Origin of the sequence: Leptothermofonsia sp. ETS-13 (assembly GCF_049200465.1) — a bacterium.
Lineage (GTDB): Bacteria > Cyanobacteriota > Cyanobacteriia > Leptolyngbyales > Leptolyngbyaceae > Leptothermofonsia.
This window is the reverse complement of sequence record NZ_CP120836.1, coordinates 4,031,539-4,089,209: the sequence shown is the minus strand read 5'-3', so window position 1 is coordinate 4,089,209 and position 57,671 is coordinate 4,031,539. Positions and strand designations below refer to the sequence as shown.

Below are 57,671 nucleotides of genomic sequence, written 5' to 3'. Positions count from 1 at the left end.
GTACGCAGTTCATTGCGGCTACTTATAGCAATAGCCACCAGGCTTAGGACGGGGTGCAGGGTTGGAACCCCTGGCTGGGGGCGAAGCCCCCACACCCCCTTAGAGTCAATGTCCTAAGCAACCTGTCGACAGCTATAGAATTCAGGAGCCACACAAAATCCGTCTATACAAGTAATGACCTGCAAGGGCGAACGGCTGTTCACCCTTGGGTGGAAGCTCTGAAATAGTGACAGTCCTTGCCTCACTCGATTCAGACTTTAGAGGTCGTCATCCTCCTCGTCATCCTCCCCATCGTCATCGCCCATGTCGTCGCTGATCAGGTCATCGTCATCCAGGATAGGCGAGAAAGAGGGGCTGTCTGGTGTCATGCCAAAGTTATCAAAGCTGAAGCTGGGGCGATCGTCAAGGCTTTCCAGACCATAAACGCGGGCGGTGCGATCGTCCAGGACCACATCCTTCAGATCTGTATCATCATCAAACATGCTGATGCCATCATAGGTCAGGTCAACATCTGGACTACCCACCTCTTCGTAAGCATTGAAGCCTGTTCCCGCGGGAATCAAACGTCCAATAATAACGTTCTCCTTCAAACCACGCAGCCAGTCTGACTTTCCTTCGATCGCCGCCTCTGTTAAAACTCGAGTAGTTTCCTGGAAACTAGCCGCCGAGATAAAGCTGTCTGTATTCAGTGAAGCTTTCGTAATCCCCAGTAAGACCGGAGTGTACTCGGCTGGAGCCCCACCTGTAATCGACATCGCTTCGTTCACCTGCTCTACCTGATAAAGCTCAACCAGCTCACCCGGCAACATCGTCGTGTCACCTCCATCATCAATACGAGCCTTAGATGTCATTTGACGCACAACCACTTCGATGTGTTTGTCTGAGATGTCAATGCCCTGAGATTGGTATACCGACTGTACCTCGTTCACTAGAAACATTTGCACCTCACGCAAACTGTGAAGTGCTGCGTCATGCACACCTGCCGTTTCTCGATTCGCCTTAAACAGAATCTCCAGGAGCTCATGGGGGTTTGCTGGACCATCGGTCAGTCGCTCCCCTGCACTCACTTCTTGCCCATCCGAAACAATCACATTTTGGCCGGGATTAATATTGTATTCGGTCACAACCCCATCGGTTTCAATCACCTTGACTTCCACCGAATCATCTTCCCCATAGATCACCTGAGCAGTACCGGAACGTTCACATAAAACACAGGCTTCCTTGGGCTTCCGGGCTTCCAGCAATTCCTCAATCCTAGGAAGACCCTGAATAATGTCTCCGGTCTTAGTCCGTTCAAACACCAGCAGCACCAAGTTATCCCCCCGCTGCACCAGGTCGCCATCATCGATATGCAGAACTGCGCCCGGAGATACCCGATAGGGACGGGCTGATCGCAATCGAATGCTGGAATCACCAACCTCAAGCACCTGACCAGATTCCTCCAGAACTACACCAGGAGCAATTTCAGCGCCAGCAACCAGCAAATCACCCGCCTTCACTGTCGGGGTCTTGCCTCCCGTTTCAACAGTCACCTGGTCTGCATCCCGAACCACCAGAATGCGGCGAATGGCTTCTGCCCCCTGGCGAATCCCCCGAACTTCACCGGCTTCCTTACACTGAATCTCCGTGCGGGCAACAACAGCTCCAGGTAAAATCTGGTCGCCATCTTTCACCAGAATGCGGGTGAGTGTGCTGCCCTGGGTGGGGTCAGCAGCAATATCACGGCGAACCACCAGCGATTCAAGAATCACTAACTGCAACCGCAATGTTTCAGGATCATTTTCATCGGCAACCAGTTCAATATCCGCTGCCAGTTGGGGCGCATCCTTATCGATTTCCAGCACTAGCTGAATTTTGATTAGTTCCAATCCTTCTACCGACTTGACCCGTTCTCCATCTTTGTAGGGCATTCGCTGCACTGCCCGCAAGCGAATGGAGCGACCCGACTCTTCGTTGGTTGATTCCTGGCTGGGAACAGAGGGCTCATCAGGCACGGCAAACTCTGTCACTGGACGCAGAAGCAGCGCTGGACCTTCAGGAGTTTCTACATACTCGACGTAGCGCAGTTCATTCGCAACCAGCCCTGGCATGATTTCTTGACCTGGGTTCACTAGAACACTTTCGCGAGTGATGATGTCGTCCAGATTGTCAATCATATGCAGGTCACCGGGTTTGATCACGATTTCCCGCAAAATATCGTTCTTTTGGGTCACTTCCACCACACCACTGCTCTGACAGAAGATGTCCTTGACGACTTCGGTTCCTGCTTCCACGTATTGCCCGTCCTCTACCATCAACAGAGAAATATCTTTGTTGACTTCGTGCGCTTCCTCAGGAATCCACAACAGGGTGCCGCCTTTGACCACTTCATACCCCTGCTTGGCTTTGCCACGTTTAGCCACTTCAACACCAGAGTATTTGATAATTCCACCTGTCTGTGTGCGGTAGTGGTCGTCAATCAGTTCAGCCACGACCTGATTGTTGGTGACTTTGGTACCTGGCGTAGCCTTGAGAGAGAAGACCTGATTGTGGTTAGTTTCAATCAAGTAATGGTCGCGCCCCTGATAGCTCTCAACCCGCACCCGTGCCTGATCCAGCAAGACAGAGGCGGTGATGATTTCAATTTCGCGTCCACCTTTGCCTTCGGTTTCCTGAGGCAAACGGACAGTACCTCCATGCTCGGTTACCAATTTGGTTTCGGCAATCACACTACCCGTTTCGACGCGATCGCCATTGTTCACAATCGGTTCGGCACCCGGAGGCAGGTTGTAGACCTCACCGGAAAGAATCCACAGCAGCCCACCCCGCTGTGCGATGCGGGTTGTGTTTCCCTGCCGGTCTTTCTTCTCTTCGGGAACCAGATCAGCAAACTTGACTTCACCAGCCATGTCAGAAGCCACGTCCTTCGCTGCTTTTTCGGTGGTTTTGCGGGAGCGCCCGGTGAGGGGAACCTCTGCCAGAATCTGCCCTTGCTTCACCTTCTGACCATCCCGCACCAGCAAGGTTGAACCTTGAGCAATAGAGAAGGCATGGTGCTGCCCGTCCTTCCCTTCCAACGTAATCTGGGACTTTGAATCAACCGAATCGACAATGAGAGCATCTTCCCCGTGGCGAGTGCGGTAGGGGCGGGTGCGTAGCTTCTTGGGAAACCGAATCGTCCCTTCAAAGCTGGCCCGTTCCTGACGCGCCATTTCACCTGTGAATACGCCCCCAGTGTGGAAGGTACGCATAGTGAGCTGAGTGCCCGGTTCACCAATGGATTGGGCTGCAATAATACCCACTGCTTCCCCAATGTCTACTGTCTTGGCGTGTGCCAAACTCCAACCGTAGCAGGACTGGCAAACCGAGCGAGTTGCTTCACAGGTGAGGGGCGATCGCACTACCACCTCTTCCACCCCAGATTTTTCAATTCGCTCCGCTAGTTCGTCTGACACATCCTGATTCCGACTGGCAATCACCTCTCCTGTAGTGGGGTGAAGCACATCCTGGGCAATGACACGCCCCAACAGACGGGTTTTGAGGGGAATAAGGGTGCGATCGCCATCTTTCATGCTTCGCAAGGGAATTCCCCGTTGGGTGCCACAGTCTACTTCCCGGATAATGACATCTTGGGAAACGTCTACTAGACGGCGTGTTAAATAACCAGAGTCTGCTGTCCGTAGGGCTGTATCTACCAGCCCCTTACGAGCACCGTAGGAGGAGATGATGTACTCCGTCACCGTCAAGCCTTCCCGGAAGTTCGTTTTAATTGGAAGGTCAATAATTTCTCCTTGCGGATTGGCCATCAACCCCCGCATGCCCACAAGCTGGCGTACCTGGGAAATGTTACCCCGCGCTCCCGAAAACGCCATCATGTAGACGGAGTTGAGTGGATTATTCGTTTTAAAGTTGCGTACCACTTCATTCTTGAGGTCCTCATTCGTCCCGTTCCAGGTATCAATTACCTTCTGGAATCGTTCAACCTCAGTGATTTCTCCACGGGTGTAGCGGTTCTCAGTTTCCCGAATCGTTTCTTCTGCCGCTTCCAGCAGTTGCCGCTTACTAGGAGGAACCTGCAAGTCATCGACGCTGATGGAAACCCCTGCCTTGGTGGCATAGCGGAAGCCCAGATCTTTGAGCTGGTCTGCCATTTGGGCAGTACGGGCGGTGCCGTAATTGGTGAACGCCCAGGAGATCAACCTCGTCAATTGACCTTTGTTGATAATTCGGTTGCGAAAGATTGGTTGATTGTTCTGCTCTACCATCGTATAACCCCGCCTCTACCGTGAATGGATTTTGGATTTTGAACTTCAGATTCTGGAACGACAGAGTCGAATCCAAATCCAACGTTCAAAATCACCAATCGAAAATCGTCCCGCCCTAAATTGCTAGAGCATCCTGAATGGTCTTGTTGTAGATAATCCGTCCCGGAGTGGTGCGGATGTACTGAGAAATGACATTCCCCTCCGAGTCTTCCCGCACCCGGCGGAACTTGTAAATCTTCGTGGTGGTGCCGTCATCAGCACGTATTTCTTGCTGTACTTCGTTGTCTGGCTCGTCTGTTTCAACCACCCCTTCAAACCGAACCCAGACATAAGCATGCAAATCCACTTCTTTCTGCTCGTAGGCAATGATGGCATCATCCAGATTAGCGAAGTAGCGATCGGCTCCCTTCGTTGCATTCGGATTCTCTACCGTTAAGTAATAACAACCCAGTACCATATCCTGGCTGGGAGTTATGATTGGTCGTCCCGTCGCTGGAGACAAAATATTATTCGATGCCAGCATCAGCAACCTGGCTTCCGCCTGAGCTTCCAAGGATAGAGGGACGTGAACGGCCATCTGGTCTCCGTCAAAATCTGCGTTAAACGCCGGACAAACCAGGGGATGGAGTTGAATCGCACGTCCTTCTACTAGAATAGGCTCAAACGCTTGAATCCCTAAACGGTGGAGTGTGGGTGCCCGGTTCAGCAAAACTGGGTGGCCGTCAATTACTTCCTCCAGTACGTCCCATACTGTAGGGTCATTGCGCTGAATTAGCTTCTTCGCAGCTTTGATGTTGTTGACTAATCCCTGGCGGATAAGGCGATGGATTACAAATGGCTGAAAAAGTTCGATCGCCATTTCCCGAGGTAATCCACACTGGTGAATCTTCAGTTTGGGGCCCACTACGATCACAGAACGCCCCGAATAGTCAACCCGCTTACCCAGCAGGTTCTGACGAAAACGTCCCTGCTTCCCTTCAATGATGTCTGACAGAGACTTGAGGGGACGGTTATTCGCGCCCACCACTGTGCGTCCGCGACGTCCATTATCAATCAGCGCATCCACCGCTTCCTGAAGCATTCGCTTTTCATTTCGGACGATAATTTCAGGGGCTAGGATTTCCTGCAATCGAGCCAGGCGATTGTTCCGGTTAATCACCCGACGGTACAGATCATTCAAGTCGGAGGTGGCGAAACGTCCACCATCCAGTTGCACCATCGGTCGCAGGTCGGGAGGAATCACCGGAATCACCGACAACACCATCCAATCAGGTTTAGAACCTGTCGCAATGAAGTTATCGATCACCCGCAGTCGCTTGATCAGCTTTGCCCGCTTTTGCCCCTTGGATGTCGCAATTTCTTCCCGCAGTTGCTCGGCCTCTTTCTCCAGGTCAATATCCTGTAGCAGTTTTTGCAAAGCCTCCGCTCCGATGCCGACCTCAACCCCAGTCAGCTTCGAGTCTTCACTGTAGAGTTCGTCCTCAATTTCGATCCACTGATCTTCAGTCAGCAACTGTTTGTAGGTCAAATTTTCAGCATTACCAGGGTTGAGTACTACATAAGCGTTGAAGTAAACAATTTGCTCAACGTCTCGTAGCGGCATATCCAGCAAAATTGCCATGTAGCTGGGGATACCCTTGAGATACCAAACGTGGGCAACCGGTGCGGCTAACTTGATATAACCCATGCGGTGCCGCCGCACACGAGATTCAGTTACCTCGACGCCACAGCGTTCACACACAATACCCCGGTGCCGTACCCGTTTGTATTTACCGCAGTGGCACTCCCAGTCCTTCGCCGGACCAAAAATCCGTTCACAGAACAAGCCATCCATCTCCGGTTTGAGAGTCCGGTAATTAATGGTTTCCGGTTTTGTTACCTCCCCTACAACCTGCCCATTAGGAAGGGTACGCTCTCCCCACTGGCGAATTCGTTCTGGAGATGCCAGACCAATTTTTACATAGTCGAACCGCTGCTCTAGCTTTGGCATCGCTTCTGTTCCTCTTGTCGGGTGTTCGTTTTTGGCTGTTAGTTTTTGGAAAACCTAAACGTATCGATCTCATGCGTTTTAGTTGCTAGTGATCAGGAAGCCAACCACTAACAACTCGCAACTAACAACGTGGTTATTCGTCACTATCGTCCAGTTCATCTCTGGAAATGGATTCATAGGTAGGTCTTGAAGGCGCACGACGGCTGCTTACATCCGCCATCAAATCCACCTCAGTATCCCGGCTCGTGCCATCATCACGGGTGTCCAGCTTATGAACGGCTACATCCAAACAGAGGGATTGCAACTCCCGCATCAACACTTTGAAGGATTCCGGGGTGCCCGGCCTGGGAATTGCTTTCCCTTTCACGATCGCATTCAATGCTTCGTTACGGCCCTGCATATCATCGGATTTGACCGTCAGTAGTTCCTGTAAGGTGTAAGCGGCACCAAAGGCTTCCAAAGCCCATACTTCCATCTCCCCAAAGCGCTGGCCGCCTTGCTGAGCTTTTCCACCCAGAGGCTGCTGAGTGACTAGAGAGTAGGGACCTGTAGAACGGGCATGAATCTTATCATCAACTAGGTGGACCAGCTTCAGCATGTAGGCTTTACCCACTGTCACCGGGCGATCAAACGGTTCACCCGTGCGTCCGTCGTAAACCTGAATTTTACCCGGATCTTCGGCATTGAATAACCAGTCACCCTTGGCTCCATTGGTGGCTTCCAGAGTTTCTTCGCGAGCCTCCTTAAGCTTACTGTGAACGGTTTCGCGAGACTTCTCCTCACCGTGCATTTCATCAAATGGAATCACCTTGAAACGCACATTCAGATTTTCCGCTGCCCAGGCCAGCAAACATTCATACACCTGCCCAACATTCATCCGGGAAGGCACACCCAATGGATTCAGCACAATATCGACTGGAGTGCCATCGGGCAGGTAAGGCATGTCTTCAATCGGCAGGATGCGGGAAATGATGCCTTTATTACCATGACGACCCGCCATCTTATCCCCAACTTGAATTTTGCGCTTCTGGGCAACATAGACGCGCACCACCATATTAGCCCCCGGCGGCAATTCATCTCCCTGCTCACGGGTAAACACTCGCACATCCACAACCCGCCCCTTCTCTCCATTGGGAACCCGCAGAGAGTTATCACGCACGTCCCTAGCTTTTTCACCGAAGATAGCTCGCAATAACTTTTCTTCTGGTGGCTGATCCGACTCCCCTTTTGGCGTCACCTTACCTACCAAAATGTCACCCGCTTCAACCCAGGCACCAATGCGGATAATGCCAGTTTCATCAAGTTGCCGCAACGCATCCTCACCTACGTTGGGAATTTCACGGGTAATTTCCTCTGGTCCAAGCTTGGTCTGACGAGCTTCAATCTCATATTTCTCAACGTGGATTGAAGTATAAACATCATCATAGACTAGCCGCTCACTAATCAGGATGGCATCTTCGTAGTTATAGCCTTCCCAGGGCATGTAGGCGACCAGAATGTTTTGCCCCAACGCCAGTTCACCCTGTTCGGTGGCGGAACCATCGGCCAGGATCTGTCCAGCAGAAACCTTGTCACCCTGAAATACAATCGGACGTTGATTTAAGCAAGTATCCTGGTTAGAACGCTGGTATTTTTGAAGCTGGTACTCAATTTCCCGCCCATGAGAATCACGGACGCGGATGCGATCGGCTGAAACAAAGGTCACTTCACCATCCGTGCGACTGACGATCACCATCCCAGAATCTCGTGCAGCCTGAGCTTCCAACCCGGTACCTACCAGGGGACGCTCCGGGCGCAGAAGCGGAACCGCCTGCCGCTGCATGTTGGAACCCATGAGGGCACGGTTAGCATCATCATGCTCTAGGAAGGGAATCAAGGATGTCGCCACTGAGATGATTTGCACTGGCGAAACAGCAACGTAATCCACCTCATCAGGGGTCGTGGTGGTAAAATCTTGCCGGTAACGAACGGGGACCTGTTCACCTAGAATATTGCCCTCTTCGTCCATGGGAATATCCCCCGGCGCAACCCGCAGGTCGTCCTCCTCGTCAGCTGTCATGTAGACAGGAGGTAAATCCTTCCGGACACGGCCATTTTCCACTTTGTAGAAAGGTGTTTCAATGAACCCATAGGCGTTGACTCTAGCGTGAGTAGCCAGAGAACCGATCAAACCAGCGTTAGGGCCTTCCGGGGTCTCAATCGGGCAAATACGACCGTAGTGAGAGGGGTGAATATCACGGACCGCGAAACCTGCCCGCTCCCGTGTCAAACCGCCAGGACCGAGGGCACTCAGACGACGCTTGTGGGTCAGTTCTGCTAGCGGGTTCGTCTGGTCCATGAACTGGGATAACTGGGAGGAGCCAAAGAACTCCTTAATGGCAGCGACCAGCGGCTTGGGGTTGACCAGGGATGCAGGGGTGAGGGAATCAGCATCGGAAACGGTCATCCGTTCACGGATGATGCGCTCCAGACGGTTCAGCCCAACTCGCACCTGGTTCTGCAAAAGCTCACCCACAGAGCGCACCCGACGATTACCTAGATGGTCGATGTCATCAATGTTGCCAATGTCAAACTCCAGGTTAATCAGATAGTCAATCGCCGCCAAAATATCCTGCGGAGTCAACACCCGCATCCCTTCGGGTACATTCAGACGCAGCTTCTTATTCAACTTATAGCGCCCCACCTTACCCAGGTCATACCGCTTGGGATCAAAGAAGCGAGAGTCGAGCAACTGCTGACCACCGGATACCGTTGGGGGTTCACCGGGACGTAGCCTCCGGTAAAGTTCCATCAGGGCTTCTTCTTCTCCAAACTGCCCCTCTTTCTCAATGGTTTTCTGAAAGTATTCCGGGTGGCGCAGGGCATCAAAAATCTCCCCATCACTCAAGCCCAAAGCTTTGAGCAATACCTGAGCCGACAACTTCCGGGTCTTGTCGATCCGAACCCAGACCAGATCATTTTTGTCGGTTTCAAATTTAAGCCAGGCGCCCCGGTTAGGGATCAGACTCGCATTATAAGTACGACGCCCGTTTTTGTCCGTTTCGGATTTGTAGTACACACCAGGACTGCGGACAATCTGGTTGACGATGACCCGCTCTGCTCCGTTGATGATGAAGGTGCCCCGATCGGTCATCAGAGGCAGGTCGCCAATGAAGACTTCCTGCTCTTTAATTTCTCCCGTTTCCTTGTTGACCAACCGAGTGGGAACGTACATCTGTACAGCATAGGTACTATCCCGCCGCTTGGCTTCATCTACATCGTACTTCGGTCGCTTCAGCTTGTAATCCTTGCCCAGGAAGTGAAGTTCTAGTTTACCAGTGTAGTCTGTAATAGGTGAGAAGCTATCCAGCTCCTCAATCAGCCCCTCTTCGAGAAACCAGCGGAAACTTGCCCGCTGAATCTCAACCAGGTCTGGTAAAGTGAAGGCGGGTGTGTTGTAAGTTTGCTCAGTCATGCGTCTCCTTCGAAGGTTCACGCCCAGCGCGAATCCCAGATTTTACAGAGTTTATACGGATTAAGTCAATACAAAATTCCTGGATTCCGAACTGGAACCCAAGCAACAATTTATTCAGTTAAGTCATCAGTCGGCGGTTCAGAGGAATCTCCAATCGTTGAAGTAATCGCTAGAGTTTTGACGGTTGAGGAACGGTTAACCTGATTTACGGATCAGCCAGCAGAGATAGACGATATTCAGTCTAAGGTTCAGCCAGACTTACCCGTAAACCAGTAAAGCCCTATTTTCGACGGAAGTATGGACTGGCGTTTCTAGTAGAGAAATGAATGATTTTCGAAATGCTGTTCATCGGCTATAGATACTCCCATTCATTATGACGTAGGAAATCTCGATTTGGTCGCCATCCTTAGCAAAATTCTGTCTGACAGTCAACAGTGTCGTTCAGAACCTTGGGCAGGAGAGTGCGTGATAGCCGGAGGAACCGGTAAGTTAAACAGCCGACAAGCGTTTTGAGTCGTTTGTTCTGCTAGTTCTTCCAGGGAAGCATTGCGCAGATGGGCAACGTGCTGGGCAACATATTGAACGTAAGCAGGCTCGTTTCGTTTCTCACCACGCTTAGGAACTGGAGTCAGAAAGGGACAATCTGTTTCAATCAAAAGGCGATCGCTTGGCACCATCTTCGCAGATGCTTGGACGTGAGTCGCATTTTTGAAGGTCACAATGCCACTAAAACTGATGTAAAAGCCCAGTTCTAGAAACCATTCCGTTTCCTCTGGGGTCCCACTCCAGCAATGCATCACTCCTTGAACAGCTCCCTGCTGTTGCCAGAATTGGCGCAACAGTTCCGCCATGGGAACCGCCGCATCCCGACAGTGAACAATAACGGGCAGGCTTAACTGACGGGCGATCGCCAACTGAGACTCAAAAGCCTCCTTTTGCTGCTCCTGATTGACGGCCTTGTAAAAATCCAGCCCCGTCTCCCCAATTGCGACAACCCGCACATCTGACTTAGCCAGTCGCAAGATTTCTGCAGGGGTCGTCTCTTGCCACCGATCTGCCACATCCAGAGGATGTAACCCAACGGCAAAAAACAATTCAGGGAACCGATCCGCGATCGCCTGAATCCCTGCAAACTCGGCAGGCTCCACACATGAATGAACGAGGCGAACAACACCCGCATCGCGCCAACGAGAAGCGACGTCATCCAGATCAGGCTGAAAGGCGTCAAAGTTGATATGAACGTGGGTGTCAATCAACCGCATGAGAAGCAAAAAGGGAGCTAGGGGTGAGGAGAGGCTAGCCGACTTAGCCGGATACCTGACGCCTGGCACCTAAGAAGCAGCCGACTGAGACTTGTCGTATTTCTTCAAGGCTTTAGCTAAACGAGACTTTTTCCTGGCACCATTGTTTGGGTGAAGGACGCCCCGCTTGACTGCCTTATCAATCTTACTGTAGGCAGATGCCATACTGCTTTGAACTTCCTGCATCAGCTCAGGGCTGGGATTGGCCGCATAGTCCGCGACCGCGGCAAAGTATTTCTTCATCAGCGTTTTAACCGCTGATTTGTAACTCTTGTTGTGTAGACGATTGCGCTCAGCAATCTGAACCCGCTTAATGGCAGACTTGATATTAGCCACAGTAAATCTCGAAGACTCTAATCTATTGAACTCTGGTTGGACAAAAGCACAGGATGCTAGATAAATTACTATAGCATCTCCTTTGGGCGATTCGTGATCCCTTGAAATTACAGGTTAAGCTAGAGTAACGAGTACAGGTGCATCGACACTCAGCTGTCGGGATGGTTAAGATCTGTTCTCGACCGGGTAACTCCTTAAAAGACTGGCATTCCTACTCCATGTTGCGAATCATTACTCAGCGATCTGAGGCGCGAACTGAACTGCGACGGATCTGTGAGCGTACCCATGACGACCAGGTTGTCCACAAAGAAGCAACGGTGCGGGAAGTGCTTCAGACGGTAAAACGCCAGGGAGACAAAGCACTACTGCACTACACTTCAGAATTTGACCGGGTTGATTTGACCCTCGACGAGCTAAGGGTCAGCGGCTCAGAGTTAGACGCGGCCTATCAACAGGTTTCCAAGGATTTGCTGGATGCTATTCAGCTAGCCTGTCGTCAGATTGAAGCCTTCCATCGTCAACGAGTACCCAAAAGCTGGGTGCATTTTGCTGAAGATGAGGTGGTGCTTGGAAAGCGGTATACCCCTGTAGACCGGGCTGGTTTATACGTACCAGGGGGACAGGCATCCTATCCCAGTACGGTACTCATGAATGCGATCCCAGCCAAGGTGGCGGGAGTGCCTCGAATTGTGATGGTAACGCCGCCGGGCAGTGAAGTTAGCATCAACCCTGCCGTGCTGGTGGCGGCGCAAGAGGCAGGGGTGAATGAAATTTACCGGGTGGGTGGAGCACAGGCGATCGCTGCACTGGCCTATGGTACTGAAACCATTCCCAAGGTGGACGTGATTACCGGTCCAGGCAACATTTATGTCACGCTGGCTAAGAAATTGGTCTTTGGCACTGTGGGAATTGATTCCCTGGCTGGCCCTTCGGAAGTACTCATTATTGCCGATAAGACCGCGAATCCTGTTTTCGTTGCAGCGGATATGCTGGCACAGGCGGAGCATGATCAGTTAGCAGCGGCCATTCTGTTGACGGATGATTCAGTGCTGGCACGTAAGGTTGTCGAAGAAGTGGAGCGCCAGTTGGTTGATCACCCCCGCAGGCTGCTGACAGAAAAGGCGATCGCTAATTTTGGCCTGGTAGTGGTGGTGGAATCTTTGGAAGAGGCAGCCGACCTTTCTAACGAATTTGCCCCAGAACATCTGGAACTAGAGATCCAGGATCCCTGGGCACTGCTCAATGAAATCCGTCACGCTGGAGCCATTTTCTTCGGCTATTCAACCCCAGAAGCGGTAGGAGACTACTTGGCAGGGCCCAATCATACTCTGCCTACCTCTGGCTCTGCCCGCTATGCTTCTGCCCTCAGTGTTGAAACCTTTCTGAAGCACTCCAGCCTGGTGCAGTATTCTCCCACCGCGCTGCAGAAAGTTGCAGGAGCAATCAATATTTTGGCAATGGCTGAAGGGTTGCCTTCCCATGCCGATTCTGTCCGTTTGCGCGTCTGGGGTAACCAGGACAGTTAGGGATAACCCGGTTACCCCTCTCCTTTTGTCATCAGAAATTGCTTTAGCTTTAATAGGCTGAAGGTTTGACTTAGATTGAGCGGCAGCAGAGAAACTCCTTCCAACCGCGATTGCACCCAACCATCTCCCCAAACCCATTCATGGTAACCATCGATCCCTTTGCTTAGTAGCAGACGCAAACAGTGTTCATCTACGCGATCAACGTACTGCTGGACAGGAAAAGGCCCGATCCAGCTGGTGTAAGAAAGCCCTGGTTGCAATTGTTCGGGAAGCCCAGAGTCAAGCTGCACGGGAGCCAACCATTGTCGCAGCTTAGCAGGTTGAGTCAAACTCTCCCGCAGAGCCTGTTCAGGCGCAGCAACTTCTACTCGCAAATTACTCTGCTGAAATATTCCGAACATAGAGAGAAGAGATAACTCCCTTAGTATGCAAAGGAAGAATAACAGAGGAAAAAGAAGCCAGATGTGAAGAGGCGATGAGTTGATGGGGTTTCTAAAGTTCTGAATTAATTCCTGGCTCCTGGTTCCTGACTCCTCACCCCTCACCTTTCTAACAATTAACAACCATAACTAAAAACTTACAACTCTTCCACCCCCATCCCCACCCCTTAGAATAGAACATAGACTGTAAAGAAACGTAAGGTTTTTCATGGCTGACCAGCTAATTCGAGCAACTGCGGCCAAGGGTGGAATCCGGGCTGTGGGTGCGATTACGACACAACTAACTCACGAAGCAAAGCAGCGCCACAAGCTTTCTTATGTCGCTACAGCCGCCCTTGGTCGAACAATGACAGCAGGGCTTCTGCTTGCCTCTAGTATGAAACGAAATGGGTCGCGGGTCACAATTCGAATTCAGGGAGATGGTCCGCTTGGTAGAATTGTTGCGGACTCCGGCCTGGATGGTACTGTCCGCGGGTTTGTTGATTATCCTGAAGTGGAGTTACCCCCCACAGATACGGGCAGGTTTAATGTGGGCACAGCAGTTGGGCACCTTGGTTATGTATATGTGCTGCGGGATGAAGGGGTAGAAACTCCTTATACCAGCACTGTGGAATTGGTGTCAGGGGAAATTGGAGAAGATATTGCCCATTACCTGGCCTACTCGGAACAAACCCCCTCCGCCTTAGTACTGGGTGAAGCATTTGATATAGATGGGGTCAAAGCATCTGGAGGACTTTTGATCCAGATTCTGCCAAAAGCGGCGACTGATGAAGCGTTGGTCGCGGAACTGGAGTCTAGAGTCACAGCTTTGTCTAGCTTTCCGTCGTTGCTTCAGCAAGGGAAAACGCTTCCAGAGATTTTTGAGCAACTTTTGGGGGGAATGGATTTACAAATCTTCCCAGAAATTCAACCACTACGATTCCACTGCAACTGCACTTACGATCGCGCCCTCAGAGCTCTGAAGCTATTTAGCATTCCTGAGTTACAGGACATGATTACCCAAGACAATGGAGCAGAAGCTATCTGTGATTTCTGCGGCAATGTTTATAAAGCCGACGTGAACCAACTGGAAAAGCTAATTGGGGACTTACAGGCAGAAGCCTTACCCCTTGAATAGTAGTAGTTGAAGCTAGCTTGGGATAGCGCTATTCAGGCTAACCAACTGATTTCTAACCGCACTCCAGGCAATTTGATGCACTTTAGACTCTCCCCGTACCATTGAAGAGCAGAATTGAAGGCAACCCGGTAGAAATTCTGGGCGGCTTCGGAGAGGCGATCGCGGATATTCGCGGGTAGATCCCGATCCGTCTTATAGGGCATAAACGGTCACCTCAGCAAATGGGATAATCAACTGTAATTCCCGTCAGGAAAATCGATTCCCTCTAAAGGCTGATCTTTGTAACGACAAAACTGTTCAGTCCATAAAACTTAAGGAGACGACATTGTTCACCAGCAGCTTAAAAACAACCAAATCAGAAGAAATTTTTTGCCGCCGCGCAGAAACTGATGCCCGGTGGAGTTAGCTCTCCCGTTCGGGCATTTAAATCGGTTGGGGGGCAACCCATTGTATTTGACCGGGTGAAAGGGGCTTATGTGTGGGATGTAGATGGCAATCAGTACATTGACTACGTAGGCACCTGGGGTCCTGCCATCTGTGGTCATGCCCATCCTGAAGTGATCAAAGCGTTGCATGATGCCCTGGAAAAGGGCACCAGCTTTGGGGCACCTTGCGTCCTAGAAAATATTCTGGCAGAAATGGTAATCGATGCCGTTCCCAGCATTGAGATGGTTCGTTTTGTTAACTCCGGAACCGAAGCCTGCATGTCTGTACTGCGGCTGATGCGAGCATTTACTGGACGGGAAAAAATCATCAAGTTCGAAGGCTGTTATCACGGACACGCGGATATGTTTCTGGTCAAAGCCGGGTCGGGGGGTAGCGACGCTGGGATTGCCAGATTCCCCAGGAGTACCCAAATCCACCACTAGCAACACCCTGACTGCTCCTTTCAATAACTTGGAAGCTGTCAAAGCCTTATTTGAACAACACTCTGATGAAATTGCCGGAGTTATCCTGGAACCCGTGGTGGGAAATGCAGGTTTCATCCCGCCGGATGGAGGCTTTCTGGCAGGCTTGCGTGAGCTGACGCGTGAACACGGTGCCCTACTAGTATTTGATGAAGTCATGACAGGTTTCCGCATTGCTTACGGGGGGGCCCAGGAGAAATTCGGTATTATGCCGGATCTAACAACCTTAGGTAAGGTGATTGGGGGTGGCTTACCTGTAGGTGCTTATGGAGGTCGCAGAGACATTATGCAAATGGTTGCACCTGCAGGCCCGATGTATCAGGCAGGAACCCTCTCTGGTAATCCCCTGGCTATGACTGCCGGAATTAAAACTCTTGAAATTTTGCGGCAACGCGGTTCTTACGAATACCTGGAAACCATGACGAAACAGCTAGCAGATGGCTTGCTGCGAATTGCCAGGGAAACCGGGCATGCGGCTTGTGGCGGCAACATCAGCGGCATGTTTGGTCTGTTCTTCACCGAGGGTCCTGTTCACAATTACGAAGATGCCAAGAAGTCTGATTTGCAAAAGTTTAGCCGCTTCCACCGGGGCATGCTGGAGCATGGAGTTTATCTAGCGCCTTCCCAGTTTGAAGCAGGATTTACCTCGCTGGCCCATACCGATGCAGATATCGATCGCACCCTGCAAGCTGCCCGTGAAGTGATGGCCAATTTGTAAAGTAATTGGCTGTTTAGTAGTGCATCAGAGCAGTGTGGGAAAACTTGCAGCAATTGCCAGGAGTCCTTCATTTGCCTGTCTTCAGATTTGATGCCTGTCTTCAGATTTGAGTCAATCAAACCCGAAAACCCTGGTAAACTATAATTCCTATAGTTCTCTGATTCACAACCGGCAGATCCATTTCTAGGCTGCTTAATCAACTGAATTCTTCTAGCAGCAGGTTCAGGGCAGTTTTCATCTCTGCGGGAGTAGTTGTAGCTGTCCCAAACTGGCGCACCACAATACTAGCTGCCAGATTACCGAGTACAGCCGCCTCCCAGGGAGTTGCACCTGCTGCTAAGGCTAACGTCAGGGCGGCAACAACTGTATCTCCGGCCCCAGTGACATCGAATACGTCGGTGCGATTGAAAGCGGGGATGTGGTAGTCACTGCCATTGCGATCAAACAGACTCATACCGTCGCCACCTCGGGTAATTAAAATCTGCTGGGCCTGGGTCAAGGCCAACAAATCTTTTCCAGCTTGATGAATGGCTGTTTCATCAACGACATCCCCTGACAGTTTGCCAAGGGGGTAGCCGACCGCCAGTTCTGCTTCTGGCAGGTTGGGTGTAAAAATGGTGGCTCCCACATAACGATTGATATATTTCTGACTATCAACCACTGTCAGGGAATGGGAGAGGGCGGCTTCAATTACGATCGGGGTTAGTGTTCCATCTCCATAGTCAGAACAAATCACTGCATCTACCTGGTTGACTTGCTGACGAATGTAATCGGCCAGTTGTATTTGAAGTTCCAGGTTGGGGAGTTCATCGGATTTGCGATCAACACGGACAATTTGTTGCGTAACGGATTGGCGTGAGTGCCCGGAGATGCGGGTTTTAGTGACGGTGGGGCGATCGCCGTCCTGCAAAATTCCCCGCTGTATCAACGCCCACGGCTGCAAAAATATTTCTGAGTGCCCGTCCCTGTTCGTCTTTCCCCACCAAGCCAACGGCTTTGACTTGAGCTCCCAGTTTTGCAACGTTGTATATGGCGTTTGCCCCACCACCAGGTACCTGATCCGTTTTTTGGTGGCGGATGATGAGTACGGGGGCTTCGCGGGAGATGCGCTCTACCTGCCCGGTAAGAAATTCATCTAAGCCCAGATCGCCTACTACTAAAACGCGCCCCTGGGGGAAGCGATCGAGGAGTTCAAATAACCGATCAGTCGAGGCAACCAGTTTTTCTGTAAAAGAAGAAGCTAACCGCATAGATGTGCATTGCACCTAACAAATTGCCAGAAGTTCATTCTTCTTTCGCTAAAGCATGCTCTAGATATAGCTCTACGCGGGTGCGTTAGGACATTGGAATTAGAGAGGGAGTAGGGGCGAAGCCCCCAGCCAGGGGTTCCAACCCTGCACCCCGTCCTAGACCTGGTCGCTATCGCTATAGTTGCTTATCAAAAATTCAGGTGGGAGTTTGGGAATCGCCAGCAGGGCAAACGGATTTGGGGTCAAATTCAAAGTTGTAAACAAATCCCTGATATTTATCGCTGGGCTTCATATGCTCCTTTACCTGTTTTGTGAAATAGTCTTTTGCGGCATCATTGAGTATTCCATAACCCGAAGAAAGTAAAAGTTCTGGTTCCTTTTCAAATTGTCCATCTGGTTTAACAATCGCCCCTACTGAGGCAAATCGGGTTTCTTTAACGAAAGGACAAGCCTCTAAAGGAAACTGGTCAGTAATCAGTTTTTTACCTTTCCAGTCAGCTTCTATATTGCCGCTTGAAGCTTTTACCGCGAGATCTTGAAAAGCCGTCAAATTTTTGTCGTAATCCTCCCTGGTCGTATTAGCTGCGTTAAAGGCGAAGAGTTGTCGCTTCTTCAGACTTTTTCTTGCCTCTTCCAACAGCGCCATCTTTTGCTCTTGAGTCAACTCTTCAGGTCGAATCAAATCTGCTGGTGTGTCCTCTTTGGGTTCCTCTTTAGCTGGGGGGGGTTCTGGCTTATCCGATGGGGTATTTCTCTTCGATTCAGGGGGGTTTTCAGGTTTTTTCTCAGGGTTTCTCTTTCTTTGTTGTGGGCGATCGTCCAGAATTGGCGGCAAATCTAGATTGGGCAGGATTGTAATGGGTGGAGGAGGCGACAAAAGCGGAAAGTTGTAGAAGGAGGAATTGTCAAACAGGGAGGAGGTGGAGGATTTTTTAGAGGATGATTTGGAAAAAGTTTGGGATTGCTTCTGACTGGAAGCCGGTGGAAAAGTGACCTGGGGATTAGCAAAATCGGGCAATCGCAGTTGCTCTATCGGGCTTAACTCGACAACTCCCACCGTCTGCTTCGGATCAATTTCTGCCGGTTTGGCAGAGGGCAACATGGGCAGCACGATAAACGCCAAACCGTGCAATCCTGTAGAAGCCAAGATTGCGATGGAAAAAGGATTGTGGAGAATTTCCAGAATTCTTTTCTGGGTTTCTGGACTGAACAGGTCTGGCTGTTTTTGGGGTGAAAGGGAATCGGGCATAGTTGTTCCAGTCGTGGAGGCTACGGATAGACTAAGGGGGAGCGTTACTCTTTCTAGTTATATCGAATCCGGTCAGGTTGCGAGTGGCTTCATTCCCCTTGATTCTCTTAGAGGTCAGGAGGTAGTCATCATTAATTTGTAAAGGGGGGAGTGGGGGCTGCGCTCCCAGGCAGAGGGTTTCACCCCCTCCACCCCCGAAATTATCCTTAATTTAATTGCGCCTAGCTACTTATTTCTTTGATGCAACTGATGGCCTTGTAGTTCCTTCAGCTTCAGGGGCAGGGGTTTAAGAAGCATTTCAACTCGGTTCTTGCGCTGACTGCCGTTGGACACGCTGGGGCTGTCCCCAAATAACTTGTTCATGCTTGTAAACGGTCATTCCGGGTTTCGCACCCTTTGGTTTGTAAACATTTTTGGGTTCAGTGTAGATGACGGGCACTTGTTCACTCTGGCGGGCACGGCTGTGATAGGCGGCAAGGTCAGCCGCAAATTGGAGATCGCTGGGGTCTGGGGTTTCTCCTGGTTTGAGCCTTAATAGAACGTGACTACCGGGAATTTCTTGCGTATGGAACCAGAGATCGTAGTCTCCAGCGGTACGAAAGGTGAGCTGATCGTTCTGGCGATTATTCCGTCCAACCAAAACCTCTAATCCATTGGGGGTTTGGTAGCGGTAAGGCTCGGTGGAAGAGTTATCTTTTGGGGTGTTGCGGTTACGGTATTCAGGGTCTTGCAAATAGCCCTGCTGAATCAGTTCGTCACGAATTTCTTGCAGGGTTTCTAAATCTGCGGTTGTCTGGTAATTAGCCAATTCAGTCAATGAAGCTTCCACCTGTTCCAGGTAGCGAATTTCGGCTTCCACTTCTGCCAGCAGGGGTTCGATCGCACTCCGCGCCCGCTTCAATTTCTGATGCCGCTTGTAGCGCGACTGGGCATTCTGAACCGCATTCTTTTCCGGATCCAGGGAAATGGTGATGGGGTCGCCTGTTGTAAAGTTCGGGAGGTCGATGGTTTTCATGCCCGGCTTCCACTGATGCAGATGGGCCATTAACAAGTCTGCCTGCTCCCGGTAGGTGTCTGCCTGGTCGGACTGCTGGAGGCGATCGCGAAATCCTTCTGCCTTAATCCGTAGTTTTTCCAAAGCATGACTAAGCTTTTGGCTGATCTGGTGTCGGAGTTGGGAAAATTCCTGGCGATCGAGGTAAGTGGTGTAGTAGTCATGCACAACTTCTTGCACACTACTCGCCGATCGGGTCATACCCCAACCCAGGACGGTGTAACCCTGGGCTGTCCAACCTGGCTGGAAGGTACCTTTCTCCAGGGTATGAAGCCACTCTTGCCAGCGTTGAAACAGGCTTTGCCACTCAGATTCGCTCACACTTTCCGTGCTTTGGTGTGGGTCTAACCCAGCGATCTGAATCATGGAGTCAATTAGGGCTGAGCTTAATCCCCGGTATCCTTTCAGCAAATTCTTTTTTAACGGTCCAGGTACTAAACTGATTCGCTCCCGCCAGCGTTCTAGCGGCTCATTCAACGTGGGAATGGGGTTAGTCAGAGCGGGTGGAATTTCGTAAGGTTGGCCGGTTTGAATCGGGCGGACGCTGGATTGTTGGGCGCTGACCTGATGGGCAGCGGTCACAATCTGGTTTTCCTGGTTGGCCAGAATGGCATTACTGTATTTGCCCATGATTTCGATATAAAAATGCCAGAGGGCAGGCTCTCCGGGGCGACGGGCAAATCGCAGGTCAATGGCGCGTTCCCAGGGGGCGATCGCCTCGATGGCGACCAGTGCCAGCCCGCCAATTTGGTGCCGCAGTTGCTGGCTGAAGGTAAAGGTATCAGGAGTGCGGGGAGGTGGTGCGCTGATGCAGAGGTGCGCAGCCTGGGGATGCCAGGAAATCTCTAGCCAGCCCCGTGCATCCAGAGTTCTCAATGCCAGGTAAAGGGTGTGGCGATCGCGCTGAAACGCCTGTTCTACCCGGGCAGGCAACCAGGCTGCCCGCAGTTCTGAACAGAGCGCGGTAAGGGTGGTAAAGTCAACAGGTTGCAAAGCGATCGCAAAGAGAATAAGAGGGGGGGTTAAAAACCAAACTCAGGGCTTTTCGTTAAAGTTCGCCTTGTTACTCAGAATTTTTCCAGATACGATCGAATACTAAGCTTTTATAAGCTTTACACCTAAACTCGCAATCAGCCCTTATGGACATTAAGCTGATCAACATCGGTTTTGGTAATATCGTGTCCGCTAACCGGGTGATTGCCATTGTTAGCCCAGAGTCTGCTCCCATCAAGCGTATCATTACCGATGCCAAAGATAGCAGGCAGCTCATTGACGCCACCTATGGTCGACGCACCCGGGCAGTTATCATTACAGACTCAGGGCATGTTATTCTGTCTGCCATTCAACCCGAAACCGTCGCCAATCGGTTTATTGCCAGTAAGGACGGGGTGGGTGGGGAGAATTAGAGTTTTGAGTTTTGAATTTTCTGAGTTCACTGAAACCTCAAAACTCAAAGCGAAACCGCGGTTCCTATAGACGAGACGTTAAGAGATTGTTAAATTAATTACAATTTTACGGAGTGGGAAGCGCGCCATGGGAAAGGGCAAACTCATCGTCTTAACGGGACCCAGTGGAGTCGGTAAGGGAACTCTGCTGCGATCGCTCCTAAAGCGTCATCCCGATTTGTATCTGTCAATTTCAGTCACCACTCGCCCTCCCCGTCCGGGTGAGATTCCAGGTAAAGATTATTACTTTGTGACCCGATTGGAATTTGAGAGAATGGTCGCGAATGGTGAATTGCTAGAGTGGGCTGAGTTTGCAGGCAACTATTACGGTACTCCCCGTACCCCTGTACTTGAACACATTCGCCAGGGAAAATGGGTGATTTTGGAAATTGAACTTGAGGGGGCGCGGCAGATTCGCCAGACGTTTCCTGAAGCCCTGCGGATTTTTATTCTGCCACCTTCACTGCCAGAACTGGAAGATCGCATTCGTAAGCGTGGCAAGGATAGCGAAGAGGCGATCGTCCGTCGCCTTAACCGAGCTCAGGAAGAAATTGATGCCGCTGCCGAGTTTGACATCCAGATCGTTAATGACAACTTTGACAAGGCGCTGGAGCGGATCGAGGAAACCCTGTTTGCCACTGCTGCTTGTTGATTATGAATTGCACAGTCGGGACACCCATTTTTAGAATGGGATGTCATCAAAGTCAGGTTCGGCAGCTGGTTCGGGTTTGGCCTGAAACCTGCCTGCGCTGGACCTGGCAACAGGTGCGGGTGGACTAGGGTTAGAAGAGAGTGGCTGAGTCGCCCCATTGGAAGCGGTGTTGACGATGGGAGCTACTTCCAGTGGGGTATCAGCCCCAACAATATGAATCCGTTGAGCAGTCAGTTCGGCTCGTTTTTCTTTGAAACCTTCGGGACGATCAATGGTGTTCATGCTGAGGCGACCTTCAATAACGACGCGATCGCCCTGGCGGTACTTATCCTGAATTTCCTGAGCCAGATTGCCCCAGCCTACTACTTTCAACGTTGCTGGTGGGTCCTCAGGCCGCAAACCGGGAAACTGAACCAGCATTTCCGCGATCGGCATTTGGCTTTCCGACGTGTAACGCAACTCTGGAGCCCGAATGATTTCGGCCATTAATATGCAACTGTTCATAAGAAATGGGAAATAGGGATAGAAACTAGAACAAATTTACTATCTATTATCGGAGATGTTTGTGATTCTAACAAGAATTGTCGATATAGCAATCCTATTTAGATTGTGAGAAAGGATTCCACAAGAATCCTTTCTCACAAAGCCTCTCAATCTCACGACTGATTTAGGACTGCTATAGCAGGGAGGGGGATGGAGCCAGGAACCAGAGGCAGGAAGACGAAAGAAGGGGATGAGTGGGGGGTTGAGCCCTCTCCCCTCCTATCTCATCCATCCCCTTACTCTACTGCTGCCCATCACTTATCACTCTCCCCTACTGTCTAATACTCACTCTCACTCCTTGCTTCTTCTCGCTGTTCATTTTCATCAACAAATTCCTGAATCCGCAGACGATAGTCGCGCAAGGTTTCGTCAACCCAGCTGCGATCGCTACTATTGGCATAGATGTGGACAAGGGGTTCTCCAGCATCGGGCAGAATCAACACCCAGTTGTCATGATGGTAATTAAAGATCTTGACGCCATCGACCAGTTCCAGGCGATCGACCGGGTGAGTTTCCACTAAGTGACGCATCAGCGCTCCTTTAGCCGTCCAGGGGCAACGAACGCTACAGCTCTTATGGGTGACGCGAGGCAACTCTGCACGGATCTGACTGAGGGAGCGTTCTTGAATAGTAAGCATCTCAATCAATTTGGCAATGCAAAACATGGCGTCAAAGCCTGGATGCAGTTGGGGAAAGATGAAACCCATATCTCCACTTCCGCCTAGCACCACATTGGGATTGGTGTGGCAGGCTTCCATCAGGGCGGTGGGGTTCGCTTTGGTGCGGATGACCCTGCTGTCATGGCGGTGAGCAATTTGTTCCACTGCACTAGAAGCATGAACTGGTACCACAACCGTGCTTCTGGGATGGTGGGATAAAATGACTTCGACCATCAGCGCAGTTAAGATTTCGCCTCGAATGGGATTGCCCGCTTCATCCACCAGAATGAGTTGCTCTCCGTTGGCAGATACCTGAACGCCAAATGTCGCTTTCAATGCTTCTACGACGTGCCCCAATTGAGTCAGCAAACTTTCACGATCAGCAGCGGTAGGAGCGGTTTGGGTCAGACTGGCATTGAGTACCACCGCATCACAGCCAAACTTAGCTAACAGTTGGGGTAAGACGGCACCGGATACAGCATAAGCATAATCAATCACCACCCTTGAACTGCTATGGCGAATGGCTTCAATGTTCAGGTGTTTTTCAAAGCAGGTGCCGTAAATATCAACCACCTGATTGGCATAAACCACATTACCAATTTCGTAAATTTGAGCACGGCGAAAGTCTTCTTTGAAGTAAGCACCTTCAATCTTTTTCTCACGGGCTTTGGAGATGTTAATCCCTTTATGGTCAAAGAACTCAATCAGAATGTGATCTGGGCGATCAGGATGGACTCGCACATGAATACCACCGGCAATTGAAAGGGTCGGCACAATAGAGCGGGCCAGAGGAATGGCGGTTGCTTCCAGGTTCTGGACGTTGACGCCCACGGACATTAACCCAGCAATAAGCGATCGCGACACCATCCGCGAAATACTGCGCTGATCGCGAGACACCGCTACATAGGAACCCGGCTTCAGTGTAGAACCATAGGCAGCTCCCAGTTTGACTGCAAACTCGGGCGTAATATCAATATTAGCCAGGCCAGAAACACCCCGTTGTCCAAACAAATTGCGCTGGGCTGCATGACCCCAAATCAAATTAATATTGAGGGTTGCTCCGGGTTCTACCCGTTTACTGGGCCAGATCCGTACTCCAGGGCTGACCTGGGCCTCTTCTCCAATCGTTGAAAGAGGGCCGACGACTGCCCCTTCCAGCACATGGGCGCGGCGATCAACCCGTGTGCCTCGTGCAATCACACAGGCTCGCAAATGAACTTCTTCTCCAAGAATAGCTCCGTTCCAGATAATGGGGCGCTTCAGGTCAGCATCGGCTCCAATGGTGACGTTGTTTCCAATCACCGTTCCGGCACCGATCTGGACCCTAGGACCGATCCGGCAATTGCTACCAATCAGAACGGGAGGTTCAATTTTTGCCGATTGATCAATGTAAGTGTTCTGCCCTATCCAGAGACCAGGGGATCGCTCCTCACCGCTAAATTCCAGCTTGACCTTGCGCTGCAACCCATCGTAGTGGGCATCCCGGTAGGCATCCAGATGCCCCACATCGCACCAATAGCCTTCAGCAACATAACCATACATTGGCTCTCCCTTTTCCAGCAGCAGGGGAAAAAGATCTCTAGAAAAATCCGTTTCCTGGTTAGCGGGCAGATAGTCCAACACTTCTGGCTCCAGGACGTAGATGCCGGTGTTTACCGTATCTGAAAAGATTTCACTGGTAGAAGGTTTTTCTAAAAAGCGGCAGATGCGATAATTTCCATCGGTAATGACTACCCCAAATTCAATCGGGTTGGGCACCCGCGTAAGCACCAGAGTTGCCTTCGACTTTTTCTGCCGATGGAATCGAATAGCGGCACTGAGGTCAAAGTCGGTAATACTATCACCACTGATGACCAGGAAGGTACCATCCAACAGCTCTACGATATTTTTGACGCAACCAGCCGTCCCCAGGGGTTGGTCTTCTTCAACGGCATAGGTCATCTGTACGCCAAAATCGCTGCCATCCTGAAAGTAGTCGCGCATTACGTCAGGAAGGTAATGCAGTGTAGCAATGATTTCAGTGATGTGATGACGCCTTAACAGATTGAGGATATGTTCTGCAATAGGATGGTTGAGGACTGGAACCATGGGTTTTGGTAGATCACACGTGAGCGGTCTAAGCCGTGTACCTGAGCCGCCTGCCATTAGAACTGCCCGCATAAATCCTCCGCACTGTTTGCACTCTAATCGGTTCCCATCTATCGAAACCAGTCCTAAATCTATCGCCAATTCCAGATCTCTAGTTTCCTACGGTAATAGCAATTCGGGTATCTACTCGAAGATCGCGATCGCCCATAATCGTTACATGCTCAAGCAAATCCCGTCATCTGCTCGAAATCCTCATGTGTCAGGGTTTCAACCAAACTAATCGGCTTCACCAGCCGACTTTCGTAACACTTTTTAATCAATCGCCTGTTGCAACAGTTGCCCTCATTTGCTAGATAGTCGTTTCTAATGGGTAGGATAGAACTACAGGAATTTGAGGAGTATTTGAAAGACATTAAAAGCATCTGTCTCCACCTTAACGCTATTTGGGATAGCAGGACCTGAAAGTGTAGTTTTACCTGAAAGTGTAGTTTCAACTTTATAACTAGTGTTATGAACACTAAATTTTGCAACATAGGTTTTTGGGAGTTTCGCCCCAAACAAGGGTGTAACCCTTGCCCAACCCCCAAACAAAGCAAACTTTCGTTTTGCTGTACTAACGCCAATAAACTGCGTCTAGCGCCATGAATGAAAATAGGCTACTAGCGCTGTTGACTATTAGCTATTTTCCAATCAGCCACTCAGCTGGCATGATCAAAGATAAGACGATGAACTTGATATCCAACTCTAGCTATGGGGTTTCCATGTTGAAAATGTAGAGTTATCTAAAACTCAAGTTTATTCTTGAAGCGCAAGTTTATTGTTGCCTGTCTCAAGTTCAATCATTCAATCGAGGAATGAATTAATGGGTACATTAATTGGCATTGTGCTTGCTGGAATTTATATAGGCGGAATCTGGAAGTTCTGGACTGGCTTCAGACGGACCAATTTTAGTGAGGGGCGAGTTTACCTGGCGCTCCTGTGGCCCGTCCTGATCTTTAACAAGTCTTACCGCCATAATTTCAACCGGGCCCTGAAGGGTTGAAGCCTCTGGTGAGGCCCTAGCGACGATATTTTTGTTTGTCAGGACGTTACATGTAACGTTCTGAAAAGCGCAGGTTGGGGGGAGAGTTGTTAAGATTTGAAATCTTAGGTGATACGCTCTCCTCTCACGTTTAGTTGTCAGTGATGTCCAAAAAGCAGAACTCCGAATCCCAGCAAGCATTTTCGAGTGGTAGCTACTTTGGTGAATTGAAGCAGTCCCACAACTGGGACGAACAGATTGCTGCGGTAGCCGTCCGCTTTAACCGGGAATACCGGGGTGAATCGTTTGACCTGCCAGAGGAGGTGAAGGAAATGCCTGTAGCTCAGGAACGAGCAGCCGGAATCCTTCAAGCAAAACTGACATCTCCCTTCTGGCAACTGGCTCAACCGCAGAAAAACCAGCGCTGTCTGGACATTGGTTGTGGGGTCAGTTTTCTTATTTATGCCTGGCGAGACTGGGATGCTCTTTTCTATGGGCAGGAAGTCAGCACGGTTGCACGAGATATTTTGAACGCGCGTGGTCCCCAGCTCAACTCCAAGCTGTTTAAAGGAGTAAAACTGGCTCCAGCACATCAGTTGGAGTATGAATCAGGAATGTTTGATTTAGCGATCGCCACTGGCGTGAGTTGCTACTACCCAATCGACTATTGGACAGAGGTTTTGAGCGCCGTCAAAAAGATTTTGAAACCAGGAGGTTTCTTTGTTTTCGACGCCTTGAATGCCACGCAACCGCTGGCAGAAAACTGGGCCATTCTGGAAACTTACTCAGGGGCAGAAGTTTTTCTAGAATCCGCTGCTGATTGGGAGAAAGCGATTCAGGCTGAAGGAGGAAAGGTTGTAAAAACCCTTGCCGGAGAGTTGTTTCAGCTTTATAAAGTAAGGTTTAAATAGAGGTGACAGGCAATAGAGTTGTTATAGCTATAGTCACTAAGCTTAGGAACGGGGTGCAGGAGTTCCACCCCTGGCTGGGCAGCCCCCACCCCTCCCTTAAACCCAATGTCCTAAGCAACCTGGCGACAGCTATAGTTTTTGGTTGTTAATAGGAAGGTGAGAAAAAGGTTTAAACCCCCAGGCCCTTTCCCACCCCCTGTTGCCTGCCAACCTGTCGTCTTTTCGTTGAAGGAGTTTGCGCCGTGTGAGGTGCCAGGAAACAGGACAGATCTGGTTGATTGGGGGTACTCGTGAGAGTAGTGAGCTGGCACGGGCTCTGGTTCAGGCACAAATTCCCTGTATTGTGACGGTTACCACTGATGCGGCGCGATCGCTCTACCCCAGCACCGCTTACCTGCAAATCTGGATTGGTCGGTTAGATTCACGGTCATTGCCCGATTTCTTACAAAAACAGCAAATTGTTGCCGTTTTGGATGCGTCCCATCCCTTTGCTGTAGAGATTTCAGAATTGGCGATCGCTGCTACCAACGAATTCCAAATTCCCTATCTTCGATATGAAAGACCAGAAATCAATTCGGCAAAATTACGCCAGGGTAAACCGCTGCTGGGTGCGAGAGAGGTTTCTTTTGAGAACCTGGATGCTTTATTCGCCAGTAGCATTCTCACCAGACAACGAATTCTCCTGACGATTGGTCATCGCTCCCTCCATCGCTTCCAACCCTGGCAGGAGCAGGCAACCCTATTTGCTCGCCTATTGCCCTCAACCACTGCTCTGGAAGCAGCATTGGCAGCGGGGTTTACCAGCGATCGCCTGATAGCTTTCCGTCCACCTGTTTCGGCTGAGATGGAACGGGCTCTCTGGCAACAGTGGCAAATTTCAATGGTGGTGACAAAAGCTTCGGGAGCGTCCGGAGGAGAAGATGTGAAGCGGCAAATTGCAGCAGAGCTAGGAGTAACCCTGGTGCTAATTGACCGCCCTCCCATCTCTTATCCACAACAAACCAGTGACTCAAGAGCAGCGGTCAAATTCTGTCAGGATTGTTTACCCCGCACTAGCAGTTGCGCTCGCTCGTCAAAACCAAACTCCAAATAATCCAGCGAAAACGGGCGACATCTTTGGTAACCATTAAAGCTATGGGGATTGGACGTTGGGTATTGTCCTCTGACCCGATGCAGCGAGAGGCGTTGAGTTGGTTTGATGAAAAGAGCGATCACTACCTGACGCCAGAGGAGCAGGCAGCGCAAGAATGCCAACGGACGAGCAAGACCCTTCATACCGCCTGGATCCACTCTTTAACCTCGTAATCTGTCCAGATACCATTTTGCCAGTAGGGGTCCAATTCAATCAGTTGCCGAACAGTAGCTTCATCGGCAGCTTCGTAGATGCCAAAACATTTGGTCAGGTCTTTTGTCGGTCCAATCGTAATTAAAACCCCGTCTTCTTTCTGCTTGGCCAGACCATCTAAATGCGCCTGACGATAGGGAGTTCGCTTCTCCAGCACATTCTCGCAGTAGGTCCCCCACATGATGAACTTAGGCATAGGTTCCGTTGAAAGCAAAGTTGGGCGATCGCATGTTCGCCATCGCTTCTGAAAGTATAAGCTCTGTTGTAGCAGTTGTCAGGTACTATCCACTCATCCACCCATCCACTCCCTTCGCCCATGGCCCATTCCCTCATCTCTCATTTTCAAATGCTGGCGCAATACAACACGCTGGCAAACCGCAAGCTTTATGCAGTCTGTGCAGAGCTTGATGATTTAGAACGTAAACGCATCCGACCTGCATTTTTTAAGAGCATTCATGGCACGTTGAATCATGTCATGGTGGGCGATCGCATCTGGCTCAACCGCTTTGAGGGCAAAGAAGTTCCTTCGACCGGGCTGGATGCCATCCTTTACGAAGACTTTGACCAATTGTGGCAAGCCAGAGTTGTTCAAGACGAGCGCATTGAAGCATTTACAGCCTCTCTTACAGACGATTTCCTGAACCAATCCATTCGCTACCGCAATAACCAGGGGAAACATTCACACAGACCCCACCCCCTTACTGATTGCCCACTTCTTTAATCACCAGACCCATCACCGTGGGCAAATACACGACCTGCTCAGCCAGACTTCCGTTGTACCACCCAGCCTGGATATGCACCGCATCCTTCGCCCAGATCCTGCAAATGTGTGAATAGACAGACTGTACGGGTCAAATTTGCAGAATTTGTACCTCCCGACTCTTATAGCGATAGCCCTCAGGCTTAGGGCGGGGTGCAGGGGTTCCACCCCTGGCTGGGGAACCCCACACCCCCCTTAAAACCAATGTCCTAAGCAACCTGGCGACAGCTATAAAGTGACCGAAGGAGACAACCCATTGCCAACCGCTTACAAACCCAGTTAACCGCGATTACTGGAAAAACGTGCCCCTTCCTATCGGGAATGGATCGATTCAATCGTGATCAATCCTTAGGAATGAGAGTTAAATAACTCCGAAAACCTCACCCCGCCTTTGGCACTTCTCTCCGACTCGGAGAGGGGAAGGGGGGGAGAGGTCAGTTCGCTCAAAGAATGCGGTGTTATTAAATCCATGATCCTTAATCAGAATCGCGGTGCCCCAGTACTGAAAAAACCCGGCGATGCTCAAACAGATCGACCAGGTCGTGGTTCAACTTATTTTGAGCGGCTTCCTGACGCAGAATTCTGAGTGCTGTACTGACTGGCAACCCTTTTTTATAAGGACGATCGCCCGCCGTTAGAGCATCATAGATATCTGCGATCGCCATAACTTGAGACTGAATTGGAATATCCGGTTCCTTCAGTCCCAACGGATAGCCCGTACCATCCAGCTTCTCATGGTGCCCATAGGCGATCGCAGGTACATCCTTGAGTTGCTTAGTCCAGGGAATGCGCTTGAGAAACTCATAGGTATGGGTCACATGAGCCTGAATCGCTTCCCGTTCTTCCAGGGTCAAATTGCCCCGTCGAACGATCAATTGCGTCAGTTCTTCTTCGGTAATCAGCGGTTTTAGCTGTCCATCTATATCCTGATAGACGTAATGAGCAATTTCCCTTAACAGGGCCAGTGGCTCTTCTGCCAAAACGCGAGGTTCATTCGCTTCCAGCAAAACTTCCCAGTAACGATTGAGTTGGGCGATCGCTTTCTCTAGCTGGGCATCCAGCCTTGCGAGGTGATGACAATGGGGGCATTCTTCCCCCTTCTCGTGATTGGGGCGGTGGTCTGGGTGCTCAATCAGATGCCGATACTTTGCCTGGGCACACTCCATCTCCAGCGTCCGCTGCGCCAATGCAAACCGATTGCGCACCACCTCAAGCTGCATTGGGTAAAGTTTCTTTTGTTTGCCCAAAATGGCTTCGGGTACACCGACCTTCCCAAAATCATGCAACAGTGCCGCATAGCGAATTTCTTGAATCTGGCGATCGCTAAAATGAAGCAATCGCAAAGGTCCCGTAGTTACTGAATTGACTTCTTCACTCAAGCGCACCGTCAAATCAGCAACCCGCTCGGAATGACCCGAAGTACAGGGGTCGCGGGCTTCAATAATCTGAACTGAAGCTCTCACAAACCCTTCAAACAAATGCTCAATGCTTTCCTGCAAATGGTTGCGCTCAATAGAAATAGCTGCCTGGCTGGCCAGCGATCGCAAAACGCGCTCTTCCCAATCTGAGTAAGGTTGCGTCATATCCAGCACGTTTTCAGCCGTCAACACCACATCCGGTCGAATTTTGCGGTTAATCAGTTGCAAAACTCCAATCGTCTCCCGCTCCTGGTTCTGCATCGGTAGAACCAGCACCGAACGTGTCCGATAGTTAATACTGTGGTCAAAGCTGCGATCGAGTTGGTAAGGAACCCCCTCTGGTAAGTCATAGGCGTCCAGGATATTCAAACTCTCCCCTGTTAGCCCTACGTACCCCGCCAGACTTTTATAAGTCATCGGCATAGCAAACTCCCGGAAAGAGGCCGCTGGCAAGGAATCATTCTGCGCAACTTTAAACCAGAGAACAGGAACCTCACTGCTCCGATCAATCAAATACACACTTCCGGCATCGCTGAAGGTAATTTCCCGGCTTTTTGTCAAAATTAGAGTTAGTAATTCTCCCAAATCGTAAGTGCTAGAAAGCGCATTCCCAATTGCTAGAAGTTGCTCAATCAGCTCCGCGCGTTCGATGGATTCCCGGAAAACATCCTGGCTATCGGTTATAGCAACCTTAGAACGGTGCATAACAACCTTTTATAAATTCGCCCAACCGTTCAGAACTAACATCCAGCTAACTAGTAGCCGGATCGTAGACTTAGCACCACCCGGCAATCCCTGACTGTAGATACTCCTACAACAACCTACTACTGGTATCCATCAAGCCATCCACCAATAGAATAACTGAACCTTTCTTCATTGTAGAAACTTATACCAAATTTAATCGGATTTATAACAGTAGTCATTATGGTTAGGACGGGGTGCAGGGTTGGAACCCCTGGCTGGGGGCGAAGCCCCCACTCCCTCTCTAATTCCAGTGTCCTAACGCACCTGCGTAGAGCTATACCTCTGAAAATGCCCGTAAAGAACTATCCGCTCCTATAGAAACCCTCTGCAAAAACCAGAGCATTTCCCATAGGAGCGGTGTAGCGGGTCTTCAAACTGAAAACAGACTGCCGGAAGGAACTCCAAGCCAGCTCAGCGTTCCACTGAATGCAGCCAGTAGACTACAGCTGACTTTTAGAGAACAGCCCCGGCACACAGCCGACTAACTCCAGTTTGATGACCCATGCATTTACTACTATCTGTCATGGGCATCACCTCCTTTTTGCCTGAACGGACTTAATCTCAAGAGGTTAATGAGTTCAAGTTTTGATGAACCTTCAATCAAGATAACACATTCATCTGAAAATCAGGCAATGATTCACTCTAACTATTGGTGATTCACCAAAAGAACTTTGTCTGGTTATCTAAACCCGGAAAAACCTGCTTGACTGACCACTAGCTCCTCCTTAAACTCAAAAAGCCCCCATCCTTAAAGGTGAGGGCTTAGTACTTAGAAGTTATACATTGTTTTAGAGAGCGTTACCGCGAGGTAGAACCTCCTCAGGGAAGACAAAATGTTCATGGGGCTGATCCTGCGGGGCCATCCACGCCCGCATGCCCTCATTCAGCAGAATGTTCTTGGTGTAGAACGTTTCAAATTCCGGGTCCTCTGCCGCCCGCAACTCCTGCGAAACAAAGTCGTATGCCCGCAGGTTCAGGGCAATCCCAACAATCCCCACACTCGCCATCCACAACCCCGTCACCGGGACGAACAGCATGAAGAAGTGGAGCCACCGCTTGTTGGAAAAGGCAATCCCGAAGATCTGAGACCAGAATCGATTGGCCGTTACCATCGAGTAGGTCTCTTCTGACTGGGTCGGGGTGAAAGCCCGGAAGGTGTTGGCCTGGTCGCTGTCCTGGAACAACGTGTTCTCCACTGTCGCTCCATGAATCGCGCACAGCAACGCGCCTCCCAGAATCCCTGCCACGCCCATCATGTGGAACGGGTTCAAGGTGAAGTTGTGGAAGCCTTGCACGAACAGAATGAACCGGAAGATTCCAGCCACTCCAAAGCTGGGGGCAAAGAACCAGCTCGATTGCCCCAACGGGTACATCAAAAATACGCTGACAAACACCGCGATGGGCCCCGTGAAGGCGATCGCGTTGTAGGGGCGAACCCCCACTAGGCGAGCAATTTCAATCTGTCTGAGGCAAAAGCCAATCAACCCGAAGGCCCCATGCAGAGCAATGAAGGTCCACAGGCCGCCAATCTGACACCAGCGAGTGAAGTCGCCTTGGGCTTCCGGTCCCCACAGAAACAGCAGGGAGTGCCCAAAGCTATCCGCTGGGGTGGAGACGGCCACGGTGAGGAAGTTGCATCCCTCCAGGTAGGAAGAAGCCAGTCCATGGGTGTACCAGGAGGTAACAAAGGTGGTACCGGTCAGCCAGCCGCCCAGCGCTAGGTAGGCGCAGGGGAACAGCAGCAGACCAGACCAGCCGATGAAGACGAAGCGATCACGCTTCAGCCAGTCGTCGAGAACGTCAAACCATCCTCGAGCAGCAGGCGCGCGTCCGACTGCGATAGTCATTGGCAAAAACTCCAAATAGTTAATTATGAGGACTTAAAAATCGCAACCACACTCTTACTCGCCAGTCCTCACTTAAGGAAACTAATAAGCTAAGGACTGAAAAGTGAGTATAGTTTACGTTTCTTTACTGTGCTTCAATTATACGGATCTGTCCAGGAATTTGCCAGATAGATTCTTAACAGAAGTTAAAGTTATACAAAGTCTGTACACTCAATTTGCAGTGATTAAAGGGTTCGGGGTGAAAGGATAAGAGTCAAGGTGGAAACTCAAAACTCAAAATTACCTCTCAGAAATCAAGTACTGTTGGGCTTCCTGGGCAATCTGTTCAATCTCGTCTTGAGCTAATATCTCTAGTGCAGAGAGGGCTTCAGGTCCATTCAGGTGACCAAGAGCCTGAGCAGTTCGGTAACGGATTTGCCAGTCTGGATGCGTGGCGTAGGGTGTTAGCAGGGAAACCGCCCGGCTATCCCCCAGTTCTCCGAGAGACCCGATCGCAACTGTTTGCAACAATTCGTTGCTAGATTTCAGCGCATCTTCCAACATTTCAAGTGCCCGGCTATCTCCCAGTTCTCCCAGAGCTGCAACGATACTAAACTTTACTAACCATTCTGAACTGGTGTAGTAGAGCTGTTGCAAGTCCTCAAATGCTTCTGTTAATTTAAGTGCGGCAATGGAATCTGCGGCGGCAGCCTGGACATCGGGTTCAGAGTCTTTCAGTCTTCCCCGCAGCAACTTCATAGCTAGAGAAAGATCCTGCTGCCCCAAAACAGCTAGCTGGCTTACCGCTGCGTATCGGACACGGGGGTTACTGTCTCCCACTGCAGATTGAATTAAATCAAAGCCAATCTTTGGGTCAAGTTGGCGGATCTGGTTGACTGCCCGCAGGCGATCGCCAAAGTCCTGAGAACTCAACAACGCTCCAACCGATTCAGGAGTCACACTCATGCTGTTTAATCTCTTTTCCTTAAAGGGTTTTCAACAAAATACTTGAGCAGGAACATGGATGAGAAAACAAGAGAAACCAGAGAACTTTTTCCATTTCTTGCTGCATGCCCTTTCGACCTCGATATTAAAGTCCTAAAAAATTAAATTCCTTCACTTTGCTCAGATGCCATCGTTCGAACGATATCCCCACGAGTGAGAATTCCGACAACCCGACCAGCCTCGTCCAGAACAGGCAAACGATGGACTCCATTTTCATGCATTAAACGGGCAGCCTCCTGCAACGATTTATCAGGAGCAATGGTGATTGGGTTGTGAGTCATGACTTCTCCAACCGTCTGCCCCAGTGCTTTGTGTAATTCCCGTTCGTAACGGGCCGGGTTTTCTAAGTAAATAACACTATCTAGCAACATAATGTAAGGTGGAGGAGTCACTCCTGATTCCCGCCACATCAAGTCAGTTTCAGAAATAACCCCCACTAACTTTCCATCCCGGTCAATTACCGGTAATCCACTAATGCGCCGTTCCGCCAGAATGCGGATTACATCAGTCAAGGGAGTATCTGGATAAGCCGTAATCGGATCTCGGCTCATGACGTCGCTAACTGTCTTAGGCATGCTCAGTAGCGGTTCCTCATGTAACTTCCTTGTTCATTGTAGGGAATTGCGGGGATTACCCTGAATTAGATTTACAGGATGTTACAGAATGTAAACTCTATTCTCAGGTGGCAGGCAACAGGCAACAGGCATGCTGCCTGGTTCTTAGCTCCTGGGCGTGATGCAGGTTACGGACAGCCACGATAGACAATCTTTCCTCCTATTGCCCATCGCCTAACTACAGCGTTCACAAATAATTTATGAACAAGGGGGATGGGGGCTTTGCTCCCATGCAGGGGTGAGGCCCCCATCCCCACTTAAATTTCAAAAAGGAGCGCTATAACAACCAACACTCTCTTACCCGTGGGTTTTAAGCTTCATCCTTCAAATCTGGGTTGTCCTGACAGTAATTACTGCTTTGCAGCATCCTGGGCAGATTGACCTTCCCCCTGAAATCCAAAATACCAGAGGGTTGCGGCTGCCTCTGCTCGAGTCATTGCTTTTTTAGGCTGAAATAACATTGTGTAGCCAAAGACCCGCCGGATGTTGGAGAGGTCTCCGTTTTGGTGATCGGCCAGTACGGCTCTTAAGGCTTTGGGGTCAATTTTGGCGGCATCCTGAAATCCCCAGGTTTGCTTAACGGTGTCAATATTCGCGTGAGGTAGTGCCTGCCGGATGTCCATCGGTACTTTCCAAAGCAGCAAACTTTCGCGAGTAAGCGGGGCATTGGGGCGAAAGTTTACAGCTGTCGGATCCCCTGACAGGGAACTGGGAATAATACCCGCCTCGGCTAAACCTTGAATGGCTGGAAAATCAGGATCACTCTTGGGCACATCGCGAAAGGCCGGTTGGGAGGTTGCCAGGCCCAGTCGGATTTGTTGGGTTGGGCGATCGCTATGGAGACGATTGTTCGCTGCAACCAACCAGCGTGCGTATTCCCGCCGGGTAATCGTTTTGTTGGGTTCAAATAAAGGACCACCTTTTGCCTGATTTTGCTTCAAGCGATGAGTAAGCGCAGGTGTTAAGATACCCAATCTGGCAACATCCTCCACGTATTGCCGCAGTTCGGCTGGGGTTTTGTTCAGGTCTGTAAATGAAACTTCACCGACACCCGTTTGTACCTGAGTACTCTCAGAATCACCCGCAGCCCCTAAACCAGTCGTGTTTGAAAAGGGAGCCAGTTTAGACAAACCGCTGTTAGATTTAGCCGGTTCACCAGTGATCAGCTCTGACTGGCTGGGATTGCGGCTGTATCGAATCACCAGTTCAGTGGCAGGTGGTGTGGTGCCGTTTCCTTGAGCAGGGCGTTCATTTGCACTGGAAGCCCCTGACTGCACATTGATGCTGACTTTCAGATCCGTTCGGCGGGCGGTGATGGTGCCATCAGTCGTACCTGCTTCTGGCTGATTCAGAATCTGCCAGCCATCAGCTTGAAAAGCTTTACGGTAGAAAGACAGAACGCGATCGCCCCCATCCGACGTTATCCACCGAGTTACCACTTCAGAGGTGCTGGGTGGAGGATTGGGGGAAGCACTTTCCCCAGAAACAACAGCAATCAGTTGTGCTCCTGGATAACGAACGGCAGCAGGGAAATCCTCAGGAAGTTGAGCCGTTGATTCCACCGGGGAAGGGGAAGTTGCAACAGTCGCTGCTGTCGAACTAGAAGCTGCGCTCTCCGTCAGCTTGGGGTCGGCCGCAAAGGCTTTAGTTAATGTCTCCCTCAGAGAACTATTGGCACAACTACTTAGAGGTAGCAACAAGCAGGAAGCCACAACGAGGGAAGTCAGCGATCGATGATGACGCAACACCATGAATTAAAAGTAGGGTTAGACAATGGTCCAACCCCTACACTAGCGCAGATCTTTTCCAGGCTGCTAATGGCTCCTATCAATTGTCAGCAGAAGGCAAACACGTCTTAAACCTGTGTTGGCAACCGGCTACTTCCGAGCTGTGGTACTTCTGGTAAGTCTGGTAGCGGCTCCGGCAAAACAGCAAAAGGGGATGTGTAAAGTCCTCGCTTCTGCTTAAGCAACAGCCATAGGAAGGGGAGGTCTTCAACCAGGTAACGCTTCCAAAGGCGCTGTGGATCCTGGCTGATTCTAAACAACCACTCAATTCCCAGATTGCTCATCCATTTAGGTGCTCGCCGAATAATTCCAGCTTCAAAGTCGATGGTGGCACCTACAGCCAGAAAAATCTTGATATTCGTGAGTCTATCCCTATACTTAAAAATCCATTTTTCCTGCTTTGGAGCGCCAACTCCTACAGCTAGAACAGTTGCCCCCGACTGATTGATTCGGTCAACAATTTCTAAACACTCTCGTTCGTTCTTTTCAAAACCAAAGGATGGGGAGTAAGAATCCACCACAATCTCACGACCAGTTCGGCGATTAATTTTAGTTCGGGCGGTATCAGCGACTCCAGGAGCCGCTCCCAGGAGAAAGATAGAGATATCTTGATTGTGTTTATGAAATTCGCAGAAGGCTGGAAAAAAATCCGAGCCTGAGATTTTCTCTCGGAGGGGGGTTCCTAAGAACCGAGCAGCATACATCAACACCTGACTATCACACACTCTATAATCAGCCAGTTGATAAAGTCTGAAGAACTCGGCGTCCCGCTGTAGCTTCATCAGGTGGTCTACATTGGGAGTCAAAACAACACCACTTTTGAGCTGCTCCAATAACTCCCTCATAGTCAGGTTATCAAGCAGTACGTTGAGGATGCGAACCCTGATATTAATAATTGACTTCTTCTTAAGAAGAGCAAAACTCGAAAATCTTTCAGCCATTAGTCCTCAGAAATGCGCAGCGAACATTATCCCGAAATACGAATCCTGATAAATCCTTATGCACCTGATTTTTGACGGAAACTTGAAAGCTATGAAGATGAAACCATAAAGTCCAAAAAACCTTTCTAAAAAGACTATTGCAAAGACATTTACACAAAGACATTTACAAAGATATCGAAAGCAAAGTGTTGAAAGAGAAGCGTTAACGGAGTCTTGCCAAGATATGACTAATATAGAACCAGCAGCACTTTCAAGAGGGTAGTCTGCTTATCACTTCATTGAAAAATTACTCAAATGTAGAGAAGAATGAAATCAAGACTTATTTAGACCGGAGGCTGCGAAAAAATCAGAAGCGACCTGGAAGGCTTCCAGGTCGCTTCTAAAGCTGGCATAAATTTTGGTTTTATAGCGGTAGTCATTATGGTTAGGACGGGGTGCAGGGGTTCTACTCCTGGCTGGGGGCGAAGCCCCTACTCCCTCTCTAATTCCAATGTCCTGACGCACCCGCGTAGAGCTATACCAGGCAATATGAGAGGTTGACCAAGCAATCTGAGATTCGGATTTCACACCTGCTGGTTCCATTCCTGGGCAGCGTCATTCACCGCCTGATCCACCGTTTTCTGCCCAAGCATGGCTGCTTGTAAATTGTCGTAAACGACTTTTTGCAGCCGCTTAACATCTTTCATCGCTGGAATCAAAACCTCAGCGTCTTTCATTTGCTGTGCACTCACAACTCTGGCCCTGTCAACTGGAGTCGCGTTAGCAGGTTGAGTTGTAAAGTAAGGATCTTGCAGAGCTTTAACCGTAGAAGGCAAAACGTTAGCTGCTTTGGCAAAGGCAAGCTGATTGTTGTCATTCGTTACAAATAGTGCAAATTTGAGGGCAGCATCGGGCACATCCGTATCTCTGGGAATCACCAGGTTCATGACTGCTACATTTTTCTTGCCCGTTTCACCAGTGATTTGAGGAGCCGTTGCGGAAGCTTGAGCAATGGTAGGGGCATTTTTAGCAATTGTATTTAGAAACTCGGCTCCAGACGCCAGAATAGCCGTGTCTCCTCGCTGGTAAAGATCGATCGCGTGTCGATGCCCCTCAGTCAGCGCTTCTTTTGGCATCAATCCGTTCTTGTACAGATCTACCCAATACTGGAAGGCGGCCTTTCCCTGGGGAGTGTTAAATGCGGCTTTTCCTTCTGCATCGGTTAACTGCACTCCCATTTGCACAAAAGATTCCAGCAACTCTGCAGAGTCTTCAGGCACAACAGTCGTAAAGAAGGCATACTTCCCGGTTTTCTCCTTCAACTGTCTGGCAGTTTGAGCCAATTCTGCGTAGGTTGCTGGCGGATTGTTGATTCCTGCTTGTTTGAACAGGTTAGTGTTGTAAATGGCTACCCGTGTAGTCAGATACCAGGGAATACCAAAGCTTTTACCATTGAGAGTGCTGGCTTTCCAGATGTTTGGTAAATACTGTTGCCGCTGTTCAGGGGTTGTTTTGGAGTCCAGTTCTAACCAGGCATTCCGTTCCGCTAATTGGGAAGCGAAGTTGGGGTTGAGGTTGACTACATCGGGAGCCGTTTTAGCCGAAACTGCTGTCAGAATTTTGCGTTCCATGTCTGCCCAGGGCACATCAACCCAGCGGACTTTGATTGAAGGGTTTTCTTTCTCAAACGTGGCAATGAGTTGATTGAAATAGTCCGTGAACTGAGGCTGAAGTTGCATTGTCCAGAATTCAACCTCTGAATTCCCCGATGCTACTTGCTGCCCCGTATTGGAAGAGGGGGCACTACAGCTAACAACCCAGGTTAGGGTAAAGCTAAACAGCAACAGAAGCCCCAGGCGTTTCCAATTTCGTATCCAGCTCATTTCCCGTTTCTTTCCTGCTCAAAGACCAACTTCTATCCTAAGTCGATAGGTTGACGATTGTGGCGGTTAAAGGAGAGGAGAGAAGTCAGGAGCCAGGAGCCAGGACTCAGAAGGGGGAAGGAGTGGCAGGGTGGATGTGCAATATTCAATACTCATCTACCCATCTACCCATCTACTCCCACTCCCCCACCTACTTCACAACGGCTGGACGGGTAGCAGAGGGGCGGCGATCGATGACCTGATCAACAAGGCCATAGGCTTTTGCCTCCTCGGCTGACATGAAGAAGTCACGCTCGGTGTCTTCCTGAATGCGATCAAGGGGCTGTCCGGTATGGTCTGCCAAAAGCTCGTTCAATCGCTGTTTGTGGTAAAGAATTTCCTTCGCCTGAATTTCAATATCCGTTGCCTGTCCTTGAGCCCCTCCCAGGGGTTGGTGGATCATAATCCGGGAATGGGGGAGGCTAATACGCTTGCCTTTTGTTCCCGCACTGAGCAGAAAAGCCCCCATACTGGCAGCCAGCCCCAAACAGATAGTGGAGACATTGGGGCGGACATGCTTCATGGTGTCATAGATGCCCATGCCTGCCGTAACAGAACCACCAGGAGAGTTGATGTAGAGGTAGATGTCTTTCTCGGGATCTTCAGCATCTAGAAAGAGCAGTTGGGCCACAACAAGGTTGGCTACATCTGCATCGATCGCCTGTCCCAAAAAGACAATTCGCTCCCGCAAAAGACGGGAATAAATGTCAAAGGCACGTTCGCCCCGACCAGACTGTTCAATAACGGTAGGAATCATGAGCCTGTCTCAGAACTATTTATCTCATTCTACCGACTTGGTAAGGATGAAGGGGTGATGGGGTGATGGGGTAGTGGAGTTTGTCTTTTCCCCACTTCCACTCCCTATTCCCTAATTCTTCTATGTAATTCCCTAATTCTTCTATGTAACTGTTACCTGAAGCATTGACGTGGTAGCCGAAGGCAGTATATTGACTACAAGCATGCCGTGCAATTAGTCCTGAGTCCTGGAAATGACCAATTTGCCAAACCCAAGAAATGAGCCAAATTTTGGTGCAAGCGATCGCCGTTGGGTGCGGCGATTGAGGCAGATTGGCATTCCATTGGGGGTGGTTACACTGGCAGGAGTGGCGGGCGGTGTCTGGTGGGGGTTGCATTTTGTCAATAACGACCTAGCGCCGCTGGTTGAAAAGAATTTAAGTAAGTCGTTGCAGCGCCCGGTGAAATTGGGTCAGGTAGAGCGGTTTACACCCTTTAGTTTGCGGTTTGGCCCCTCTTCAGTCCCACCCACGCCAACCGATCCAGATACGCTTTCGATTCAAGCCGTAGATGTGAGATTCAACCCGCTACGGCTTCTCTTCAGTCGGGATCTCAATCTGGATATTACGGCTATTCAGCCGAAGATTTATCTGGAGCAAGCAAAGGATGGTACCTGGCTAGAAACCCAACTGGAGCAGGAGGAACAAACGGGGCCGATTAGAACTGAGCTTAGAACGATTCAATTTCAAGATGCCCAGGCTGTTCTGGTGCCCTGGTCTAAGGCGGGAAAGAAGGGCTTGCCCGTTGTTCTGTCTCAGCTAAATGGAAAAGTTGAATTGCTGGATGAAAACCAGCGTTTTATCTACGAAGTGAGTGGGAAATCGGAAACTGGCGGCCAATTGGACTTGAAGGGGGAGACGTTGCGATCGCCCCTCCAGACCAACCTTGAAATCCGGGGACAGAATTTTCTGGTCTCTGAAATTGATCGCCTGGTCAATTTTCCAGGTCTCGCTTTTTCGTCGGGACGGGTGAATGGAAACCTGACCGTTCAGCTTCGCCCTGATGAAGAGTTACCCAATTTGATTGGGACAGCTCGGTTTGAAGGGGTGACACTCAAGGCAGAGGGGGTTCCCCGCCCATTCACCAAATCCAAAGGAGGACTGCAACTTCAAGGACAGCAGATTCGGTTGGATAATACTGCCGCTTTCTATGACAAAGTTTCGGCTCTGGTAAATGGGACAGTTCACCTGGAAAAGGGGTTTAATCTCGCCATTAAGGTGAAACCGTCCACACTTCCAGATGTGATTGATGCGCTGAAATTGTCCCTACCCTTTACGACTGCGGGGGAAGTCGCCGCCGACCTGAAGCTGACGGGACCGTTGCAAACTCCTGTTCTGTCAGGAACGGCCCGCAATACTAAACCGGGGCGGATTGATCGGGTTGAGCTGAGCCAGTACAGTGGTCAGTTTCGGCTGGATGTAGGCAGTGAATTACTGACCATCTCTAATGTGCGAGCAACCCCAGCCGTGGGTGGGCAGATTATCGGGGAAGGCCAGATTAATCTGGAGGAGCCGATCCAGGTGGCCCTCAATCTTCAAGCCATCAATGTACCGGGGGATGCGATCGCCCATTCCTATAACGAAGGCAACCCACTTCCCATCACCGTGGGCCGCATTAATGCCCAAACCCAGATTGTCGGCCCTGCTGATGATTTGCAAATCCTGACCCGCTGGCAGGCTTTAGAAGGCGAATACCCTGGATCTGGAGAGATTGTGATTGCGAGTGGAGTCACCACCCTGCGCAATACGGTGATTCAGGTGGCAGGAGGAACGGCCAACCTCCAGGCGAGGGCCGCAGACGGGCGCTGGCAAGCCTCGATTGTAGGGTCGGGAATTCAGCTCAACCGCTTTTCACCCGATTTGCGAGGGTTGTTCAGTGGCAACCTGGCGCTGTCCGGTAGCCTGTCATCCTTCAGCCCTGCGGACATCCGTGGGCAGGGACAGGTTCGTTTTTCGGAAGGGATTGCGATCGTTGGCAAGCCTCTTACTGCCCAGGTTCAGTGGGATGGACAGAAAGTCGTAGTGCAGGAGGCTACAGCACCTGGACTCAGTGCCAATGGAGCCGTGTTTGCCCGTCTGGAAGGGCCAGGTGCCCCTGAAATTACCGGGTTTGACCTGAATGTGCGCACCCGCGATTACAGCCTGCAAGCCCTGGCACTGCCGCTGCCTGGCAATGTGGATTTCTCTGGACAGGTAGACTTTGTTGGGCGAGTTGGCGGCACACCCACCGACCCCAAAGTTTCTGGCGAGTTAGCCCTGAAGCAGTTTGTGTTGAATGGATATGCCTTTGAGCCATTGATGCAGGGCAATCTGCGGGTTTCCAGAGGAGTGAATTTGAATGTGGCGGGGGAACGCGATCGCATTTCCGTTGCCCTTGGTCCTGATTATCAATTGCTTGCCTTTAACATCAAGCGTGATGAGTCCGTTGCAACAGGCAGGAGCCAAGGGGGGCTGCTACTGGTTGATGCTCAAAATTTTCCGCTCGATATTCTTGTCCCCCCCGGCACCGCAGCCCTGTTCCCCCTATCTGGCAAACTGAGTGGTAACCTGGCACTGGACCTGACCAAACAAAGCGCAGCGGGGCAGGTTGCGATCGCCAATCCCGCTTTTGGCGGTTATCGGGCAGATCAATTTGACGGACGGATCAGCTTTGCCAATGGGGTTGCCAATCTGGCCGACGCAGTATTACGCCGCGGGGATACCGTCTTTCAAATCGATGGTACCGCCACCCTCCAGGGGGCTGACCCCAGTGTCAAAGGGGAAATTAAAATCGCCCAAGGCCAGTTGCAAGACGTATTGGAATTGCTTCAGCTCTTTGATCTGCAAGATTTAACCCGCGGGCTACAGTCCCCCATTTACGGTTCCGCTACCGATGTGGAAACGGTTTCCATCGATCTGGATGATGCTCCCCTTCTGACTCAGTTGCGTCGCCTAGCGGAGGTGGAAACGCTGTTGAAACTGGCCAGAGAGCAACGAGAAGATGCCCCTATCCCGGAACTGCGAGAATTAACTGGAACCTTTGGGGGAGAAATCAGCGTCACGGGCTCTCTCAAAACTGGGTTGAACGCAAACTTTAACTTAAGGGGGCAAAACTGGGTCTGGGGCCCCTACTCTGCTCAACAGGTGGTGGCGATCGGCAGTTTTGAAGATGGCATCCTGACTCTGCTACCACTGCGTTTCCAATCAGATCAATCCTTCATCAGTTTCTCTGGGGAAATTGGCGGTCAAGAACCCTCCGGCCAGTTTCGGATGGAAAATATTCCAGTAGCAGCAATTCAGCCTCTGCTTAACCTGCCCCTGCCCATTGAAGGAAACTTAAATGCTACCGCGACCCTGGCAGGTACCTGGGATAATCCCCAGGCGATCGGTGAAATTAGCCTCACCAATGGCATCTTGAATGGAACCGAGGTTAAAGAAGCCCTTGGCAATTTCCAGTATGCGAATGCTCGGCTTAACTTTGGCAGTCGAGTAGTGATCAGCGAACCTGAACCAATTACCATCGTGGGTAGCCTTCCGATTCAGCTTCCCTACGGGGGTGCTGTGAAGCCAGACAATGACCAGATCAGTCTCGACATCAACGTTAAAGATGAAGGGCTGGCAGTTCTGAACGTGTTCAATAATCAAGTGGCGTGGGTAGATGGCAAGGGCACCATTGCGCTTCGAGTCAGGGGAACACTGCAACAACCCGATGCCCAGGGTATCATCCAGTTAGAAGGAGCCACCTTTCAGGCCCTTGCCTTGCCTGAACCCGTCACCGACGTAAACGGCGTCATTACCTTTAACCGGGGCCGCCTGACTATTACAGAACCCCTTACTGGTCAATTCAGCCAGGGGCAAATATTTGCAACTGGAACCCTGCCTCTAACAACTCCTTTTGCCCTGGAAGACCCTGATGCCGGTAAATTTGTTGCGGTCAAGCTTGAGAACATTCAACTCAACCTGAAAGGACTCTACCGGGGAGATGTCGGTGGCAACATTGACGTGATGGGAACGGCGCTGAACCCAATGCTCGCTGGCGCGATTCAGCTCAAGAATGGGCAGGTCTTACTAGCTGGTCAGGCAGAGGGGGCTAGTGCTCCAGTCAATGGCGGGGCCAATGCAGAGTCCAATGTTGACTTTAATAATCTCAAACTAGAGCTGGGTAGAAACGTTCACATTGTCTATGCGCCCCTTCTCAATTTCGTGGCATCCGGCGAACTGACACTCAACGGCAACTTAAATGACATCCGTCCGAGCGGTACGATTAATCTCAACTCTGGTCAAGTGAACCTGTTTACTACCCAGTTCACCCTGGCAAGAGGCTACCCTCAAAGGGCGGAGTTCGTTCCCAGGCAGGGGCTTGACCCCAACCTCGACATTCGTTTAATCGCCGTAGTGCCAGAGGTCGTTGGTGGCCGCTTACCCAGTACAGCATCCAATGAGATTATTGATGCTCCAACATTTCTTCGCTTCGGTAGTGTACAGAGTATACGAGTTCAGGCACGTATTGAAGGGCCAGCCAGCGAGTTAAATGAAAACCTGGTATTGACCAGCAGCCCTGCTCGCACTGAGTCAGAAATTGTGAGTTTAATTGGCGGTGGTTTCATATCCACTCTGGGTCAAAATAGTGCAGCCATCGGGCTTGCAGACTTTGCAGGTTCCGCCATTCTGACCAATGTTCAGAGTTTCATTGGCAACGCCCTGGGCTTAAGCGATTTTCGTCTGTCTCCAACAATTGCTCCCAGCGATAACAATCGGGACTCTCGGAGCGGTTCTAGCATCGACCTGGTAATGGAAGCCGGGATTGATATTACAGGGTCACTTTCGTTCAGTGTTTTGAAAATTCTGACTTCAGATGTTCCGGCCCAATTTGGCTTGCGCTACCGCCTGAATGATGAAATTTTGATCCGGACTTCAACGGACTTTTCGGGGGACAACCGGGCCGTGATTGAGTATGAAACGCGATTTTAAGCTGAAATCCAAATAGGGGGGAATTGTCCGCCTTCCGTAAGGGGTTTTCAGAGCGGCTTTCAGTGGGTTCTACATCCACTCTACAGCGGCTAGCTGAAGGGTTCCCAACCCCAACTCCTTGGGTGAAAGGGAACGGGTTTCGAATAGCGCCATCATATCTCTAAATTGGGGATTGCCTCGATTGGCACCTGTTAACCCACGGGCAATGATCAAGCCGCAACATCCTTTGGTTTTTTTGCAACGCTGGTCCCACTTTTTGCGAGCTGCAACGTGAACCGGGTCTGCTTCTCCAAATTCGCCAAACAAGTGGAGTTCGCCGTTGCCTGTTTGGAAGAGGCCGAGATCGTAGCGATCACCTCCAAACGGATCCTCTCCTGGATTGAAGCAAATCGCCTGCAACCCTCCGGCGTCCTTTAAGTCCTCGATGAGCGCCTTTGCTTTAGGGCGCGAAGTTTGAATCATGACCACCGGCAGACCATCTCCCGCAGCGGTCACCTCCTGGGATTGGTGATATTCCGCTCCTGCCCGCAGGAAGTCGAGCATTTCCCAGGGCACAACACCCAGGCTCAGGAAAGAGTTCTCAGGCACCAGATCGTCCCGGACCATCGGAAATCCTGGACCACCTTCTTCATCTACTCCTGCCATCTCCAGCAACTCTGCGGCCAGATCGGGGAGGGTAAACACCTTCACAGAAACCTGAGTACTAACTGATTTTGCTTCCTCGGGTGCAGGAATCCGGTAACGACTGTTAATCGCTGGAAACTGATCATTCTCAAACTTCTGGCGATGCTGACGCATAAAGCGTTGTAATGCTTCTAGCGCAATCAAAAGCACCGCTGCCTCTTCCTCGTAGAGGAACGATCGCAACCCCTCCAACGGATGGAGATTCCCAAACACAGGTTCTACTTCGGAGGCAGATAAAGTTGCCAGGTTGCTCCCCTCGGAGCTTTCATCCTCTGCACTTTCAAAGGTGATGAATAGACAGTCCTGCCCCAGAAAGGCTTCTTCCATCTGGTCAAAGGAGTCATTGGCTAAGACTCGTTGACGGAAGCGCCTGAGCGATTCTAGAGAACGATAGAAAAGAATGCCATACTCCATTCCCAGCATCCCCATCACCGAGGCATACAGGGTACCGATGTCCCACTGGTTGATTTCAATTGCTACAATCTGGTGATCGGCCAGAACTTCCCAGGGAGCCAGTTGCCAGATAGCCTGAGCTTTCTCCTCCAACTGTTTCGCAAATTGAGGGGGTAGGTGGGGCGGGCGAGCGCTGATGGCATCTTGCAATCCGCGAAAGATTTCGTCAATCAGTGGCAAATCGGGGACGTAGTCCATGACAATGTCCAGGTCTTGCAAAACCCCCCGCAAGAAAAACAAGATTTCGCGATCGCGCACCACAATTTTTTGAGGACGGGCTGGAGTTCCTGGATTGTGAGGATGTTCCATGGCTCGCAGGAGGGTGCGAACCACTGCTTCCGGTCCGGTCTCTGGCGAAACCACATCCATTGCCCGTACCATCCCCATAGAACCATCCACCCAGAGGATGCAATCTCCATTGGGGGGAACCGTTGCCCCCACATCCACCCAATCTCCCTCGACCTGGGTATCTGCCGTTAAGGGACGGCGATCGCCCTCCCAAACACTTGGAATTTGCGGCAACAGTTGAAGACGGCGGCAGGTGGAACGATTAAGCGGAGTCATAGGTACCTGTTGGACGAGAAAAACCGGACAAAGCCTGGCAGGTTGAAGCAGATCAATTAAGGTTTAGATATTCATCTTAAACACTAATTCTGTCTGTACTCCCTCCAGGCAAATATAGAGTGAAATGAGACTTGAAATTGAGAGAAGAGATGGCAAGGGGAATGGGAGGTTGGAAGAGTGGATGGGTGGAGGGGTGAAAGAGCAATGACCCTATTACCCCATCCCCCTATCACTCCATCACTCCTCCACTCTTCCACCCCCACCCCCTCTCCCTCTTCCCCCTCTCCCCCTTCTCCGATGCGTGACATGTTCTATCCTTGATAGTATGGATAGACTTGCGAAATTAAAATCGGTATCAGCAAGGAGTTGTAACATCCCATGACTCAAGTTGCTCAGTCTTCACAAAGAGGCATTCAGATGACTGATGCCGCCTTAAAGCATGTTCTCATGCTGCGGGAAAAGCAAGGGGCAGACCTATGTCTGCGAGTTGGTGTGAAAGGTGGCGGGTGCTCTGGTATGTCCTACACCATGAACTTTGAGGACCCCAGCAACATTCAAGAAACTGATGAGGTTTACGACTACGAAGGGTTCAAGGTCGTGTGCGATCCGAAGAGCATGCTCTACCTTTATGGGTTGGTACTGGACTACAGCGATGCTCTGATTGGGGGCGGCTTCCAATTTACCAATCCCAATGCTGCCCAAACTTGCGGGTGTGGTAAATCATTTTCTGCGTAGTGGCAATGGGTTATGGCCGAGGATTCTTGCAAGCCCATAATCCGCCATAGCCCGCTAACTATATCCACTGTTTTCAACCTCTCTTTCATTAGCCCATGACTCAGACTGTTGAAGCCCTCTTTGATGAAGGAATTGAGCGTTACAAAGCAGGTGAAGCACCCGAAACGCTGATTCCACTCTTCAAAGAGGTTTGCGATCGCTCCCGTAAAAGTAGTTCTGCATGGACCTGTCTGGCCTGGCTTTACCTGCTGGTTGGGAAGCCAAATCAAGCCTATGAGGCTGCCCATAAAGCAGTGAAGCTCAATCCCCAGGATCCACAAGCACGAGTGAATCTGGTGCTTGCTATGCTGGATACCTCTAAAAAGGGGGTGCGTGAGCATGTTGAAGTTGCTCAACAACTGATGATGGCGATCGCCGACCTGCGCGAAGAAGTGCAGCAGAACATTGAAGAAGGTCTGACCCGCAAACCTGATTGGAAGAATTTGCAACGGGTCAAGGCATGGTTATTTGAATCCTGAATACTCCTTACTGGCTTGAATTCACCTGCTTGAATATCCATGTCTACTGAACAACTATTAACATTTGCTCGCTGGTCAGGCTACTTCACCCTCTTCTGTGCAGCTATCACCATCATCGGATGGCTGCTGAAATGGGGAATTCGCTTTCGCCTGGTGGGAGTAACTGGATTCATGGGAGTTTTGACGGGTGGTCTGTTTGCACTGAGCTTAGGCTTCTATAGCCGCCCGGATGTGCCTGGGGCAGTCCGCTACTCACGCGTGTTTGACACTGGGGCAACCCAGGTGGTGATTACGGTACCTCCCCAAATTACTGAAACCGAACTAGACGCTACTTTACGTCAGGCGGCTTCAAAACTTTTCTCTCCAGGGCGTCTGTCCCAGGGAGACCAGTTCCTCACTATTCGAGCCAGAGCCGTACTCCACCCAAAACCGGGAGTTTCTCAACCACTCTATCTGGGGCAGGTGAAACGTTCTCTCCTGGCCCGTGAAGGGGATGGGATTGTGGTTGAAATCGATCGGGACAGTCTGGCACAGTTACCTAAACCGGAGAGTGACGAAAAATCATAGACGTTCCGTTTCATGCCTATGTCAGCATCCACAACCTTCGTCCCGGTTCTTGCGATCGCGCCTTCTCAGGTGATTCGAGGTCATGGTGTACTGTCTCAAGTAGGAGGTGCGATCGCCCAGCTCGGTAGCCGCCCCCTGGTAATTGCAGGCGATCGCACCCTGATGGTGATCAAACCTCATCTCCAGCCCGTTTTGCAGCAGCAAGACCTGGCAACCCAGTGGGCATCCTACAGCCCCGACTGTAGCGAAACCCGTTTGGCCATTCTGAAGCAGGTGGTTGTTGACCATCAAGCGGATTTGATTATTGGAGTGGGGGGCGGTAAAGCTATGGATATGGCCAAACTGGTTGCGTTTCAGTGCCAGTTACCCGTGGTTACCCTGCCTACCTCTGCCGCAACCTGTGCTGCCTGGACGGCCCTTTCTAACGTTTATACCAACCAGGGCGCATTTTTGTACGATGTAGGACTGGCCCGCTGCCCCGATTTGCTGGTGTTAGATTACGACCTGGTCAAACTGGCTCCCCAGCGCACACTGATAGCGGGCATTGGGGATGCGATCGCCAAATGGTACGAAGCCTCCGTCAGCAGTGGGCATTCTCAGCAAACCCTGACCATTGCCGCCGTTCAGCAAGCGCGAGTCTTGCGCGATATCTTGTTTCAAAAGTCGGCAACAGCGCTCCAGGAAATCGGGGGCCAGGATTGGCAGGAAGTAGTCGATGCCACTGTTCTTATGGCCGGTGTCATTGGCGGATTGGGCGGTGCCCAGTGCCGCACGGTTGCCGCCCATGCTGTTCACAATGGCTTAACCCATCTGCCAGCCTGCCACACCATGCTCCACGGAGAGAAAGTCGCTTTTGGGATTCTGGTCCAATTGCGGCTAGAAGAAATTGTGCAGGGCAATCAGCTTGCCGCCACCGCCCGTCACCAACTCCTGAAATTTTACACCGAGATTGGCTTACCTCAGTCGCTCAACGATTTGGGATTAGGAGAGATTGCGCTCTCTGAGTTGCACCGGGCGGCTGAAATCGCCTGCCATCCCAATTCTGACATTCACCGTCTGCCCTTCAAAGTAGAGTCTTCGCAGTTGATGGCAGCTATGGTGTCCACAACTGCTTCTATGCAGGGAGAGAGAAGAGAGGAAAAGGGGGGAATAAGTCAACCTTATCCCTCTTACTCCCCCACCCTCACTCCCCACCCTACCCATGAAGAGGTAACCGAATGAGTCTGGACTGGATCACACCTGCCGATCGCCTCCGTTTTTTGCCGCCTTACGTGTTTGCCCGGTTAGATGAACTCAAAATGCGTGCCAGAGAACAAGGGCTCGATTTGATCGATCTGGGTATGGGCAACCCTGATGGAGCGACTCCCCAGCCTGTCGTCGAAGCTGCTATGGCAGCCGTTCAAGATCCAGCCAATCACGGGTATCCTCCCTTTGAAGGGACGGCCAGTTTTCGTCGCACTATTACCCAGTGGTATAACCGTCGTTATGGGGTAGAGCTCGATCCTGATGGGGAAGCGCTACCGCTACTGGGCTCGAAGGAGGGATTAACTCACCTGGCACTGGCCTATGTCAATCCAGGTGATGTGGTATTGGTACCCAGTCCCGCCTATCCCGCCCACTTCCGCGGTCCACTCATTGCCGGAGGGCAGATTCACAGCCTGATCTTGAAACCCGAAAATGATTGGCTGATTGACCTTGCCGCAATCCCTGACTCTGTGGCAAAGCAGGCAAAAATTCTCTATTTCAACTACCCCAGCAATCCAACGGCGGCCACTGCGCCCCGTGAATTTTTTGAAGAGGTGGTTGCCTTTGCCCACCGCTATGAGATCTTGCTGGTGCACGACCTGTGTTACGCTGAGCTCGCCTTCGATGGCTATCAACCCACCAGTCTGTTAGAAATTCCAGGCGGTAAGGAAATTGGCGTCGAGTTTCATACGATGTCAAAGACCTACAATATGGCCGGTTGGCGAGTCGGTTTCGTGGTCGGCAATCGTCATGTGATCCAGGGGTTACGCACCCTGAAAACCAATCTGGATTACGGCATTTTTAGAGTCTTGCAGACTGCTGCTGAGACAGCTTTGCAGCTTCCTGACGTGTACCTCCACGAAGTTCAGGCCCGTTACCGTACCCGCCGTGATTTTCTGCTCCAGGGCTTAGCCGAACTGGGTTGGAATGTACCCAAAACGAAAGCCACCATGTACCTCTGGGTTCCCTGCCCGCCGGGGGTTGGTTCTACGGACTTTGCCCTCTCAGTGTTGCAACAGACGGGAGTGGTAGTCACTCCGGGGAATGCGTTTGGTATAGGGGGTGAAGGCTACGTGCGAATCAGCTTGATTGCGGATTGCGATCGCCTGGGAGAAGCGTTAAACCGCTTTAAACAGGCTGGTATCCTTTACCAGTCGAATGTACTGGTGTCCAACCCTGAATAAAACCCTGAATAAATTTATGTCATTTCATTCTTTTGATAGAGTGATTCAACTCCCTGATTGATACATCTTCGAAAGAGTGCTCTGCTCTCATTAGACAGGCAAGATACAGGCAAGATAAGGAAGAACGAGGTCTAGAGAAGGATGTAGAATAACCAGCAAAAGTACCCAAGCGCCTAAAACCTGGTGAAATGAGTCAAGGATTTCGTCCGAAATTGGGGTTATTCTCTAACCCTTGCCCGTTGCTGAAAGACCAGTTGTTGAAAGACCAATTGAATATTGAACGCAGGCTCTGTAGTGTTCATGCCCTTGAAACTGAGTATTGAGGAATAGGGAAATTCAAAACTCAAAACTTCTAACTCTTTCACTTCAGATGATTAGATGACAACTCATACAAACCTGCGTCGGCTTCTACGACAAATCGATCAACAAAGTTACAAAGCATACAAGGATTTGAAGGGGCAATACGAATTCTCTGAATTTGTGCTGTTTATTGATCGGGTGCAGGGAGATCCCTTTGCTTCTCCCAGCCAGTGCCGAGTCAGGATGCCGCAGAGCCGGGCCAATTTCCCTCCAGCACTTTTCAGCAATCCCAGTCGAGCGATCGCTCTGCGCGACTACCTGACTCGCCAGTTTGATCGAGTTGCGCAAACCCTTCGCCAGCGGCGGGGCAGTGGCAGCAGTGGGTTGATTGCTATTACCCAACCCGGACAAACCATTCTTGATCGCACCGCTGCCTTTGTCAGTGAAACCGCAGTTGAAATTCGCTTTGTCGTTGGGTTGCCTGCTTTTGGGCGGCGGGTTGCTGGAATTCAAGCCGCAGAAATGTTATGTGACGATTTACCTGAACTGGTTGATCGCGCCCTGAAGTATTCTGCTCTGGATGCCAGAGCCTTGCAGCGACACGTTGAAACTGCCGAAGATGCCGATTGGATCAGAGACCATCTGGCAGAGCAAAATCTGGTGGCGTTCATTGCCGATGGAGCGATTCTGCCGCGCCAGAGTGGGGTGGATGAACGACCTCTGAAACAGGAGAGCATTCCCTTTCAGGCACCTGAGTCATTGCGAGTTGAGTTCATCTGCCCAAATCGGGGAAAGATAACCGGCATGGGTATTCCCACAGGGGTAACGCTGATTGTGGGTGGTGGTTATCATGGAAAATCAACACTGCTGAGGGCAATTGAGCTGGGAGTTTACAACCATATCCCCGGCGACGGTCGAGAGTATGTGATTACGAACCCCGCTGCGGTCAAAATCCGGGCAGAAGACGGACGCAGTATTGCCAGAGTTGATATTTCACCGTTCATCAATCACCTGCCACAAGGGCGTTCTACCACTCAGTTTTCAACCCAAAACGCCAGTGGCAGCACGTCTCAGGCAGCAAATATTGTGGAAGCTCTGGAAGCTGGAGCCAAAGTGTTGCTGGTGGATGAGGATACGGCTGCAACCAATTTCATGATTCGCGATCGCCGTATGCAGGCCCTGATTGCCAAAGATAAGGAGCCTATTACCCCCTTCATTGACAAAGTGCGCCAGCTTTATACAGATTACGGAGTGTCTACCATTCTGGTGATGGGTGGCAGTGGTGATTACTTTGATGTGGCGGATACCGTAATTGCTATGCAAGATTTTCAACCGCAGGATGTAACCGCGCAGGCAAAGGCAATCGCCCAACAGTACGCCACTGATCGCGCCCCAGAAGGTGGTCAGCAATTTGGCTCACTCACTCCCCGAATTTTGAAATTAGGAGATCCGCCATCGGAGGCCGATCGCCCGCCCAAACGCAAAGTCCGCGATCTGGACACCATCGTTTTGGGGCAGGAGGAAATTGACCTATCTGCCGTGGAGCAAATTGTGGAAACAGCCCAACTGCGAGCGATCGCTGCTACCATGCTCTACCTTCAGCAGCATCATTTAAATGGTCAGCAAACCCTGCCAGATGTTCTGGATCGCGTCATCGCAACTATTCAAACCAAAGGCTTTGATGCCCTCACTTTTCTGCCAGAAGGTGACTTTGCCCTGTTTCGTCGGTTTGAGTTGGCAGCGGCCATCAATCGCTGGCGATCACTGCAATAAAAGGGGTAGGGGTTGTTAAGTTTATATGGCGTTGCTGAAAGCAGTATGAATCGAAATGAAGTTTCGAGCATACAGCACTTAATTTCATACCCAAATTCAGCAACACCAGATTTGACAGTGCTGGTCTATGCTCCAGACAAGAAGCTGATTTTAACCGCTAAATGTGGCAATCCAACTCACCAAATTGAATATAGCTCTGCGCGGGTGCGTTAGGACACTGGAATTAGAGAGGGAGTGGGGGCTGCGCCCCCAGCCAGGGGTGGAACCCCTGCACCCCGTCCTAACCATAATGACTACTGCTATAAACGTCAGATTATGAACCATCTGGCCCAGAGAGATACGGATTCCATTGATTCTGCATCCACTAAATCCGTCAACGAATACAAAAACTTTGATGATTTTGCCCAACGCTCCTCACGAGATGAGTGGTGACAGCTCTTTGGGCGTGCTTTTCATTCAAATCGCATTCCCTCCAATCAGATGGAGCCGGAATTGCAAAAAGCAATCACCCAGATTAAACCGAACGAGCGGGATGACGTGGCACGGGAGTTTTTCAATCACCTGAAAAAGCGGGGCTTGAGCGATCGCGACCTGGAGCGACAGTTGGGCCTTTCGACCCATCACCCCAACCGCATGACTGCTGATGATGCCTCCAAACTGGCGGCCTTTGCTTACCATAACCATACTGATATCTTTCAGGAAGTGCTGGCCGATCAGCCTGCGATGCTGAAATTCCTCAGCAATCCCTTAGTGGGGGCTGCTCTGGGTGCAATCGCAGCCAAATGGTTGAGCCGTCGTTAACAACCTTTACGACTGCTGGGATGACTTTGGCTTATAAGTTGAGGTAACGTGCAGTTCTTTCAACTGCTTGTTATCGACCTTAGAGGGCGCTCCTGTCAGCAAACAGCGGGCTTGCTGCGTTTTCGGAAAACCAATCACATCCCGGATCGATTCTTCTCCTGCCATCAGCATGACGAGGCGATCAATGCCGTAGGCAATCCCTCCATGAGGCGGCGCACCATATTCAAATGCTTCCAGCAAGAACCCAAATTTGGCATAGGCTTCTTCCGTAGAGAGCCCAATGGTTTCAAACACCTGTTGTTGAATATCAGGCTGGTAAATCCGCAGGCTGCCGCCTCCCACTTCAAACCCGTTGTAAACCAGGTCATAAGCCTGAGCATGGGCGGTCTTGAGGTCTTCTAGCTCGTCAGGAAAGGGAGCAGTGAAGGGGTGATGTAACGCTTCTAACCGCTTCTCGTCTGCATTCCACTCAAACATAGGGAAGTGGGTAATCCAGAGCAGGTTAATTTTATCGGGCTCAATCAACCCCTGTTCCTGAGCAATTACCTGACGCAGGCGATCGAGGGTTTTGTTAACGACATCGGAAGCACCGGCACCAAACAGAAGTAGATGTCCTGCCCTGGCTCCAGTGCGACTGAGGATTTCCTGCTTCTGTTCCTCGGTCAGGTTGTCTTTGATGGCACCAATGGTGTCGATCGCCCCATCTGCTCGCACACGAATGTAAGCCAATCCTTTTGCACCACAGGTTTCCGCTTCTTTGAATAAGTCTCCACCGGGTTTGATACGAACATTGGAGATGGCATCATTTCCATTGGGAATCGGCAGGATCTTGACAATCCCACCTCTGGCGACGGAATCGGAAAAGACCTTAAAGCCAGAGTTTTTTACAATATCCGAAACATCGACCAGCTCCAGTCTAAAGCGAGTGTCAGGTTTGTCCGAACCATACCGATCCATTGCTTCGGCATAGGTGAGGCGGGGAAAGGGACGGGGTAATTCAATCCCCTGCACTGTTTTGAACAAGTGACAGATCATGTCTTCGTTTAGCGCCAGAATTTCTTCCTGGGTCATGAAGCTCATTTCCATGTCCAGTTGGGTAAACTCTGGCTGTCGGTCAGCCCGGTTGTCCTCATCCCGAAAACAGCGAGCGATTTGATAGTAGCGATCGCACCCTGCCACCATCAGCAGTTGCTTAAATAGCTGGGGTGACTGAGGTAGAGCAAACCATTCGCCAGGATTGACCCTAGAGGGCACCAGATAATCCCTCGCCCCCTCTGGAGTAGATCGAGTCAACACAGGCGTCTCCACCTCTGTAAAGCCCTGCTGGTCTTCCAGGTAACGACGCAGCGTTTTGATAATTTCGTGGCGCAGTTGCAGGTTGCGGCTCATCCGTTCCCGCCGCAGGTCGAGGTAGCGGTAGCGCAGGCGCAAATCTTCCCGCACTGGCTCAGACTCCGCCGTTGAAACCTGGAATGGTAATTGTTTGCGGACGGCATTCAGCACCTCAATCTGGTCGGCATAGATTTCAACCTCACCCGTCCCCAGTCTGGGATTGAGGGATTCATTGGGCCGCTGGCTGACGCGCCCAGAGATTTTGACCACGTACTCATTCCGTAAGGTATCCGCCCGCTGGTAGGAAGTGGGTGTGCGTTCCGGATCGCTGACAATTTGCACAATGCCAGTGCGATCGCGCAGATCGATAAAGATGACGCCCCCATGATCACGGCGACGATCCACCCATCCGCAAAGAGTGACCGTTTCTCCAATATGCTCCGCCCGGAGCTGACCGCAATAATGGGTTCGCATGGCTTTGATGAATGAAAAAGTATGTGAACAGATACTAAAACCTTTTTATTATCCAGTATTCCAGTGTCGCCAGCATAAGATGGCACGGATAACCTCAAAGGTTCCTTAAAGATATTCTGTCAGAGGATAAACCCGTGCAAATACTGATATTGCATGGAGCAAAATCTACAAATAGAAGTAGGTATCTATTCAAGACAACCTCAGTTGAGAAGCTTGAAAGATAAAGCTCCTGACCTCGGGGAAAGCTCTGCCGCTTTGCCTCAGGTGAGTAAGGCCAGCGAACGTAACTTGCTGACTACCGATACAAAAATAGCTTCCCTCCAAGAACACACTCAAAACCTCCAGGCCAAAGTTAGCAAAAACTACAAAATTTCATTAAAGAAATTAAGGAGTTTCAGGAATGGTTGGAATTGTCTGGATTAATGTTCCGGAACAAAAAACTAGTACTCGTGCCACGGAGTTCATCTACCTTTATCAACCAACCCCTGTTGATGAAGATCAAGCTATGAGTTACCCATCCATCAAGTTTCTGGTGTCCGAACTGGCTCCTTCAAACCTGTCCACTGCTGTGCCACTGCCATACTCCCAGTCCTCCTCTGTGATCGACCTGGAAACAAAATTGAACGAATTTGTTCAGAGCGCACTGCAAAAGAGCTGCTCAGGTCAATACAGCATCGAAACTTCACTGGGAATACTGGACAAAGCCTGGAAAGCCCAGAAGTTTCTCTGGCAACTGCGTCAGAACCTGATTTGAAAATAGGAGTCAGAAGTCAGAGGCCATGAATTAGTTCAGAACTCAAAACTCAGAACTCATCCACCCATCCACCCTCCCACTCCTTTTCCCTTCTGGCTCCTGACTCCCCAATTTCATTGGTTCTGCGATACACTTCCACTTTGGATTTCAGGCTTTTGGCTCAGTCAGCTTTTCCCAGGCAGCCTTCGCAGCATCGGTCAGACGAGTGCCAAACGACTCAATTTCAGCCACAACGGAATGCCAGTTCTTATCGGCTTCCTGTTGAATGTGCTGGATAGATTGTTCAATGCGATCGCGCTCAATCAACTGGTTCTGTTCAATGGCTTCCCGTGCCTGACGCACTGCATTCAGATAGGTTTCACGGGTTAAATCACCCACTGCCTGAATTTCTGCCTGCGCCCGCTTCTTAATTGCATCAATCAGGGCCGCAGTCTCCTGCTTCACCGCTTCATTTTGATTAGCCAGGTCCGTTTCTACCAAAGCATTCTCCTCAGGGCTTACAACAACAACCGTGGATTCAGTATTGGGATCAGAAGCCATAACTACCTCCTGGTCAGGAAATAGGGAGTCGGGTGTGGGGTGCGGAAAGCTCTCTCATTTAGGTCTCTTATTTACGAAAAGCTATGGGAACCTGTAGCCAGCATTTGTTGCTCAAGCTGAAGCAGACGCTCAATCCGAGCCTCCGTTGAGGGATGGGTTGAGAATAGACTAGCAAGACCTTGCCCAGCGAAAGAGTTAATGATGAGCAATGGCTCAAAGGAAGGGTTACCCTGAATGGGCATCTGACGGGCACCCAACTGTAGTTTCTGAAGGGCGCTTGCTAGAGCACGGGGATTACCCGTTAACTGGGCAGCACCTGCATCGGCTGAAAACTCCCGTGTACGAGAAATGGCCATTTGAATAATGGTGGCAGCCACGGGAGCCAAAATTGCTGCCAGTAACAGCCCAATTGGGTTAGGACCACGTCGATCGTCCTGCCCCCTATAGGCAGCTCCCATGCTGGCCCACTGCGCCATATAAGCCAACTGGGAGATGGCTCCCCCAATTGTGGCCGCAACTGCCTGGGTCAGGGTGTCACGATTGATCACGTGGGTCAATTCATGGCCAATCACGCCTTCCAACTCCTCCTCAGACAGCAAGTTGACAATTCCCTCTGTCACAGCAACCGCTGCATGTTGAGGATCGCGCCCAGTTGCAAAGGCGTTTGCCGCAGGACTGGGAACAATATACAGAGCGGGGGTTGGAATCCCTCCTCGCTGGCTCAAACGCTCCAACATGGCATGGAGTCCAGGAGCC

Annotated in this window: 49 protein-coding genes (1 of these 49 running past the window's edge); 22 read left to right on the top strand and 27 right to left on the bottom strand. The window is 50.7% G+C overall.

The genetic code is table 11. The annotated features are described in order from the left end of the window. Window positions 1–257: 257 nt before the first annotated feature. The 5 genes from P4D80_RS18620 to rpsT form a co-directional block, all read right to left on the bottom strand. Window positions 258–4,244 carry a DNA-directed RNA polymerase subunit beta' gene (locus tag P4D80_RS18620; protein ID WP_421655502.1) on the bottom strand — a complete coding sequence of 1,329 codons (3,987 nt, stop codon included), beginning with the start codon at window positions 4,242–4,244 and terminating at the stop codon, window positions 258–260. Between the two features lie 115 nt (window positions 4,245–4,359). Then, window positions 4,360–6,234, bottom strand: a complete 1,875-nt coding sequence (locus tag P4D80_RS18615; RefSeq protein WP_421655501.1) for a DNA-directed RNA polymerase subunit gamma — start codon at window positions 6,232–6,234, stop codon at window positions 4,360–4,362. 133 nt (window positions 6,235–6,367) lie between these two features. Beyond that, window positions 6,368–9,688, bottom strand: coding sequence for a DNA-directed RNA polymerase subunit beta (rpoB, locus tag P4D80_RS18610; protein WP_421655500.1), 3,321 nt, complete (start codon window positions 9,686–9,688; stop codon window positions 6,368–6,370). A 428-nt stretch (window positions 9,689–10,116) separates the two neighbouring features. Beyond that, window positions 10,117–10,950, bottom strand: a complete 834-nt coding sequence (locus P4D80_RS18605) for a TatD family hydrolase (RefSeq protein WP_421655499.1) — start codon at window positions 10,948–10,950, stop codon at window positions 10,117–10,119. A gap of 69 nt (window positions 10,951–11,019) precedes the next feature. Beyond that, window positions 11,020–11,325, bottom strand: coding sequence for a 30S ribosomal protein S20 (rpsT, locus tag P4D80_RS18600; protein WP_421655498.1), 306 nt, complete (start codon window positions 11,323–11,325; stop codon window positions 11,020–11,022). Between the two features lie 161 nt (window positions 11,326–11,486). On the opposite strand from rpsT, the gene hisD reads away from it, so the two are divergent. Next, window positions 11,487–12,851: a histidinol dehydrogenase gene (gene hisD, locus P4D80_RS18595; protein WP_421655497.1), complete on the top strand. Its 1,365-nt coding sequence runs from the start codon at window positions 11,487–11,489 to the stop codon at window positions 12,849–12,851. 11 nt (window positions 12,852–12,862) lie between these two features. Here hisD and P4D80_RS18590 read toward each other — a convergent pair whose 3' ends face one another. Next, on the bottom strand, window positions 12,863–13,252 hold the full coding sequence (locus tag P4D80_RS18590; protein WP_421655496.1) for a hypothetical protein: 390 nt from the start codon (window positions 13,250–13,252) through the stop codon (window positions 12,863–12,865). A 247-nt stretch (window positions 13,253–13,499) separates the two neighbouring features. Here P4D80_RS18590 and hslO point away from each other — a divergent pair, with 247 nt between their 5' ends. Continuing rightward, complete coding sequence (gene hslO, locus P4D80_RS18585; RefSeq protein ID WP_421655495.1) at window positions 13,500–14,408, top strand: Hsp33 family molecular chaperone HslO; 909 nt, start codon at window positions 13,500–13,502, stop codon at window positions 14,406–14,408. 32 nt (window positions 14,409–14,440) lie between these two features. Here the strand turns inward: hslO and P4D80_RS18580 are convergent, their stop codons facing one another. Then, complete coding sequence (locus P4D80_RS18580; RefSeq protein ID WP_421655494.1) at window positions 14,441–14,611, bottom strand: ChaB family protein; 171 nt, start codon at window positions 14,609–14,611, stop codon at window positions 14,441–14,443. 186 nt (window positions 14,612–14,797) lie between these two features. Here P4D80_RS18580 and P4D80_RS18575 point away from each other — a divergent pair, with 186 nt between their 5' ends. Both P4D80_RS18575 and P4D80_RS18570 read left to right on the top strand, forming a co-directional pair. Further along, a complete protein-coding gene (locus P4D80_RS18575) occupies window positions 14,798–15,277 on the top strand; it encodes an aminotransferase class III-fold pyridoxal phosphate-dependent enzyme (RefSeq protein WP_421655493.1) in 480 nt (159 codons plus the stop codon). Further along, window positions 15,240–16,034, top strand: a complete 795-nt coding sequence (locus P4D80_RS18570; RefSeq protein WP_421655492.1) for an aminotransferase class III-fold pyridoxal phosphate-dependent enzyme — start codon at window positions 15,240–15,242, stop codon at window positions 16,032–16,034. Before P4D80_RS18575 ends, P4D80_RS18570 begins: the two co-directional genes overlap by 38 nt. Before the next feature lie 196 nt (window positions 16,035–16,230). Here the strand turns inward: P4D80_RS18570 and P4D80_RS18565 are convergent, their stop codons facing one another. The 4 genes from P4D80_RS18565 to P4D80_RS18550 form a co-directional block, all read right to left on the bottom strand. Continuing rightward, window positions 16,231–16,977 carry a PfkB family carbohydrate kinase gene (locus P4D80_RS18565; protein ID WP_421655491.1) on the bottom strand — a complete coding sequence of 249 codons (747 nt, stop codon included), beginning with the start codon at window positions 16,975–16,977 and terminating at the stop codon, window positions 16,231–16,233. Then, the gene (locus P4D80_RS18560; RefSeq protein ID WP_421655490.1) at window positions 16,913–17,284 is read right to left on the bottom strand and encodes a PfkB family carbohydrate kinase; all 372 of its coding nucleotides are present in this window, start codon (window positions 17,282–17,284) and stop codon (window positions 16,913–16,915) included. Before P4D80_RS18560 ends, P4D80_RS18565 begins: the two co-directional genes overlap by 65 nt. 196 nt (window positions 17,285–17,480) lie before the next feature. Then, window positions 17,481–18,533, bottom strand: coding sequence for a hypothetical protein (locus tag P4D80_RS18555; RefSeq protein WP_421655489.1), 1,053 nt, complete (start codon window positions 18,531–18,533; stop codon window positions 17,481–17,483). Window positions 18,534–18,831: 298 nt separating this feature from the next. Next, window positions 18,832–20,580, bottom strand: a complete 1,749-nt coding sequence (locus P4D80_RS18550) for an Rqc2 family fibronectin-binding protein (RefSeq protein WP_421655488.1) — start codon at window positions 20,578–20,580, stop codon at window positions 18,832–18,834. Window positions 20,581–20,726: 146 nt separating this feature from the next. On the opposite strand from P4D80_RS18550, the gene remA reads away from it, so the two are divergent. Further along, window positions 20,727–20,993, top strand: coding sequence for an extracellular matrix/biofilm regulator RemA (remA, locus tag P4D80_RS18545; RefSeq protein ID WP_421655487.1), 267 nt, complete (start codon window positions 20,727–20,729; stop codon window positions 20,991–20,993). A 127-nt stretch (window positions 20,994–21,120) separates the two neighbouring features. Next, the gene (gene gmk / locus P4D80_RS18540; protein WP_421655486.1) at window positions 21,121–21,684 is read left to right on the top strand and encodes a guanylate kinase; all 564 of its coding nucleotides are present in this window, start codon (window positions 21,121–21,123) and stop codon (window positions 21,682–21,684) included. A 30-nt stretch (window positions 21,685–21,714) separates the two neighbouring features. Here gmk and P4D80_RS18535 read toward each other — a convergent pair whose 3' ends face one another. Together P4D80_RS18535 and P4D80_RS18530 are read right to left on the bottom strand one after the other, a co-directional pair. Next, on the bottom strand, window positions 21,715–22,188 hold the full coding sequence (locus P4D80_RS18535) for a single-stranded DNA-binding protein (protein ID WP_421655485.1): 474 nt from the start codon (window positions 22,186–22,188) through the stop codon (window positions 21,715–21,717). A gap of 317 nt (window positions 22,189–22,505) precedes the next feature. Then, complete coding sequence (locus P4D80_RS18530; RefSeq protein ID WP_421659566.1) at window positions 22,506–25,031, bottom strand: sugar phosphate nucleotidyltransferase; 2,526 nt, start codon at window positions 25,029–25,031, stop codon at window positions 22,506–22,508. 805 nt (window positions 25,032–25,836) lie between these two features. On the opposite strand from P4D80_RS18530, the gene P4D80_RS18525 reads away from it, so the two are divergent. From P4D80_RS18525 to P4D80_RS18510, 4 genes are all read left to right on the top strand, one after another. Next, window positions 25,837–26,016 (top strand): hypothetical protein, encoded by a 180-nt coding sequence (locus tag P4D80_RS18525; RefSeq protein WP_421655484.1) that lies wholly within the window; start codon window positions 25,837–25,839, stop codon window positions 26,014–26,016. 143 nt (window positions 26,017–26,159) lie between these two features. Then, complete coding sequence (locus P4D80_RS18520; RefSeq protein ID WP_421655483.1) at window positions 26,160–26,906, top strand: class I SAM-dependent methyltransferase; 747 nt, start codon at window positions 26,160–26,162, stop codon at window positions 26,904–26,906. A 244-nt stretch (window positions 26,907–27,150) separates the two neighbouring features. Beyond that, window positions 27,151–27,999 (top strand): cobalt-precorrin-6A reductase, encoded by an 849-nt coding sequence (locus P4D80_RS18515; RefSeq protein WP_421655482.1) that lies wholly within the window; start codon window positions 27,151–27,153, stop codon window positions 27,997–27,999. Window positions 28,000–28,022: 23 nt separating this feature from the next. Beyond that, window positions 28,023–28,211, top strand: a complete 189-nt coding sequence (locus P4D80_RS18510) for a hypothetical protein (protein ID WP_421655481.1) — start codon at window positions 28,023–28,025, stop codon at window positions 28,209–28,211. On the opposite strand, the gene P4D80_RS18505 is transcribed toward P4D80_RS18510, so the two are convergent. Next, complete coding sequence (locus tag P4D80_RS18505; protein ID WP_421655480.1) at window positions 28,178–28,447, bottom strand: YciI family protein; 270 nt, start codon at window positions 28,445–28,447, stop codon at window positions 28,178–28,180. The two genes, P4D80_RS18510 and P4D80_RS18505, sit on opposite strands and share 34 nt — an antisense overlap. Window positions 28,448–28,567: 120 nt before the next feature. Here P4D80_RS18505 and P4D80_RS18500 point away from each other — a divergent pair, with 120 nt between their 5' ends. Continuing rightward, window positions 28,568–28,972, top strand: coding sequence for a DinB family protein (locus P4D80_RS18500; RefSeq protein ID WP_421655479.1), 405 nt, complete (start codon window positions 28,568–28,570; stop codon window positions 28,970–28,972). Then, entirely contained in the window at window positions 28,914–29,084 is a 171-nt protein-coding gene (locus P4D80_RS18495) for a DinB family protein (protein WP_421659565.1), read from the top strand. The genes P4D80_RS18500 and P4D80_RS18495 overlap by 59 nt, the downstream gene beginning before the upstream one ends. A 403-nt stretch (window positions 29,085–29,487) precedes the next feature. Here the strand turns inward: P4D80_RS18495 and P4D80_RS18490 are convergent, their stop codons facing one another. The 9 genes from P4D80_RS18490 to clpP all read right to left on the bottom strand — a co-directional run bounded on the left by P4D80_RS18490 (window position 29,488) and on the right by clpP (window position 40,004). Beyond that, entirely contained in the window at window positions 29,488–31,134 is a 1,647-nt protein-coding gene (locus P4D80_RS18490; protein WP_421655478.1) for an HD-GYP domain-containing protein, read from the bottom strand. Between the two features lie 827 nt (window positions 31,135–31,961). Then, a complete protein-coding gene (psbD, locus tag P4D80_RS18485) occupies window positions 31,962–33,020 on the bottom strand; it encodes a photosystem II D2 protein (photosystem q(a) protein) (protein WP_421655477.1) in 1,059 nt (352 codons plus the stop codon). 279 nt (window positions 33,021–33,299) lie between these two features. Then, entirely contained in the window at window positions 33,300–33,965 is a 666-nt protein-coding gene (nblB, locus tag P4D80_RS18480) for a phycobilisome degradation protein NblB (RefSeq protein WP_421655476.1), read from the bottom strand. Window positions 33,966–34,105: 140 nt separating this feature from the next. After that, entirely contained in the window at window positions 34,106–34,579 is a 474-nt protein-coding gene (locus tag P4D80_RS18475; protein ID WP_421655475.1) for a CBS domain-containing protein, read from the bottom strand. A gap of 389 nt (window positions 34,580–34,968) precedes the next feature. Next, window positions 34,969–36,369 carry an S-layer homology domain-containing protein gene (locus tag P4D80_RS18470; RefSeq protein ID WP_421655474.1) on the bottom strand — a complete coding sequence of 467 codons (1,401 nt, stop codon included), beginning with the start codon at window positions 36,367–36,369 and terminating at the stop codon, window positions 34,969–34,971. A 104-nt stretch (window positions 36,370–36,473) separates the two neighbouring features. Further along, on the bottom strand, window positions 36,474–37,346 hold the full coding sequence (locus P4D80_RS18465; protein WP_421655473.1) for a WecB/TagA/CpsF family glycosyltransferase: 873 nt from the start codon (window positions 37,344–37,346) through the stop codon (window positions 36,474–36,476). Window positions 37,347–37,658: 312 nt separating this feature from the next. Then, window positions 37,659–37,913 carry a hypothetical protein gene (locus P4D80_RS18460; protein WP_421655472.1) on the bottom strand — a complete coding sequence of 85 codons (255 nt, stop codon included), beginning with the start codon at window positions 37,911–37,913 and terminating at the stop codon, window positions 37,659–37,661. Then, on the bottom strand, window positions 37,910–39,208 hold the full coding sequence (locus P4D80_RS18455; RefSeq protein ID WP_421655471.1) for an ABC transporter substrate-binding protein: 1,299 nt from the start codon (window positions 39,206–39,208) through the stop codon (window positions 37,910–37,912). Before P4D80_RS18455 ends, P4D80_RS18460 begins: the two co-directional genes overlap by 4 nt. 190 nt (window positions 39,209–39,398) lie before the next feature. Then, a complete protein-coding gene (gene clpP / locus P4D80_RS18450) occupies window positions 39,399–40,004 on the bottom strand; it encodes an ATP-dependent Clp endopeptidase proteolytic subunit ClpP (protein ID WP_421655470.1) in 606 nt (201 codons plus the stop codon). A 232-nt stretch (window positions 40,005–40,236) separates the two neighbouring features. Between clpP and P4D80_RS18445 the strand changes: the two genes are divergently transcribed. Further along, the gene (locus P4D80_RS18445; RefSeq protein ID WP_421655469.1) at window positions 40,237–44,991 is read left to right on the top strand and encodes a translocation/assembly module TamB domain-containing protein; all 4,755 of its coding nucleotides are present in this window, start codon (window positions 40,237–40,239) and stop codon (window positions 44,989–44,991) included. A gap of 69 nt (window positions 44,992–45,060) precedes the next feature. On the opposite strand, the gene P4D80_RS18440 is transcribed toward P4D80_RS18445, so the two are convergent. After that, the gene (locus tag P4D80_RS18440; protein ID WP_421655468.1) at window positions 45,061–46,692 is read right to left on the bottom strand and encodes a DUF6930 domain-containing protein; all 1,632 of its coding nucleotides are present in this window, start codon (window positions 46,690–46,692) and stop codon (window positions 45,061–45,063) included. A gap of 378 nt (window positions 46,693–47,070) precedes the next feature. Between P4D80_RS18440 and P4D80_RS18435 the strand changes: the two genes are divergently transcribed. From P4D80_RS18435 to P4D80_RS18400, 8 genes are all read left to right on the top strand, one after another. Beyond that, a complete protein-coding gene (locus P4D80_RS18435) occupies window positions 47,071–47,427 on the top strand; it encodes a HesB/IscA family protein (RefSeq protein WP_421655467.1) in 357 nt (118 codons plus the stop codon). Window positions 47,428–47,522: 95 nt separating this feature from the next. After that, window positions 47,523–47,945 carry a tetratricopeptide repeat protein gene (locus P4D80_RS18430; RefSeq protein ID WP_421655466.1) on the top strand — a complete coding sequence of 141 codons (423 nt, stop codon included), beginning with the start codon at window positions 47,523–47,525 and terminating at the stop codon, window positions 47,943–47,945. A gap of 39 nt (window positions 47,946–47,984) precedes the next feature. Then, on the top strand, window positions 47,985–48,512 hold the full coding sequence (locus P4D80_RS18425; protein ID WP_421655465.1) for a Ycf51 family protein: 528 nt from the start codon (window positions 47,985–47,987) through the stop codon (window positions 48,510–48,512). Between the two features lie 18 nt (window positions 48,513–48,530). After that, on the top strand, window positions 48,531–49,733 hold the full coding sequence (locus P4D80_RS18420) for an iron-containing alcohol dehydrogenase family protein (protein WP_421655464.1): 1,203 nt from the start codon (window positions 48,531–48,533) through the stop codon (window positions 49,731–49,733). Beyond that, entirely contained in the window at window positions 49,730–50,941 is a 1,212-nt protein-coding gene (locus P4D80_RS18415) for an aspartate aminotransferase (RefSeq protein ID WP_421655463.1), read from the top strand. The genes P4D80_RS18420 and P4D80_RS18415 overlap by 4 nt, the downstream gene beginning before the upstream one ends. Before the next feature lie 378 nt (window positions 50,942–51,319). Beyond that, window positions 51,320–53,014 (top strand): ABC-ATPase domain-containing protein, encoded by a 1,695-nt coding sequence (locus tag P4D80_RS18410; protein ID WP_421655462.1) that lies wholly within the window; start codon window positions 51,320–51,322, stop codon window positions 53,012–53,014. Between the two features lie 234 nt (window positions 53,015–53,248). After that, entirely contained in the window at window positions 53,249–53,446 is a 198-nt protein-coding gene (locus P4D80_RS18405) for a hypothetical protein (RefSeq protein ID WP_421655461.1), read from the top strand. A gap of 60 nt (window positions 53,447–53,506) precedes the next feature. Then, complete coding sequence (locus P4D80_RS18400; protein WP_421655460.1) at window positions 53,507–53,815, top strand: hypothetical protein; 309 nt, start codon at window positions 53,507–53,509, stop codon at window positions 53,813–53,815. 6 nt (window positions 53,816–53,821) lie between these two features. Here P4D80_RS18400 and aspS read toward each other — a convergent pair whose 3' ends face one another. Beyond that, complete coding sequence (aspS, locus tag P4D80_RS18395) at window positions 53,822–55,621, bottom strand: aspartate--tRNA ligase (RefSeq protein WP_421655459.1); 1,800 nt, start codon at window positions 55,619–55,621, stop codon at window positions 53,822–53,824. Window positions 55,622–56,021: 400 nt separating this feature from the next. On the opposite strand from aspS, the gene P4D80_RS18390 reads away from it, so the two are divergent. Then, complete coding sequence (locus P4D80_RS18390; RefSeq protein WP_421655458.1) at window positions 56,022–56,375, top strand: hypothetical protein; 354 nt, start codon at window positions 56,022–56,024, stop codon at window positions 56,373–56,375. Between the two features lie 147 nt (window positions 56,376–56,522). Here P4D80_RS18390 and P4D80_RS18385 read toward each other — a convergent pair whose 3' ends face one another. Beyond that, on the bottom strand, window positions 56,523–56,915 hold the full coding sequence (locus P4D80_RS18385; RefSeq protein ID WP_421655457.1) for a hypothetical protein: 393 nt from the start codon (window positions 56,913–56,915) through the stop codon (window positions 56,523–56,525). Window positions 56,916–56,986: 71 nt separating this feature from the next. Next, window positions 56,987–57,671, bottom strand: partial view of a M48 family metalloprotease gene (locus P4D80_RS18380; protein ID WP_421655456.1) — the 3' portion only. 197 nt of this gene lie beyond the right edge of the window; 685 of the gene's 882 nt are visible here — the last part of the coding sequence; its start codon lies beyond the right edge, outside the window — the gene reads right to left on this strand; the stop codon is at window positions 56,987–56,989.

Excerpts from the sequence above, each read along its gene's own strand:
- P4D80_RS18620 (WP_421655502.1), bottom strand. The coding sequence starts at position 4,244 with ATGGTAGAGCAGAACAATCAACCAATCTTTCGCAACCGAATTATCAAC.
- P4D80_RS18520 (WP_421655483.1), top strand. The coding sequence starts at position 26,160 with ATGTCCAAAAAGCAGAACTCCGAATCCCAGCAAGCATTTTCGAGTGGT.
- P4D80_RS18560 (WP_421655490.1), bottom strand. The coding sequence starts at position 17,284 with ATGCGGTTAGCTTCTTCTTTTACAGAAAAACTGGTTGCCTCGACTGAT.
- P4D80_RS18465 (WP_421655473.1), bottom strand. The coding sequence starts at position 37,346 with ATGGCTGAAAGATTTTCGAGTTTTGCTCTTCTTAAGAAGAAGTCAATT.
- aspS (WP_421655459.1), bottom strand. The coding sequence starts at position 55,621 with ATGCGAACCCATTATTGCGGTCAGCTCCGGGCGGAGCATATTGGAGAA.
- remA (WP_421655487.1), top strand. The coding sequence starts at position 20,727 with ATGGACATTAAGCTGATCAACATCGGTTTTGGTAATATCGTGTCCGCT.
- P4D80_RS18420 (WP_421655464.1), top strand. The coding sequence starts at position 48,531 with ATGTCAGCATCCACAACCTTCGTCCCGGTTCTTGCGATCGCGCCTTCT.
- P4D80_RS18505 (WP_421655480.1), bottom strand. The coding sequence starts at position 28,447 with ATGCCTAAGTTCATCATGTGGGGGACCTACTGCGAGAATGTGCTGGAG.
- P4D80_RS18490 (WP_421655478.1), bottom strand. The coding sequence starts at position 31,134 with ATGCACCGTTCTAAGGTTGCTATAACCGATAGCCAGGATGTTTTCCGG.
- P4D80_RS18580 (WP_421655494.1), bottom strand. The coding sequence starts at position 14,611 with ATGCCCTATAAGACGGATCGGGATCTACCCGCGAATATCCGCGATCGC.
- P4D80_RS18410 (WP_421655462.1), top strand. The coding sequence starts at position 51,320 with ATGACAACTCATACAAACCTGCGTCGGCTTCTACGACAAATCGATCAA.
- clpP (WP_421655470.1), bottom strand. The coding sequence starts at position 40,004 with ATGATTCCTACCGTTATTGAACAGTCTGGTCGGGGCGAACGTGCCTTT.
- P4D80_RS18455 (WP_421655471.1), bottom strand. The coding sequence starts at position 39,208 with ATGAGCTGGATACGAAATTGGAAACGCCTGGGGCTTCTGTTGCTGTTT.
- P4D80_RS18435 (WP_421655467.1), top strand. The coding sequence starts at position 47,071 with ATGACTCAAGTTGCTCAGTCTTCACAAAGAGGCATTCAGATGACTGAT.
- P4D80_RS18590 (WP_421655496.1), bottom strand. The coding sequence starts at position 13,252 with ATGTTCGGAATATTTCAGCAGAGTAATTTGCGAGTAGAAGTTGCTGCG.
- P4D80_RS18445 (WP_421655469.1), top strand. The coding sequence starts at position 40,237 with ATGACCAATTTGCCAAACCCAAGAAATGAGCCAAATTTTGGTGCAAGC.
- P4D80_RS18470 (WP_421655474.1), bottom strand. The coding sequence starts at position 36,369 with ATGGTGTTGCGTCATCATCGATCGCTGACTTCCCTCGTTGTGGCTTCC.
- P4D80_RS18385 (WP_421655457.1), bottom strand. The coding sequence starts at position 56,915 with ATGGCTTCTGATCCCAATACTGAATCCACGGTTGTTGTTGTAAGCCCT.
- P4D80_RS18500 (WP_421655479.1), top strand. The coding sequence starts at position 28,568 with ATGGCCCATTCCCTCATCTCTCATTTTCAAATGCTGGCGCAATACAAC.
- rpoB (WP_421655500.1), bottom strand. The coding sequence starts at position 9,688 with ATGACTGAGCAAACTTACAACACACCCGCCTTCACTTTACCAGACCTG.
- P4D80_RS18555 (WP_421655489.1), bottom strand. The coding sequence starts at position 18,533 with ATGCCCGATTCCCTTTCACCCCAAAAACAGCCAGACCTGTTCAGTCCA.
- hisD (WP_421655497.1), top strand. The coding sequence starts at position 11,487 with ATGGTTAAGATCTGTTCTCGACCGGGTAACTCCTTAAAAGACTGGCAT.
- P4D80_RS18530 (WP_421659566.1), bottom strand. The coding sequence starts at position 25,031 with ATGGCAGGCGGCTCAGGTACACGGCTTAGACCGCTCACGTGTGATCTA.
- nblB (WP_421655476.1), bottom strand. The coding sequence starts at position 33,965 with ATGAGTGTGACTCCTGAATCGGTTGGAGCGTTGTTGAGTTCTCAGGAC.
- psbD (WP_421655477.1), bottom strand. The coding sequence starts at position 33,020 with ATGACTATCGCAGTCGGACGCGCGCCTGCTGCTCGAGGATGGTTTGAC.
- P4D80_RS18440 (WP_421655468.1), bottom strand. The coding sequence starts at position 46,692 with ATGACTCCGCTTAATCGTTCCACCTGCCGCCGTCTTCAACTGTTGCCG.
- P4D80_RS18415 (WP_421655463.1), top strand. The coding sequence starts at position 49,730 with ATGAGTCTGGACTGGATCACACCTGCCGATCGCCTCCGTTTTTTGCCG.
- P4D80_RS18535 (WP_421655485.1), bottom strand. The coding sequence starts at position 22,188 with ATGAACAGTTGCATATTAATGGCCGAAATCATTCGGGCTCCAGAGTTG.
- P4D80_RS18575 (WP_421655493.1), top strand. The coding sequence starts at position 14,798 with ATGCCCGGTGGAGTTAGCTCTCCCGTTCGGGCATTTAAATCGGTTGGG.
- P4D80_RS18475 (WP_421655475.1), bottom strand. The coding sequence starts at position 34,579 with ATGCCTAAGACAGTTAGCGACGTCATGAGCCGAGATCCGATTACGGCT.
- P4D80_RS18430 (WP_421655466.1), top strand. The coding sequence starts at position 47,523 with ATGACTCAGACTGTTGAAGCCCTCTTTGATGAAGGAATTGAGCGTTAC.
- P4D80_RS18390 (WP_421655458.1), top strand. The coding sequence starts at position 56,022 with ATGGTTGGAATTGTCTGGATTAATGTTCCGGAACAAAAAACTAGTACT.
- P4D80_RS18605 (WP_421655499.1), bottom strand. The coding sequence starts at position 10,950 with ATGCGGTTGATTGACACCCACGTTCATATCAACTTTGACGCCTTTCAG.
- P4D80_RS18525 (WP_421655484.1), top strand. The coding sequence starts at position 25,837 with ATGGGTACATTAATTGGCATTGTGCTTGCTGGAATTTATATAGGCGGA.
- P4D80_RS18425 (WP_421655465.1), top strand. The coding sequence starts at position 47,985 with ATGTCTACTGAACAACTATTAACATTTGCTCGCTGGTCAGGCTACTTC.
- hslO (WP_421655495.1), top strand. The coding sequence starts at position 13,500 with ATGGCTGACCAGCTAATTCGAGCAACTGCGGCCAAGGGTGGAATCCGG.
- gmk (WP_421655486.1), top strand. The coding sequence starts at position 21,121 with ATGGGAAAGGGCAAACTCATCGTCTTAACGGGACCCAGTGGAGTCGGT.
- P4D80_RS18615 (WP_421655501.1), bottom strand. The coding sequence starts at position 6,234 with ATGCCAAAGCTAGAGCAGCGGTTCGACTATGTAAAAATTGGTCTGGCA.